49 protein-coding genes and 4 pseudogenes (2 of these 53 cut by a window edge) are annotated in these 57520 nt (G+C 58.3%); 28 read left to right on the top strand and 25 right to left on the bottom strand.

Annotated elements, in window-relative coordinates:
- A protein-coding gene (locus MME58_RS17260) for a molybdopterin-dependent oxidoreductase (RefSeq protein ID WP_055007189.1) crosses the window boundary here: on the top strand, positions 1-308 show its end. The gene continues 463 nt to the left of window position 1, outside the view; only the last 308 of its 771 coding nucleotides appear in the window; its start codon lies beyond the left edge, outside the window; it ends in the stop codon at positions 306-308.
- Between the two features lie 932 nt (positions 309-1240).
- Here the strand turns inward: MME58_RS17260 and efeO (MME58_RS17255) are convergent.
- The 4 genes from efeO (MME58_RS17255) to efeU are packed head-to-tail and all read right to left on the bottom strand — an operon-like array spanning position 1241 to position 5516.
- Positions 1241-2065, bottom strand: a complete 825-nt coding sequence (gene efeO, locus MME58_RS17255) for an iron uptake system protein EfeO (RefSeq protein ID WP_054988016.1) — start codon at positions 2063-2065, stop codon at positions 1241-1243.
- Positions 2066-2094: 29 nt separating this feature from the next.
- Complete coding sequence (gene efeB, locus MME58_RS17250) at positions 2095-3417, bottom strand: iron uptake transporter deferrochelatase/peroxidase subunit (RefSeq protein ID WP_055005421.1); 1323 nt, start codon at positions 3415-3417, stop codon at positions 2095-2097.
- 24 nt (positions 3418-3441) lie between these two features.
- Complete coding sequence (gene efeO, locus MME58_RS17245; RefSeq protein WP_055005420.1) at positions 3442-4653, bottom strand: iron uptake system protein EfeO; 1212 nt, start codon at positions 4651-4653, stop codon at positions 3442-3444.
- Positions 4654-4661: 8 nt separating this feature from the next.
- The gene (gene efeU, locus MME58_RS17240; protein ID WP_055005419.1) at positions 4662-5516 is read right to left on the bottom strand and encodes an iron uptake transporter permease EfeU; all 855 of its coding nucleotides are present in this window, start codon (positions 5514-5516) and stop codon (positions 4662-4664) included.
- A gap of 233 nt (positions 5517-5749) precedes the next feature.
- Here efeU and MME58_RS17235 point away from each other — a divergent pair, with 233 nt between their 5' ends.
- The 4 genes from MME58_RS17235 to MME58_RS27605 all read left to right on the top strand — a co-directional run bounded on the left by MME58_RS17235 (position 5750) and on the right by MME58_RS27605 (position 8910).
- A complete protein-coding gene (locus tag MME58_RS17235; protein WP_082427212.1) occupies positions 5750-6466 on the top strand; it encodes a 2OG-Fe(II) oxygenase in 717 nt (238 codons plus the stop codon).
- A gap of 141 nt (positions 6467-6607) precedes the next feature.
- Positions 6608-7273, top strand: a complete 666-nt coding sequence (locus tag MME58_RS17230) for a DNA-3-methyladenine glycosylase family protein (RefSeq protein WP_055005417.1) — start codon at positions 6608-6610, stop codon at positions 7271-7273.
- A gap of 71 nt (positions 7274-7344) precedes the next feature.
- Positions 7345-8490 (top strand): bifunctional DNA-binding transcriptional regulator/O6-methylguanine-DNA methyltransferase Ada, encoded by a 1146-nt coding sequence (gene ada / locus MME58_RS17225; RefSeq protein WP_054988022.1) that lies wholly within the window; start codon positions 7345-7347, stop codon positions 8488-8490.
- Between the two features lie 12 nt (positions 8491-8502).
- Positions 8503-8910: an Ada metal-binding domain-containing protein gene (locus MME58_RS27605; protein WP_082427210.1), complete on the top strand. Its 408-nt coding sequence runs from the start codon at positions 8503-8505 to the stop codon at positions 8908-8910.
- A gap of 61 nt (positions 8911-8971) precedes the next feature.
- On the opposite strand, the gene ampC is transcribed toward MME58_RS27605, so the two are convergent.
- On the bottom strand, positions 8972-10141 hold the full coding sequence (ampC, locus tag MME58_RS17215) for a class C beta-lactamase (RefSeq protein WP_055005416.1): 1170 nt from the start codon (positions 10139-10141) through the stop codon (positions 8972-8974).
- A gap of 144 nt (positions 10142-10285) precedes the next feature.
- Between ampC and MME58_RS17210 the strand changes: the two genes are divergently transcribed.
- Positions 10286-11731, top strand: coding sequence for a SulP family inorganic anion transporter (locus tag MME58_RS17210; protein ID WP_054988024.1), 1446 nt, complete (start codon positions 10286-10288; stop codon positions 11729-11731).
- Positions 11732-11799: 68 nt separating this feature from the next.
- A complete protein-coding gene (gene zapE / locus MME58_RS17205; protein WP_055005415.1) occupies positions 11800-12915 on the top strand; it encodes a cell division protein ZapE in 1116 nt (371 codons plus the stop codon).
- A gap of 3 nt (positions 12916-12918) precedes the next feature.
- Here the strand turns inward: zapE and rarD are convergent, their stop codons facing one another.
- Entirely contained in the window at positions 12919-13803 is an 885-nt protein-coding gene (gene rarD, locus MME58_RS17200) for an EamA family transporter RarD (RefSeq protein ID WP_054988026.1), read from the bottom strand.
- A 271-nt stretch (positions 13804-14074) separates the two neighbouring features.
- Here rarD and MME58_RS17195 point away from each other — a divergent pair, with 271 nt between their 5' ends.
- Complete coding sequence (locus MME58_RS17195; RefSeq protein ID WP_054988027.1) at positions 14075-15226, top strand: MFS transporter; 1152 nt, start codon at positions 14075-14077, stop codon at positions 15224-15226.
- A gap of 6 nt (positions 15227-15232) precedes the next feature.
- On the opposite strand, the gene MME58_RS17190 is transcribed toward MME58_RS17195, so the two are convergent.
- Both MME58_RS17190 and MME58_RS17185 read right to left on the bottom strand, forming a co-directional pair.
- Entirely contained in the window at positions 15233-16066 is an 834-nt protein-coding gene (locus MME58_RS17190) for a PhzF family phenazine biosynthesis protein (protein WP_055005414.1), read from the bottom strand.
- Between the two features lie 115 nt (positions 16067-16181).
- Positions 16182-16664, bottom strand: coding sequence for a multidrug/biocide efflux PACE transporter (locus MME58_RS17185; protein ID WP_055005413.1), 483 nt, complete (start codon positions 16662-16664; stop codon positions 16182-16184).
- Between the two features lie 98 nt (positions 16665-16762).
- Between MME58_RS17185 and MME58_RS17180 the strand changes: the two genes are divergently transcribed.
- The 3 genes and pseudogenes from MME58_RS17180 to MME58_RS17170 all read left to right on the top strand — a co-directional run bounded on the left by MME58_RS17180 (position 16763) and on the right by MME58_RS17170 (position 20349).
- The gene (locus MME58_RS17180) at positions 16763-17647 is read left to right on the top strand and encodes a LysR family transcriptional regulator (RefSeq protein ID WP_055005412.1); all 885 of its coding nucleotides are present in this window, start codon (positions 16763-16765) and stop codon (positions 17645-17647) included.
- A 172-nt stretch (positions 17648-17819) separates the two neighbouring features.
- Positions 17820-18038, top strand: a pseudogene (locus tag MME58_RS17175) (DUF6434 domain-containing protein).
- A 217-nt stretch (positions 18039-18255) separates the two neighbouring features.
- Positions 18256-20349, top strand: a pseudogene (locus MME58_RS17170) (hybrid sensor histidine kinase/response regulator).
- Between the two features lie 11 nt (positions 20350-20360).
- On the opposite strand, the gene MME58_RS17165 reads toward MME58_RS17170, so the two are convergent.
- A complete protein-coding gene (locus tag MME58_RS17165; protein ID WP_055005411.1) occupies positions 20361-20927 on the bottom strand; it encodes an ankyrin repeat domain-containing protein in 567 nt (188 codons plus the stop codon).
- 61 nt (positions 20928-20988) lie between these two features.
- Entirely contained in the window at positions 20989-22494 is a 1506-nt protein-coding gene (katB, locus tag MME58_RS17160) for a catalase KatB (RefSeq protein WP_054985318.1), read from the bottom strand.
- Between the two features lie 570 nt (positions 22495-23064).
- Here katB and MME58_RS17155 point away from each other — a divergent pair.
- The 4 genes and pseudogenes from MME58_RS17155 to MME58_RS17145 all read left to right on the top strand — a co-directional run bounded on the left by MME58_RS17155 (position 23065) and on the right by MME58_RS17145 (position 26714).
- Entirely contained in the window at positions 23065-23790 is a 726-nt protein-coding gene (locus MME58_RS17155) for a GNAT family N-acetyltransferase (RefSeq protein ID WP_055005410.1), read from the top strand.
- Positions 23791-23953: 163 nt separating this feature from the next.
- Positions 23954-24721 (top strand): annotated as a pseudogene (locus MME58_RS27870) (MCP four helix bundle domain-containing protein); the annotation flags it as partial.
- 42 nt (positions 24722-24763) lie between these two features.
- On the top strand, positions 24764-25627 hold the full coding sequence (locus tag MME58_RS27865) for a methyl-accepting chemotaxis protein (RefSeq protein WP_411741119.1): 864 nt from the start codon (positions 24764-24766) through the stop codon (positions 25625-25627).
- A gap of 205 nt (positions 25628-25832) precedes the next feature.
- A complete protein-coding gene (locus tag MME58_RS17145; protein WP_054985315.1) occupies positions 25833-26714 on the top strand; it encodes a CAP domain-containing protein in 882 nt (293 codons plus the stop codon).
- A 23-nt stretch (positions 26715-26737) separates the two neighbouring features.
- Here the strand turns inward: MME58_RS17145 and MME58_RS17140 are convergent, their stop codons facing one another.
- The 3 genes from MME58_RS17140 to MME58_RS17130 form a co-directional block, all read right to left on the bottom strand.
- Positions 26738-27166, bottom strand: coding sequence for a nuclear transport factor 2 family protein (locus MME58_RS17140; protein ID WP_055005408.1), 429 nt, complete (start codon positions 27164-27166; stop codon positions 26738-26740).
- Between the two features lie 140 nt (positions 27167-27306).
- Positions 27307-28935, bottom strand: coding sequence for a methyl-accepting chemotaxis protein (locus MME58_RS17135; protein WP_054985313.1), 1629 nt, complete (start codon positions 28933-28935; stop codon positions 27307-27309).
- Between the two features lie 182 nt (positions 28936-29117).
- Positions 29118-29747, bottom strand: a complete 630-nt coding sequence (locus MME58_RS17130) for a TetR/AcrR family transcriptional regulator (protein ID WP_054985312.1) — start codon at positions 29745-29747, stop codon at positions 29118-29120.
- Positions 29748-29972: 225 nt separating this feature from the next.
- Between MME58_RS17130 and MME58_RS17125 the strand changes: the two genes are divergently transcribed.
- Positions 29973-30494: a DUF3237 domain-containing protein gene (locus MME58_RS17125; RefSeq protein WP_054985311.1), complete on the top strand. Its 522-nt coding sequence runs from the start codon at positions 29973-29975 to the stop codon at positions 30492-30494.
- Between the two features lie 57 nt (positions 30495-30551).
- Here MME58_RS17125 and MME58_RS17120 read toward each other — a convergent pair whose 3' ends face one another.
- The 3 genes from MME58_RS17120 to MME58_RS17110 all read right to left on the bottom strand — a co-directional run bounded on the left by MME58_RS17120 (position 30552) and on the right by MME58_RS17110 (position 34233).
- Positions 30552-32672, bottom strand: a complete 2121-nt coding sequence (locus MME58_RS17120; RefSeq protein ID WP_055005407.1) for a TonB-dependent siderophore receptor — start codon at positions 32670-32672, stop codon at positions 30552-30554.
- A gap of 121 nt (positions 32673-32793) precedes the next feature.
- Positions 32794-33234 (bottom strand): GNAT family acetyltransferase, encoded by a 441-nt coding sequence (locus MME58_RS17115; protein WP_055005406.1) that lies wholly within the window; start codon positions 33232-33234, stop codon positions 32794-32796.
- A gap of 54 nt (positions 33235-33288) precedes the next feature.
- Positions 33289-34233, bottom strand: coding sequence for an alpha/beta hydrolase (locus MME58_RS17110; protein ID WP_055005405.1), 945 nt, complete (start codon positions 34231-34233; stop codon positions 33289-33291).
- A gap of 363 nt (positions 34234-34596) precedes the next feature.
- Here MME58_RS17110 and MME58_RS17105 point away from each other — a divergent pair, with 363 nt between their 5' ends.
- From MME58_RS17105 to MME58_RS17095, 3 genes are all read left to right on the top strand, one after another.
- A complete protein-coding gene (locus MME58_RS17105; RefSeq protein WP_055005404.1) occupies positions 34597-35079 on the top strand; it encodes a GNAT family N-acetyltransferase in 483 nt (160 codons plus the stop codon).
- 448 nt (positions 35080-35527) lie between these two features.
- Positions 35528-35788: a DUF1652 domain-containing protein gene (locus MME58_RS17100; RefSeq protein WP_055005403.1), complete on the top strand. Its 261-nt coding sequence runs from the start codon at positions 35528-35530 to the stop codon at positions 35786-35788.
- A gap of 714 nt (positions 35789-36502) precedes the next feature.
- Complete coding sequence (locus MME58_RS17095) at positions 36503-37903, top strand: pyridine nucleotide-disulfide oxidoreductase (protein WP_055005402.1); 1401 nt, start codon at positions 36503-36505, stop codon at positions 37901-37903.
- Positions 37904-38015: 112 nt separating this feature from the next.
- Here MME58_RS17095 and csrA read toward each other — a convergent pair whose 3' ends face one another.
- From csrA to MME58_RS17080, 3 genes are all read right to left on the bottom strand, one after another.
- Positions 38016-38204, bottom strand: a complete 189-nt coding sequence (gene csrA / locus MME58_RS17090; protein ID WP_002554157.1) for a carbon storage regulator CsrA — start codon at positions 38202-38204, stop codon at positions 38016-38018.
- Positions 38205-38759: 555 nt separating this feature from the next.
- A complete protein-coding gene (locus MME58_RS17085; RefSeq protein WP_055005401.1) occupies positions 38760-40112 on the bottom strand; it encodes a GntP family permease in 1353 nt (450 codons plus the stop codon).
- A 95-nt stretch (positions 40113-40207) separates the two neighbouring features.
- Entirely contained in the window at positions 40208-40699 is a 492-nt protein-coding gene (locus MME58_RS17080; RefSeq protein WP_055005400.1) for a gluconokinase, read from the bottom strand.
- Positions 40700-40981: 282 nt separating this feature from the next.
- On the opposite strand from MME58_RS17080, the gene gntR reads away from it, so the two are divergent.
- Together gntR and MME58_RS17070 are read left to right on the top strand one after the other, a co-directional pair.
- Positions 40982-41998 (top strand): HTH-type transcriptional regulator GntR, encoded by a 1017-nt coding sequence (gene gntR, locus MME58_RS17075; RefSeq protein ID WP_055005399.1) that lies wholly within the window; start codon positions 40982-40984, stop codon positions 41996-41998.
- A 328-nt stretch (positions 41999-42326) separates the two neighbouring features.
- Positions 42327-43297 (top strand): annotated as a pseudogene (locus MME58_RS17070) (WD40 repeat domain-containing protein).
- A gap of 78 nt (positions 43298-43375) precedes the next feature.
- Here MME58_RS17070 and MME58_RS17065 read toward each other — a convergent pair.
- The 4 genes from MME58_RS17065 to glcD are packed head-to-tail and all read right to left on the bottom strand — an operon-like array spanning position 43376 to position 47611.
- The gene (locus MME58_RS17065; RefSeq protein ID WP_054985301.1) at positions 43376-43783 is read right to left on the bottom strand and encodes a heme-binding protein; all 408 of its coding nucleotides are present in this window, start codon (positions 43781-43783) and stop codon (positions 43376-43378) included.
- A gap of 41 nt (positions 43784-43824) precedes the next feature.
- The gene (glcF, locus tag MME58_RS17060; protein ID WP_055005398.1) at positions 43825-45051 is read right to left on the bottom strand and encodes a glycolate oxidase subunit GlcF; all 1227 of its coding nucleotides are present in this window, start codon (positions 45049-45051) and stop codon (positions 43825-43827) included.
- A 2-nt stretch (positions 45052-45053) separates the two neighbouring features.
- The gene (glcE, locus tag MME58_RS17055) at positions 45054-46112 is read right to left on the bottom strand and encodes a glycolate oxidase subunit GlcE (protein WP_055005397.1); all 1059 of its coding nucleotides are present in this window, start codon (positions 46110-46112) and stop codon (positions 45054-45056) included.
- The gene (glcD, locus tag MME58_RS17050) at positions 46112-47611 is read right to left on the bottom strand and encodes a glycolate oxidase subunit GlcD (RefSeq protein ID WP_054985298.1); all 1500 of its coding nucleotides are present in this window, start codon (positions 47609-47611) and stop codon (positions 46112-46114) included. The genes glcE and glcD overlap by 1 nt, the downstream gene beginning before the upstream one ends.
- Positions 47612-47770: 159 nt before the next feature.
- Between glcD and maiA the strand changes: the two genes are divergently transcribed.
- Both maiA and hppD read left to right on the top strand, forming a co-directional pair.
- Positions 47771-48406, top strand: a complete 636-nt coding sequence (gene maiA / locus MME58_RS17045) for a maleylacetoacetate isomerase (RefSeq protein WP_054985297.1) — start codon at positions 47771-47773, stop codon at positions 48404-48406.
- Between the two features lie 142 nt (positions 48407-48548).
- Positions 48549-49625 carry a 4-hydroxyphenylpyruvate dioxygenase gene (hppD, locus tag MME58_RS17040; protein WP_054985296.1) on the top strand — a complete coding sequence of 359 codons (1077 nt, stop codon included), beginning with the start codon at positions 48549-48551 and terminating at the stop codon, positions 49623-49625.
- Between the two features lie 116 nt (positions 49626-49741).
- Here the strand turns inward: hppD and MME58_RS17035 are convergent, their stop codons facing one another.
- The gene (locus MME58_RS17035) at positions 49742-50530 is read right to left on the bottom strand and encodes an IclR family transcriptional regulator (protein WP_055005396.1); all 789 of its coding nucleotides are present in this window, start codon (positions 50528-50530) and stop codon (positions 49742-49744) included.
- Positions 50531-50668: 138 nt separating this feature from the next.
- Here MME58_RS17035 and hmgA point away from each other — a divergent pair, with 138 nt between their 5' ends.
- Positions 50669-51973, top strand: a complete 1305-nt coding sequence (gene hmgA / locus MME58_RS17030; RefSeq protein ID WP_055005395.1) for a homogentisate 1,2-dioxygenase — start codon at positions 50669-50671, stop codon at positions 51971-51973.
- Entirely contained in the window at positions 51973-53268 is a 1296-nt protein-coding gene (gene fahA / locus MME58_RS17025) for a fumarylacetoacetase (protein ID WP_054985293.1), read from the top strand. Before hmgA ends, fahA begins: the two co-directional genes overlap by 1 nt.
- Positions 53269-53287: 19 nt before the next feature.
- Here fahA and MME58_RS17020 read toward each other — a convergent pair whose 3' ends face one another.
- Positions 53288-53902, bottom strand: a complete 615-nt coding sequence (locus tag MME58_RS17020; protein WP_055005394.1) for a TetR/AcrR family transcriptional regulator — start codon at positions 53900-53902, stop codon at positions 53288-53290.
- Positions 53903-54096: 194 nt separating this feature from the next.
- On the opposite strand from MME58_RS17020, the gene MME58_RS17015 reads away from it, so the two are divergent.
- From MME58_RS17015 to MME58_RS17005, 3 genes are all read left to right on the top strand, one after another.
- Complete coding sequence (locus MME58_RS17015; RefSeq protein ID WP_054985291.1) at positions 54097-55188, top strand: MBL fold metallo-hydrolase; 1092 nt, start codon at positions 54097-54099, stop codon at positions 55186-55188.
- Between the two features lie 118 nt (positions 55189-55306).
- Positions 55307-56530 (top strand): cyanate transporter, encoded by a 1224-nt coding sequence (locus MME58_RS17010; RefSeq protein ID WP_054985290.1) that lies wholly within the window; start codon positions 55307-55309, stop codon positions 56528-56530.
- Positions 56531-56598: 68 nt separating this feature from the next.
- A protein-coding gene (locus MME58_RS17005) for a LysR family transcriptional regulator (protein WP_055005393.1) crosses the window boundary here: on the top strand, positions 56599-57520 show its 5' portion. The gene runs 14 nt beyond the window's last position; 922 of the gene's 936 nt are visible here — the first part of the coding sequence; the start codon lies at positions 56599-56601; its stop codon lies beyond the right edge, outside the window.

Genomic DNA, 57520 nt, shown 5'->3' with positions numbered 1-57520 from the left:
GCGTGCCGCTGAAGACGTTTCTGGAGTATGTCGGGGCGGATACCACGGCGCGTTTTGTCGGTTTCAAGTGCGCCGACCGTTATTATTCAAGTCTCGATATGCCCACCGCGTTGCATCCGCAGACTCTGCTGGCGCTGGATTTCGGCGAAGTCGCGTTGCCTCCTGAGTACGGTTATCCGTTGCGGGTGCGGGTGCCGACCAAGTTGGGCTTCAAGAATCCCAAGCACATTGTCGAGATATTCGTCAGCAACGAGAACCCCGGCGGGTATTGGGAGGATCAGGGCTATAACTGGTTCAGCGGGATCTAGAAGCGGACGCAGAGCGTCCAGCTTTTTGGGACTGTTCAGTTGAAAAGCATTGCGTTGCAGCGGCTGTGTACAAGGCATGACGTTGTTTTGATTATCGTGTCGACGCTCGGCGTGGGCATGCAGTTCGTGACGCTCTGCATCACACAGCGGTTCTGTGGTGTCAGGGGGATTGGGGTTCGGCTCAGGTCAGCTTTTCGCCCTTCGGCGAGCTACTTTGATGGGGCCAAAGTAACCAAAGCCCTTGGCTCCGTGCACAAGGCATGACCTTGTGTTGACTATCGTGCCGACGCTCGGCGTCGGCATGCAGTTCGTGACGCTCTGCGTCACACAGCGGTTTTGTGGTGTCAGGGGGATTGGGGTTCGGCTCGGGTCGGCTTTTCGCCCCTCGGCGAGTTACTTTGATGGGGCCAAAGTAACCAAAGCCCCTGGCTCCGTTTCCGGCCCGACTGCGTCGGGTTCCTTCGCCCTGACACTGATCCGGGGGTCGCCGCAACGGGCCATCCATGGCCCGGTGCGGCTAGCCTGGCGTCCTGCCAGGCTACCCCCGGATCAGCGCCAGGACTCAGCCGTCACTTACGTCGCACTCTGCGTTGTCTGTGCAATCGGGGTTGAAAAGCACTTCGTTTGCAGTGACTAAGATTTTGATTATCGTGCCGACGCTCCGCGTCGGCATGCAGTTCGTGACGCTCTGCGTCACACGGCGGTTCTGGGGTATCAGGGAGGTTGGGGTTTGACTCGGGTCGGCTTTTCGCCCCTCGGCGAGTTACTTTGATGGAGCCAAAGTAACCAAAGCCCCCGAATCAGTGCCAGAACTCAGCCGTCACTGACGTCGCGCTCTGCGTTGTCAGTACCATGGCGGTAAAGGCGCTTTCAGATGCAGTGTCCACCGGCAGGGCAAAGAGCCGCACCTTGAACAGGCGCGGCTCTTCGGATCAATTCAGACCCAGCTTGCCGCGCAGGGTCGACAGGTCTTCGGCCAGGGTGTTGACCGGGCCGACCAGTGCTTTACGGTCGTTCTCTTTGACCTTGTCGTAGGTTTCAAAACCACCGTCTTTGGTCTTGTACTTCGCCAGGATCTTGTCCACGGTGGCGAAGTTCTTGTCGACTTTGGTGGAGAAAGCTTTGTCCTGCTGCTCGATCTGCGGACGGAACAGGTCGACGATTTTCTTCGCGCCGTCGATGTTGCCCTGGAAGTCATACAGGTCGGTGTGGCTGTAACGATCCTCTTCGCCGGAGATCTTGGTCGCCGCGACTTCTTCCAGCAAGGCTGCTGCGCCACCAACGACTTTTTCAGGCGGGAAGGTCAGATCGGCCACGCGTTTTTCCAGGTCCTTGACGTCGCTCATCAGCTTGTCGGCGATAGGGCCCTGATCCTTGGTAGTGTTCTGCGAGAACAGCGCATACTCCAGGCGATGGAAGCCCGTGAAGTCCTCTGCCGTCACGCCTTGCTCATGATCATCGACGCGTGAGTCGATGGACGCATCCAGGTCACTGAACAGTTCGGCAATCGGTTCTACCGACTCGTAATAGACGCGGGTAGGGGCGTACAGCTTTTTAGCCGTCGCGATGTCGCCCTTCTTCACGGCATCGGTGAACTTCTGGGTGTGGCTGACCAGTTCTTCGATGTTTTCGGTGACGTAAATCTTGTAGTCCGATACCGGACCTACCAGATCCAGCGGGGCTGTGGCCGCAAAGGCGGCCAGTGGAGTCTGGAGCAGACCGAGGGTCAAGAGCAAAGCCAGGGGCGTCTTTTTCATGAGTGTCTTCCGGGTCGGGAGTGGATAGGTCATGCGGTTTTATTGGACGATACGGCCGCCAGCAACGAACGGCCGATGAAATCCTGGTCGCCGGTTACCCCCGGCAGTGTGAAGAAGTAGCCGCCACCGACGGGCTTGAGGTATTCCTCCAGCGGTTCGCCATTAAGGCGGCTCTGCACGGTGATGAAGCCTTTTTCCAGATCGGCCTGATAGCAGATGAACAGCAGGCCCATGTCCAGTTGCCCGTTCTTGTTTACCCCGTTGGAATAATTGAACGGTCGGCGCAGGATCAGATTGCGCTGGCTCTCGGCGGTACGCGGGTTGGCCAAACGGATGTGCGAGTCCAGTCGGGTTTTCTTGCCTTCCGGGTCTGCCGCGTAATTGGGCACATCGGTCTCGACTTTTCCATCCATCGGCGCACCGGTGCTTTTGCTGCGGCCGAAAATCGATTCCTGCTCCTGCAAGGGCGTGCGGTCCCAGCGCTCGACGAAATTACGAATGATCCGCACGGCCTGATAGCTACCATTGGCGGCCCAGGCCGGCTCATCGCTGCCCGGCTGCACCCAGACCAGCTCGTTCATGGTTTTTTGGTTATTGGAATCCGGATTTGCCGAGCCGTCCCGGAAACCCAGGAAATTGCGCGCGCTTTCTGGCGGCTGACCGGGTTTTTTGGGGGCCTGAGGCGGCACGGTACCTTCCTGTTTCCAGCGCACCAGCAACAGGTCGGGCAGGTTCTTGACGATATCGCGCAGGGCGTGAATGTTGCTGTCGGCGGTATTGGCGCAGAACTGGATGCTCATGTCGCCGTGGCAACTGGCTGGATCCAGTGCATCGTTGGGAAAGCCGGTCATACGGCTCAGGCGTTTCGGTTTGACCGGGGTCAGGCCAAAGCGCTCATCGAACAGCGATTCGCCCACCGACACGGTGATGGTCAGGTTATCCGGGGTTACTACCGGGCCGAGAATGCCCGAGTCCGGCGGTGGCAGTTTCGGGTCGATCTCCGGCACCGGACCGCCGGTCATCAGGAACGCGATGCGCTCGTTCAACGTACGGAACAGGCGTTCCAGATCCTCACGGTCGGCAGCCAGCACGTCGAACGCGACCAGCATGCCAGCGGCTGGACGCGGATTGACGATGCCCGTCTGATGCAGACCATGAAAGTCATTATGATCCTGGGTCTTTTCACTGTTCGGTGCTTCGGTGACTTGCGCAGGCGTTGCGGCCAGTACGTTGCCGCTCAGGCTGCTGCCTGCCAGCGCGGCACCGGCAGCACCGAGCCCCATCAGGACACGGCGACGCTGGATTGAAACGGGGGCGTTATCAGCGGCTGGATTGCTGTCTGGGGTTTTCATCGTAGTGTGCTTTGCTCCAGTGAATCAGAGGTCAGAAAGGCCGAGTGCCGCGTCTATACCGTTGAGTGCGTCAGCGAGTGCGCCGGCTTTCGCCGCGATTTGCTGGCGTTGTCCAGCGTCCACCTGATCGTAAGGACGCGTGCCGCCTTCAGCGGTGCTCAACGCATCAAGCGAGGTGTCCAGATCAGCGATGGCCGCATCGATCTTCTGCAACAGATCGCCTGCGCTGCGGGTCAGCAGCGGACGCAGCAGGTCGACGATCTTGCGAGTACCGTCCAGATTGGCGGCAAAACCGTTGAGGTCGCTGTGGCTGTAGCGTTCTTCTTCGCCGTTGCTGCGCACATCAGCCAGGCTGCGTAACGTGCGGGTGGCGATGGCTGCGAGCTGTTCCGGGGCCAGAGACTGCGCCATCAACTGTTGCTTGAGCTGAGTGACATCGGTTTGCAGGCGCTGTGCAACGGGCGACAGTCCCTCGACGCTGTGTTGCTCATACAGGCCGTATTCGATGCGGTGAAAACCGCCAAAGCCCGGATCCTGCTCACGTTTTTCGTAGTAATCGGCGCGAGCGTTGATTGCATTGTCCAGCTCGGCCAGGCGCTGGGCAGCGGGGGCGATGCGTTGATACGCCGCGCGGGCAGGCAGGTAGGCCGCCTGGGCTGCGCTCAGGTCACCGGCATCGATGGCTTGTTGCAGGGCATTAACCGCCTTGATCAGGGCAGAACTTTGCAAGCTCAGGTACACCCGATATTCGGAAAGCGGACCGATGAAGGCGGTCATGGAAGGACGCGCCCTGGCTTTTGCGTCGGACTCGGCAGTCGGCGTGACATGCAGCGTGCCACGCGGGTTGCTGAGCAGGCCGCAGGTGATCGCGTAATCGCCGGGTGCCAGGTTGGCATTGATCACCTGACTGAGTCCCGGCGCAATGTTCTCTCGTTCTTCAACCACCAGCACGCCATCGAGAATTTCCCATTCGACGGCGCGTTCCGAGCGGTTGACGATGCGGAAGGCGTTCTTGCCGGCCGCGACTGTCAGAGCATTCGGCTCGCAGTTACGGGCGTGGATATTCACTACGGTTTCAGTACCGGCATTGGCTGCGCGCTTTTTTGCGGCGACCTGCGAGGCGTAATAGAACAGCCCGCCTGCGGCGATCATCAGGATCACCGAACCGGCGACAGCCAATCGCAGGACGCGGGGCGGCCGGGCGTTCTCGGAAGGCCCTGGGGGACGGATAGACATGGGTGCCCTTATTCGTTCGTGACAGAAGATGTTTTCGGCCGCATCGCCTTGCCGGTCGTCGGGGTGTGCGGCATGAAGAACAGCAGCAGCGCGCCGATCAGGTAAATCAGGTAAACGCTCAAGGTGCTCACTGTAGGGGCGTCCTGGTAACCGAACATGCCCGCCAGCACCGAGCCGGCCGGGCCGTCCATCGGCAACAACGCGCTGATGTCGAAGACCACTTCCTGCAGGTGATTCCAGACCCCGGCTTCATGCAGTGCCTGAACGGAATTGGCGAGAATGCCTGCTGCCACCACCAGAATGAACAGCCCGGTCCAGCGGAAGAACAGGCTCAGGTTCAGGCGCATGCTGCCGCTGTAAATGGCCACGCCGAAGCCGACAGCCAGCAAAAGGCCGAGCAGGGCACCCAGAGGTGCGCCTGAACCTTCGCTCTGCTGGAACACGGCGAGCAGAAAGAATACGGTTTCCAGCCCTTCGCGGGCCACGGCGAAAAACACCATGGCGATCAGCGCGTAGGTCTGGTTTTTCGAACCGGTGAGGGCAGCATCCAGCGACTCGTGAAGCGCGTGCTTGATAGAGCGAGCGACCTTGCGCATCCAGAACACCATGGAACTGAGAATGCCCACGGCTATCAGCCCGACAATGCTTTCGAACAGTTCCTGCTGCTTCTGCGGGAACTCGGCGCTCATCAACTCAAGCCCGCCTCCGACGAACAGCGAGAGTGCGGCAGCGAGAAATACACCGATCCACACCGCAGGCATCCACTCGCCGCAGCCGGTCTGCTTCAGGTAACTGGCGATAATGCCAACAATAAGCGCGGCTTCGATGCCTTCGCGCAGCATGATCAAAAACGGAACGAGCATATCTCACCGGGTCAAAACTGTAGGGTGATCGTGTTTCAGCCAGCCATGGGCCGGAAACACTGCGTAACATAATGATACTCATTCTTGAATGCGGGTAGTTGTTTTTTATCTGCTTCTCGGTTTCGGCGGATTGTTCAGGTCAGGTTCAGCTAAAAAATCAGGGAGCAATAAACGGGAGGCGCTGCATCCTGAGTATGGATAGGGTGAAGCCTGCCATTTCAGGAAGTACGCTGATGCACGACCCTACGCTGCAATCGAGGCTCGATTCGGAAAACTGGAGCCAGCATCTGCACCGTATCCATGATCGGGGGTTTACGGTGTTTCGAGGCTTGTTGCGACTGGACACCTGCGCGCACCTCGCTGAGTCCTACGCTGAGGATCATTTGTTCAGGTCGTGCATCGATATGAAGCGCCACGGTTTCGGTGCCGGCCAATACAAATATTTCGCGTACCCGCTGCCCGAACCTGTAGCGACACTCAGGTTTGATATCTATCGCCGTCTTGTGCCTCTGGCCAACGACTGGAACGAGAAGCTCGGGCTCGAACATCGGTATCCCGAGCAGCACCCATCATTTCTGGATCAATGTCACGCCGCCAGTCAGCCCCGACCCACTCCCTTGCTGTTGCGGTACGCTGCGGGGGACTACAACTGTCTGCATCGAGATGTGTACGGTGACACTCTGTTCCCTTTGCAAATGGCGGTTTTGCTGTCGACACCGGGGGAGGCGTTTTCGGGTGGCGAGTTTGTCATTACCGAACAGCGGCCCAGAATGCAGTCGAAAGTGAGCGTCGTGCCTCTGGACGCTGGTGACGCGGTGTTATTTGCAGTTGACCGGCGTCCGGTGAAGGGGACGCGAGGTTTCTACTCGGTTTTCACCCGTCATGGCGTCAGCGAGGTTCGCACCGGGAGCCGTTTCGCTCTGGGCGTTATCTTTCACGATGCGCAATGATGCAGCCCGCCGTGCGCATCTGATCAGGAGGGCTGCGTGGTTACCGGGGCTGGAGCAGAGCACGATCATTTGCAGAGACTGCGACGGTTCACTCACATCGAGCTTTCCTTCGGCTCATTTTAGTTTGCTTTGGAAAACGCAATGTCACCGCAAACGAATAAAGCCGACGCGCCGCACGCCCATGCGGTCGAGTGGCTCAAGACCATCGACAGGCGATGGGAATTACTGGTCGATCACGTCGGCCCCTGCCTGCACCCTGTGACTGCCGCGCAGGATCCATTCCAGGCGCTGATCAAGGCTGTCGCGTATCAACAATTGCATGCCAGGGCCGGGGACGCGATGGTCATGAGGTTGCGCGCCCTGTTTCCGGGCTCAGCCTTTCCGACCGCGCAGGCGTTGGTCGATGTGGATGAACAGGCACTGCGTTCCTGCGGTTTCTCGGCGTCCAAGTGCCGTGCAATCAAGGCGATTGCTGTTGCCAGGGGCACGGGCCTGGTTCCTGATGTCAGTGATGCACTGGCCATGAGCAATGAAGAGCTGGTCGGTCGTCTCGTTCAATTGCCGGGTGTAGGCCGCTGGACCTCGGAAATGATGCTCATCTATGGGCTCGGCCAGATGGACGTGATGCCGGCCAGCGACTATGGCGTGTGCGAAGGCTATCGGCGGCTGTATGCTCTTGAGCTCAAGCCAGGTCATAAAGCGATGGCCGCAATCGCCGAACGGTTCGCACCTTTCAGAACGGTTGCAGCCTGGTATCTGTGGCGTGTGCCGATCGATTTTGTCGAACGCGACCCATTTCGAATTTGAAAGCAAGACTCGGAGTGCCAAGGGTTTCGGCTGACGATAGGCTCATGAAAACTCAAGGCGGGGCAACGACCATGGAAAGCACAGAAGATCGGGTAGCACAACGCGCTCCACGGACCGAAGACGATCCGCGCTGGAGCGCTCTGATCAATCGCCGTTCGGGGATTGACGCTGATTTTGTCTATGGCGTGCTGACGACGGGTATCTATTGCAAACCGTGCAGTCCGAGCAAACTCCCCAAACCTGAAAACGTCGTATTTTTCGATACTGCGAGCGAGGCGCAGGCCGCTGGTTTTCGCCCGTCCATGCGCGACAGCAGTGATCAGCAAAGCGTGGCACTCAAACATGCCGCAGCGGTTTCCGAAGCCTGCAGGTTGATAGACACGTTCGACTCGATGCCGAACCTCAACGACCTGGCGGAACGGGTCGGCATGAGCAGTTTTCATTTTCACCGCACCTTCAAGAAACTCACCGGGTTGACGCCCAAAGCCTACAGCGTCGCTTCGTTGCGCTCGCGAGTGAAAGTCCGGCTTTCCCACGATGGGACCATCACCAGCGCACTGTATGAAGCAGGCTTCAACTCCAATAGCCGATTTTATGAGGCTTCGCAAAAAATGCTGGGCATGAAACCTTCTGAATATCGGGCAGGCGGGGCCAATGTCGATATCAGGTTTGCATTGGGTGAAAGTTCCTTGGGCTCGATTCTGGTGGCCAGAAGCACCAAGGGTATCTGCGCCATTTCACTTGGAGACGACCCCAATGTTCTGGTCGAACGGTTTCAGGATCAGTACCCCAATGCCAATCTGATCGGCGGTGATGAGGCGTTTGAACAGCTGGTCGCCGAGGTCGTGGGCTTTGTGGAGTCGCCTGCGATCGGCCTTGCGCTGCCGCTGGATATCCGCGGCACGGTTTTTCAGGAGCGGGTATGGCAGGCGCTCAGGGATATACCTGCCGGTTCGACCGCAACCTACACCGACATCGCAACCCGGCTCGGTATGCCGAGTGCGGTACGGGCAGTCGCCAATGCGTGCGGGGCCAACAAGCTGGCAGTCGCCATTCCCTGCCATCGTGTCGTGCGCAGCGACGGGTCTTTATCCGGTTATCGTTGGGGCGTCGAGCGCAAGCGTAAATTGCTTGAACTTGAACGCAAGGCTGACGATTTTCGCCTGGACGATGGCCAGCAGCACGACGGTAAAAGCTGTGACGTGCGCAAGGGATGAGGCAACTGTCAGATGTGGAAACTGCTGAATGCACAGGGTGAACCCTGCCTGAGTCGTGAGCCGGGCCGACTGGGAGGACACCGACGAAGCAAGGTATACGGCCGTCTGGATTGTCCTGCCGCGCTTCTGGCTTTGAGCAAAGGCGGTTACCGGCGGCACCGGGTCTTTTTTATCGATGAGCCAACAGCCATTTCTGCCGGTTTTCGCCCCTGTGGCCGGTGCATGGTTGCCGAGTATCGACAATGGAACTCGGAAAACAGGAAACAGAATGTTCCTCGTATCATCACTGAAACAGTGATTGTCCAGCGGGTTACTTTTTCTGCTGCGCCGTCCAGCTGTTTTCGCTGCCGAACCCGGCGAGCGGCGCGGCCGGGCGCTGAACATGACCTTGAGTGGCCAACTCCATATCAGGCACCCTGATCACAGCTTCTGCGCCTTTTTCGAGGACATGTTTCTGGACGACGTGGACCTCGCCGAATCGTCAGAGCGCCCGCGACTCACCTGAACAGCACTGCAATTGGTCAAGAATCCGGTACGCCAGCCTCACCCTTTCTTCATTCGGATAGTTCTTGTTGGCCAGAATCACGATGCCGAGCTGTTTTTCCGGTATGAACGCCACGTAGCCGCCGAAACCATTGGTTGATCCGGTCTTGTTCACCCAGACCGCAGGTTGCGCTGCCTGCGGCGGTTCGATCACTTCGGTTTTGAGGGTGCTCAGCAACGTGCTTGCGTTGCCCTCAAGCAACGCTTGCAGACGAACCGGCATCGAATACTGCTCCCAGATCAGGTCCTGAGTCATGCTGCCGACCCTGAAGTAGCTGATACGGGTGTCATTGAGTGCGCGTTGCAGCGGCGCGCCATCTTGACCGGAACCGAGGTTTGCCTCGACAAAACGGATCATGTCCCGAGCAGTCGATTTCACACCATAGGCTTCAGTCGCCAGCGGGCCCGGGCTGACCCTGACCGGTTCGTCGAGTTTGTTGTAGCCCTGCGCATACAGTGCCTGTTTTTCGTCGGGCACGTTCACGTACGTGCTGCTCAGGTTCAGCGCCGGAAACAGCCGCTGCTGCAGGGCTTTCTCATACGGCAGCTTCATGCTGCGCGCCGCGACCATACCCAGCAGGCCTGCACTGGGGTTGGCGTAAGTGCGGTGGGTACCGGGCAGGTAGTCGGGTTGCCAGGCCTTGAAATAGTCCATCAATTGGCGAGTGTTCTGCACTTTGTCGGGCACTTGAAGAGGGAAGCCGCCTGCCGTATGGGTGCCGAGGTGAAAGACCGGTATTTTCCCCAGACGCGTGTTTTGCAGTCGCGGCAGGTAGGTGTCGATGCTGTCGGTCAGCGACAACTGTCCATTGGCTTGAGCCCAGGTGGCCAGCGTGGCGGTGAAGGTTTTGCTGATCGAGCCCAGTTCGAACAGCGTGTCGCTGGACACTCGCTGGCCAGTGGCCTTTGAGGCCACACCGTAATTGTAGAATTGCTGTGTTCCGTTGCGGGTGATGGCAATGGACATGCCCGCAATAGCGTTTTCCTCCATCACCTTTTGCGCCGCTTGCTGTACAAATGTATCCAGATCAGTGGGCAGGTCTTGAGCACAGGCAAGTGACGCGTTCAGCATCAGCCCTGCGCAAAGCAGTGTCTTGTTCCATGGCATCACATGATTTCCTTGTTGTAATAAACCTGCGCCAATCATCGATGAATTGTGTTGCGAACACTGCTGCGGTGGCCGCTGGCGGCGGGTTTGCGTAATATGCCTGCTTTTTTGCGCTGCCTCCACGGCGCGCTGTTCAGGTAAACCATGAAATCAATCCGTATACGCGCCGAAGTTCTGGCCGGGCTCACGACATCTTTTGCATTGGTGCCCGAGTGCATCGCCTTTGCGCTGGTGGCTCATCTCAACCCGCTGATGGGGCTCTACGGTGCATTCATTATCTGTACGTTGACGGCGTTGTTCGGCGGCCGTCCGGGGATGGTCTCCGGTGCGGCGGGTTCGATGGCGGTGGTGATCGTCGCGCTGGTGGTGCAGCATGGCGTGCAGTATTTGCTGGCGACTGTGCTGCTGGGCGGCTTGATCATGATCCTGTTCGGGCTGCTGAGGCTGGGCAAGCTGGTGCGGCTGGTGCCTTATTCAGTGATGCTGGGCTTCGTCAATGGTCTGGCCATTGTGATTGCGATGGCGCAGCTGGAGCATTTCAAGGTCGGCGAGTCATGGCTCAGTGGTACGCCGCTGTACGTGATGCTCGGGCTGGTGGCGCTGACCATGTCGATTGTCTATCTGTTACCGCGTCTGACCCGCGTTGCGCCGCCCGCACTGGTGGCAATCCTCAGTGTCGGGCTGGCGGTCTATCTGCTCGGCCTGCCGACCCGTACCCTGGGCGACATGGCGCACATCGCCGGGGGCCTGCCGGTATTCGCGTTGCCGGACATTCCATGGAACCTGGAAACCCTGCGTATCATCGCGCCTTACGCCATCCTGATGGCGCTGGTCGGCCTGCTGGAAACCCTGCTGACCCTGAACCTCACTGACGAAATCACCGAAACCCGTGGTTATCCGGACCGCGAGTGTGTGGCGCTGGGCGCTGCCAACATGGTGTCCGGTGCCTTCGGCGGCATGGGCGGCTGTGCGATGATCGGTCAGACGGTCATCAACCTCAGTTCCGGCGGGCGCGGTCGGGTATCGGGCGTGGTGGCGGGTTTGATGATTCTGATGTTCGTGCTGTTTCTCTCGCCGCTGATCGAGCGTATCCCGCTGGCGGCGCTGGTGGGCGTAATGTTCGTGGTCGCTCAGCAGACCTTTGCCTGGGCGTCGTTGCGTGTGTTGCGCAAGGTGCCGGTCAACGACGTGCTGGCAATCATTGCCGTGACCGTGGTCACAGTGCTCACCGACCTGGCAACCGCCGTGCTGTTCGGCATCATTATCGCGGCGATCAATTTTGCCTGGCAGCAGGCTCGCGAGCTGTATGCCGACAGCCATATCGAAGCCGACGGCAGCAAGATCTATCACTTGCACGGCACATTGTTTTTTGCCTCGACCACGCCGTTTCTCGACCAGTTCAACCCGGCCGAGGACCCCGCTCTGGTGACCCTGGACTGCCGCCACCTGAGTTTCGTCGATTACTCGGCCATTGCTGCGCTCAAGACCTTGCGTGAACGCTATGTCAAAGCCGGCAAGCATCTGCGCGTGGTACACCTGTCCGAACGCTGCAAGCGGCTGCTCAAGCGCGCCGGCGTGCAGCACGCATGACCCGGGTTGCGCGGCGCTGCCGTATATAGGCTGAATGTCTTTTCTCTGATACCGAGGGTGCGTGCCTGATGGATGCTGTCTCTCCGCTGCAAGCCTATGAGCGTGCCGTCCAGCGCGGTTTTCAACCCGATCAGGCGCAACTGCAGGCTGCGTGTCAGTTGCAGGCATGCTATCAGGCGCTGGCCGATTCTCGTGGCCAGGCACAAGGGGTCTATTTGTGGGGGCCGGTCGGGCGGGGCAAGACCTGGTTGATGGACCGCTTTTTCGAAAGCCTCAGCGTACCGGCCCGGCGTCAGCATTTTCACCACTTCATGCGCTGGGTGCACAAGCGCATGTTCGAGCTGATCGGCACACCTCAGCCTCTGACCGTGGTCGCCAGGGAGCTGGCGCGGGAAGTGCGGGTGATGTGTTTCGATGAATTGTTCGTCACTGATATCGGCGACGCAGTGATTCTGGGCGGGCTGCTGCAGGTGATGTTCGAAGAGGGCGTGGTGCTGGTCTGCACGTCCAATCAACCGCCGGAGCAGTTGTACAGCCACGGCCATAACCGCGAGCGCTTCCTGCCGGCGGTTGCCGCTATCCTGAAGTACATGAATATCGTGGCGGTTGACGGTGGTGAGGATCATCGCTTGCACCCCGGGCAGTTGCACCAGCGTTACTGGGTTGCGCAGACCGGTCAGCCGAGCGCATTGAAGGCGATATTTGACGCATTGAGCGCAGGCCAGCCTGTGCATGATTCGCAGGTCATGCTCGGCTATCGCAGCATCAACGTGGTTCTGCATTCCGACACGGCAGTGTGGTGTCGCTATCGCGACCTGTGCGAACAACCGTTGGCGGCGATGGATTTCATTGCGTTATGCGATCGTTTTTCGGCGATTCTGCTCAGCGAAGTTCCGCCCCTCAGCGCCGCCCAACGTGAGGCGAAGATTGCCCGCGGCACCGAGGACGGTGTCGAGCAGGTGACGGCAGGCGACCGCGAGCTGCCGCAGTTATCGCCCAACGATGACGGCGTGCGACGTTTCATCGCGTTGGTGGACGAGTGCTACGACCGGCGCATTCCGCTGTATGTCGAAGCACCGGTGCCGATGGACGAGCTGTACACGGAAGGTTATCTGTCATTTGCCTTTCGCCGGACCCTGAGCCGGCTTCAGGAAATGCAACTGGAGCGTTTCACCGAGTCCTGAGGCTCAAACCGCATCCCGGCGGCGCTGGGCCAGCATGTGCTTGGCACCTTCGATCATCAGCACCACGACGGCCAGCCAGATCGGCAGGTAAGTCAGCCATTCATCGCGACCGATGCTTTCGCCCAGCAGCAGGGCGACACCTACCAGCAGCACGGGCTCGACATAACTGAGCAGCCCGAACAGGCTGAACGGCAGCAGGCGACTGGCAACGATGTAACTGACCAGCGCCGAGGCGCTGATTACCCCGAGCAAGGGAATCAGCAGATACAGCAGTGGAGCCTGCTGAATGGCTTGCGGGTGACCGTGGGCGATGAACCAGAGACCGATGGGCAGCATCAGCAGCATGTCGAACCAGAGCCCGCCCAGGTGATCGGTCTTGAGCTTGCGTCGCAATACGAAGTACAGCGGATAGCCACCTGCGACCACCAGTGTCTCCCACGAAAAGCTGCCTAGCCGCCACAGTTCATGGCCGACACCGATCATGGCAAATACGGCCGCGACCTTCTGCAGGTACGAGAGGTGCTCGCCATACACGATGCGTCCGGTGAGAATCATGCTCAACGGCAGCAGGAAATAACCCAGCGACACCTCCAGGCTGCGCCCGTGTAAAGGTGCCCACATGAAAATCAGCAACTGCGCGCCCAGCAATAGCGAGGACAGCAGCAGGCCGAATATCAGCAGCGGCTGCTGCCTGAGTCGGCCGGCCAGCTCGCGAACGCGCCGCCAGTCGCCGCTGACCCACATGAACAGCGTTGCGCACGGCACCGTCAGCAGCATGCGCCAGCCGAAAATCTCTTCACCGTCGAGAGGCGACATCAGCGAGGTATAGAAATACATGACCCCGAACAGCACTGAGGCCAGAACTGACAGCGCAACACCTTTGTACACAGTGGCCTCTTTTACGGATGCTCGAGAAAAGACTTGCGCACCTGCCTGGTGCGAATGGAGGCCAGTTTAGTGTGCAGGTCAGGAAAAAGCTTGGATTTACAGGCGCAATTGTCCTCACTGGACCATCTGATGGTCTGCGCACTGATAGATAACAGAGGCACGAAGGGAACGTGCCCCACTTCAGCGCATCAGACATTTGGTTAATCGATCAGCTTTGCTAGGCTGTCGCGCTGGCTGGCGCGATTCTGTCCGGCAATCACAAGGAGCATGCATGACCTCTTTCAGCACCGCAGCCCAGGATGCCAAGGCGCGGGCGGAACAGTCTTCGACGCGCATAGCGTTTTTCATTGCCGGTTTCAGTGTGGCCTCCTGGGCACCACTGGTTCCTTACGTCAAACAGCGGATGGGTCTCGATGAGGGCACGCTCGGCCTCTTGCTGTTGTGTCTTGGCGTGGGCTCGATTCTCTCGATGCCATTGGCCGGAGCACTGGCGGCGCGGTTTGGCTGTCGGCGACTGCTGGTCTGCTCGACGTTACTGATCTGTCTGTGCCTGCCGCTGTTGGCAACGATATCGAGTCTGCCGCTACTGATCGCCACGCTGTTTCTGTTTGGCGCGGGCATGGGGGCGGTGGATTGCTCTGCCAACGTCCAGGCCGTCATTGTCGAACGTGCCAGCGGCAGGACCATGATGTCCGGGTTCCACGGGCTGTTCAGCCTGGGCGGTATCGTCGGTGCTGCGGGTGTCGCCGGTCTGCTCAGTCTGGGGGTGTCGCCGTTCCAGTCGATGCTTGTGGTGGTCGTGCTCACCCTGCTGGCGCTGGCCAAAGCCACCCCCAACCTGTTGCCTTACGGCAGTCCGTCCGGTGGACCTGCCTTTGCTATACCGCATGGCGTGGTGCTGTTCATCGGTCTGCTGTGCTTCACCGTGTTTTTGGCCGAAGGCGCGATGCTCGACTGGAGCGCTGTGTTTCTGACTTCAGCGCGCGGTGTCGAAGCGTCCTATGCCGGGCTTGGCTACGCAGTCTTTGCCATGACCATGACGCTGGGGCGGCTGTCTGGTGACGCCATCGTCCGGCGGGTCGGTTCCAATCGGGTCATCATCCTGGGCGGTTTATGTGCTGCGGCGGGCCTGGCGGTTGCCACGTTGGTCCCGGCCTGGCAGGCGGCGCTGCTGGGCTATGCGTTGGTAGGCGCGGGGTGTTCGAACATCGTGCCGGTCTGTTACAGCGCAGTCGGCCGACAGAAAACCATGCCGGAAAGCGTGGCGATCCCGGCGATTACCACCGTCGGTTACGCCGGGATTCTGATCGGTCCTGCCGCAATCGGTTTCATTGCGCATGTCAGCAGTCTTGAGCTGGCGTTCATGATCGTTGCCGTGATGTTACTGGGCGTGGCAATCGGTGGCAGCAAGCTCAGGACATGATGCTGACTACAAGGTACGCGCCATCCCCGACACTCGGATCGAACTCCCCGGTTGTTCGGGGATTTCGGCGCGCAGGCGTGACGGGCTGCCCATGTCCTCGCCTTGAATAATGTCTATCAAGCCACCGTGCGGCCAACCGATATCGCGCAGATATCCGCCCAGCGCTGCTGTGGCTGCGCCGGTGGCCGGGTCTTCGTAGACGCCACCGAAGGCAAACGGATTGCGAGTGTGGAACAGCTGATCGGTTTCGGCCCACAGGAGCAGAATCGTGGCCCAGCCTTCACGTACCATCAGCTCTCGACCCGCTTGCTGGTCATAGCGCATGGCCTTGAGCCGGGTACGACTGTTCAGCGCCAGTACCAGGTGCCCGGCACCGCCATTGATGTGTGCTGGCGCAATGCGCTCATCCAGATCGCCATGCGTGTAGCCGAACAGCGTCAGCGCTTGCTCCAGCAATTGCGCACTGATCGGCTTGCTGAACGTCGCCGGCGACTGTAGCGCTGCCGAGGTCAAAGCGCCTTGCGCATGGCCTTCGACAGTGATATGCGCCTGATTGAGCGTCAGATTGAACACGCCATCGCCGTGCTGTGAGGCTAGCGCGGCCCCCAAGGCGATGGTTGCGTGCCCGCAAAACGGCACTTCTGCCAGCGGCGAGAAATACCGTACCCGCCAGCCATCTTCGACAGGCGCGGCGAACGCTGTTTCGGAAAAACCAATGTCGGCGGCAATCTGCTGCATAACGGCATCATCGGGTAACGCATTGCCGATCCAGACACCTGCCGGATTGCCACCGCGATCTCCATCGCTGAACGCCGCCAGTTTGAGTACTTCGGTTGTCATTGAAGAGGGCCTTCCTGTGGTCAGTGACAGACAGTTTGCAATGGAGCTGGTTGGATAATCCAGTGAGGAAAGCTGATGCAGCGCATTCAGGCACCTGATGCCTGAATCGGTGCGTTCAAAGCGCCTCACACCTCGCCACGCGCCGCTGCACGATACGCTCACGCAATGTGTCGTAGGCCCAGTTGAACAGCAGGGTGTACGGCAGAAACATCAGCAGCAGGCCGATATCAAGCCAGAATGCTTCCATCAGGCTGATCGTCAGCCACCACGCGGCCAACGGCACGACGGCCAGAATCAGTCCGGCCTCGAAACCCATTGCGTGCAAGACGCGGGTTGTCAGGCTCATGGTCAATCCGTACCGGTTGCGCAGTCGGTCGAACAGGGCGTTGTAGACCATGTTCCAGAGCATGGCGACGGTCGAAATCATCACCGTCATGGCGCCCATCATTACCAGCGAGTGGTTCATGATCCAGGCCAGCAGCGGTGCGACCAGAATCACACCGCCGATTTCGAACAGACTTGCATGCAACGCTCGCTCGCGCAGGGTTTTGGGCGTGACGGAGGCCTTCCGGGCGGCTCGCTGTTGGCTTTTGCTCATGATCACGTTGTCCTTTACTGGGTTCGTGGCAGCATTATCATCGGTGTTTGCGTTAAGCTGAAAATCAATACCATCGGTAAAGCCGATAAGAGAACGTCATGAGCTATTCGCCAGAAGCGCTGGAAGCCTTTGTTCAGATTGCCGCGCTGGGTTCGTTCAGTGCGGCCGCACGTCGTCTGGGCAAGAGTCAATCGACCATCAGTGAAGCGATTGCCCGACTGGAGATCGATCTCGGGCTGGAGCTGTTCGATCGTTCATCGCGGCAACCGGTGCTGACTGAAGCCGGGAGGGCCATGCTTGGCCGTGTCGACGACCTGCTGTGCGCTTCTGACCGCTTGCGCCGTACGGCCGCGCGGCTTTCGGCAGGGGTTGAACCGCGGTTGACGCTGGTGCTGTCGGATGCCAACCAGTTTGCCGATTTCGAGCGACTGATGACCGAGCTGGATCAGCGCTTTCCGGACCTGGAGATGGAATGCGTATTCGCCGAGCACGGTGATGCAATCAGCCTGGTGCAGTCGGGCAGGGCATCACTGGGGCTGCTGTCGGCGCAAGCGAGCTATCCACCGGAAATCGGTCACGCAACCATCGATGAAAGTGCCGACTTCGGCCTGTTCGTCTCGCATAAGCATCCGCTTGCCGCGCTGGAGCGCGTTGACTATCAACAACTGGCACGTCATCGCGCATTGCGCCTCAATACGCTCGTCGAGCACAGCATTCCCATCGATGATCTTCCTACCAGCGGCCATCGTCATTGGTCGGCGCCCAATTACCTGTTGCTGATGGACATGGCGGCCTTTGGTTTTGGCTGGTCGGCATTGCCACGCTGGCTGGTGTCGCGCTATTCGGGCGGACTGTTGAAGGAACTGAAGGTCTCGGGTTGGCCGCGTCGCTCGGCGGTAGACGTCATCTGGTCATTCCAGCGCAGCCTGGGACCAGCGGGGGCGTGGCTGCTGGAGTCGCTGGTGCCGTTTGCTGGAGAGTGACGGGGCTGGCTTCAGAAACGATATGCAGCAGGCACAGGGTCTGTCGACGTGTTTTGCGCTGTACGGATGGCATGCCCTGCAAGCCCTGCCATTGATGGCAATGAGCATGCTCGCAACCTGACCGATTTGTCGTTATAAAGCACAGACATTCATATGACGGGCAGGGCTTGGGATGACGTTCGACTGGCACTCCGATCCTGTTACACGCGATACCGCCGTGGACAACCGATACCGGAATACGCAGAACGTGAGGCGCTTCATGATCGGACAGTGCGGGCCGTAGTTCAGGTTCGATCGGTCGTTCATGGCATGGATCAAGAATGGCGAGGCTAAAAGCATGGGGCAAGTGGCGGACCAATGGTTGCGTCTGCAGGCATCTGTGCCGGAATAGAACTGATCTCGCGAACTGGAGATGCTTGCTCGGGCGAATGCCTGTCATTCGTCATACTGTCTTGGGAACCACCTCCCACTGTGATTTTGTCGAAAGCCAGCGTTTTTCGAGTTCAAAATGCCATTATTTTTGCAAGCGGGCACTTTTTCTCGTAGCGTGCTCGTGCCGTCCTGTCTGACGGGAAAGCGGCACAACCAAAACCGCAGGTGCCGCCGCCGTGACCCCGACAGATTTACAACATCTCCAGAGCCGGTTATCTGTGCTGGAGCAGGAAAACGCTTCGCTTAAAGAGCGCCTGAGCGTCAGTGGTCGGGAGGCTGAATACGCGCTGGCGCAATCTCAGGAGCGTTATCGTTTTCTGTTCGACGCAATGGATGAAGGCTTTTGCATCATCGAGTTCTTTGACGGCCCGCATGGACCGCTGAGCGATTACATTCACATCGAAGCCAACCCGGCTTATGAGTATCACGCCGGCATTGCCAATGTGGTGGGCAAGAAACTGCGCGAGATGGTACGCGAATAGGCCGATGGCTGGGTCGAGTTCTACGGCAAGGTATTGCGCACCGGAGAGCCGGTACGCTTCGAGCGCGAGTTGGTGGCCACCGGACGCTATCTGGCATTGACGGCATTTCGCATCGAGCCGGCCAGCCGCAGGCAGGTCGCCGTGTTGTTTCAGGACATCACTGAGCGCAAGCGTGCTGAACTGGCGTTGCAGCAACTGAACGAAACGCTGGAGGCGCGCATTGTCGAGGCCGTGGCCGAGCGCAATGTGCTCGCCGATGTCGTCAATGGCACTAACGCGTTCATTCATGTCGTCGACTGCAATTATCGCTGGATGGCCATCAATGGGTCCGCGCTGCGCGAGTTCGAGCGCCTTTTCGGTGTCCGTCCGCAAGTGGGCGACAATATGCTCGACTTGCTGGACAACTGTCCGCAGAGCAAAGCAGGGCTTGAACAGCGCTGGACGCGGGCGTTGTCGGGTGAGGAGTTTGCCGAAAGCGTCAGCTTCAGCGATTCGAAAGATCCGGCCAGCCACTTCGAACTGCGCTACAGCACCTTGCGCAATGCAGAAGGACAGGTCATTGGCGCGTATCTGTTTGCCTACGACGTCAGCGAGCGGTTGCGCGAGCAGCAGCGCCTGACTCAGGCCGAGGAAGCCTTGCGTCAGTCGCAGAAGATGGAGGCTGTCGGCCAGTTGACTGGCGGTATCGCTCACGACTTCAATAACCTGCTTACCGGCATCACTGGCTCGCTGGAACTGCTCAAGACGCGCATGAGCCAGGGTCGTTTCACCGAAATAGATCGCTACATAGATGCAGCCCAGGACGCGTCCAAGCGTGCCGCCTCTCTGACTCACCGCCTGCTGGCGTTTTCACGTAGGCAGACGCTTGACCCCAAGCCGGTAGATATCAACCGGTTGGTCATCGGGGTGGAAGAGCTGATTCGACGTACCGTCGGGCCGCACATCACGCTGGAAGTCGTGACGTCAGTCGGACTGTGGTCAACGTTCATTGATGCCCCGCAACTGGAAAATGCACTGCTGAACCTGTGTATCAACGCGAGGGACGCCATGCCACGAGGCGGGCGAATTACCATCGAGACAGCCAACAGGTGGATCGACGAGCGCGGCTCCCAGAGCCGTGATCTGACACCGGGTCAGTACCTGTCGCTGTGTGTCAGCGACACCGGCACCGGCATGTAGCCCGAGGTCATCAATCGGGCATTCGATCCGTTTTTCACCACCAAGCCACTGGGGCAGGGTACGGGGCTGGGTCTGTCGATGGTGTATGGTTTTGTGCGTCAGTCCGGCGGGCAAGTGCGTATTTACTCGGAACCTGATCAAGGCACGACCATGTGTCTGTACTTGCCGCGTCATTACCTCGGCGCTCCGGAAGAGATCGAGGCGGTCGGGGCTTGCGAATCGGCCCTGGCGCAGACCGAGCGCACAGTAATGATCGTTGACGACGAGCCGACCATTCGAATGCTGGTTGCCGAAGTGCTCGAAGATCAGGGGTACATACCGATCGAGGCTGGCGAGGGCGCGTCGGCGCTCAAGGTGCTGGAGTCCGATGCACGTATTGACCTGCTGGTGACCGATGTCGGTTTGCCGGGCGGCGTGAACGGTCGGCAACTGGCAGATGCCGCGCGCACGATTCGACCCGACCTCAAAGTGCTGTTCATCACCGGTTATGCAGAGAACGCGATCATTGGCAATGGTCACCTGGATCCGGGGATGTGGGTGCTCACCAAGCCGTTCACCATGGAAGCCTTCGCTGGCCGCATCTACGAAATGATCGAACGCGAGGATTGAGCCAATAGCTGTCAGCGGGTCGGCAGTGCCTGGAATTCACCCTTGGACAGGCCTTGCACATCGTTGCCCATGCTGTCGCGGATGTTCAGGTCAGCACCTTTGTCGGTCAACGCCTTGAGCACTTCAGTGCGCTTGAACAGCGCCGCATACATGGCGGCCGTCTGTCCGGCATTGTTGGTCAGATCAGGGCCGCAGTCGGCCTGAACCAAGCGCTTGGCGATGCTCAGTTCGCCCTTGAAAATCGCGCCCATCAGCGCCGTGTTGCCACGATTGTCCTTTGCGCAGGGATCCGCTCCGGCATTTATCAGGCGTTCCACCGAGTCTTCATGGCCGTGATAGGCCGCCAGGATAAGACCGGTGTAACCTTGCTCGTCACGCACATTGAGGTCGTAATGCGCCTCGATGAAGGTGTCCAGCATTGGATTGTTGCCTTCACGGGATGCATCGAAAAACAGCGTGCGCAGTTGACTGGCAGCCTGCTCGGCGGTCAGTTCCGACGGCGGTTTGGTTGTGGTTGTGGGTGGCGTGGCGTGTGCGGCTGCAGCAAACAGCAGCAAGCCATAGACAAGATTCTTCACAGGCATTCTCCTGGCTGGAACCGCCCTGGCGTTCGAAACGCCGGGGCGGGGCATCAGATCATCAGTCTTTGAGGCTTGCGGCTAGCGACTTCACCTTGCTCAGATCACCTTTGGCGACTTCGGTTACCCGAGTGCCGTAATCCGGGTCTGCCTTGTACAGGAACGAAAGCATGATGTTCTTGCTCTCAGTGTCGGTATCAGCCAGTGACTCGCCAAAGCTCTGGACCAGGTCGGTCTTCTCTTTCGGGCTGTAGGAGCGATACAGATCACCTGCCTGCTTGAAGTTCTGCTCACGCGTGATCTTCGCCTGCTGGGTAGTGCCACTGACTGGCAGCTCGCTGTAACGCGCTTTCTCATCAGCCGGACGCGGCTCGAGACGGCTTGGCTCGTAGTTGACGCCACTGGTGGTGTGGCCACTATTCAGAGCACCATCCTGATTGCCATTGTTCACCGCAACTTTAGGCTGGTTGACCGGCAGGCTCAGACCATTCGCGCCCAGGCGATACATCTGGGTGTCGGCGTAGGAGAACACACGGCCTTGCAGCAGACGGTCCTCTGAAGGCTCGATGCCCGGTACCAGATTGGCCGGTGCCATCGCGACCTGTTCGGTTTCCTGGAAGAAGTTGTCGACGTTCTTGTTCAAGACCATCTGGCCGATTTTCTTCTCGGGCACGTCTGGCCAGATCTTGGTAGCGTCCAGCGGGTCAAAGTCGAATTTCGACAGCTCTTCAGGCTTCAGGACCTGAACGTACAAATCCCATTTCGGGAAGTCACCCTTCTTGATAGCGCCGACCAGATCGTTGGTCAGATGGCTGTAGTCCTTGGACTGCACCTGTGCGACTTCTTTCGGATCAAGGTTCTTGATGCCTTGCAGGGTCTTCCAGTGGAACTTGACGTAGTGCACTTCACCTTTGGCATTGACCAGCTTGTAGGCATGCACACCGTTGCCGTCCATAAAGCGATAGCCTGCCGGCGTGCCTTCATTGGAGTACAGCAGCGTCAGCGTACGGGTGGCTTCCGGGACATGCGAGAAGAAGTCGAAGCGACGTGAATCGTTGTCCAGGTTGGTACGCGGGTCGGGCTTGAAGGCGTGGACCATGTCCGGGAACTTGATAGCGTCACGGATGAAAAAGGTCGGGAAGTTGTTGCCTACCAGGTCCCAGTTACCGTCTGCCGTGTAGAACTTGGTGGCGAAGCCGTGAGGATCGCGGAGGGTTTCAGGCGAGTGGTTACCGTGAACCACGGAAGAAAACCGCACGAATACCGGTGTTTTTTCGCCCGATTTGAAAACCGTTGCCTTGCTCAGGTCGCTAATGTCGGCCGATGCAGTGAACTCGCCTTTGACACCTGTACCACGAGCATGAACCACGCGCTCCGGAATACGCTCGCGATCAAAGCGCTGCAGCTTCTGCAGCAGTTGCACGTCTTGCAACAGTACAGGCCCTTGAGCGCCTGCAGTCTGAGAATTCTGATTATCACCGACGACGGCGCCATTGTCGCGGGTCAGGGTGTCGGCTGCAAACGCGGTCGGCACCGTGACGAGACCGACTGCAGTCAGACATACCATGTGTCTGGACCAGTTTAATAACGGCATTTTGAATCCCTCATATTTTTAGTAGGCCGGTTTATCTTAGGCGCGTGAGGGCAGTGCAGTGATTATAAAAATATATCGGGGCGATTGAGATAAATACTGGCGGGGACAGGGAACCGGACAAAATACGTTCATATTTAGTTGGGGTATCTGCCAAGTGCCTAATGACATCATGCCCTGAATGAAACCGTCTAAAATAAATACGCTAGTTTTATAATTATCTGAAAGTAAAGCGTTTTTTATTAGATGTCGGTGTTCATTAAAACACAGCCAGGATTTGGTCATCAGGCTTAATGAAACTCATTATCAATGGTGTCTTGCACGACTCTTGACTTGCGTGTGGTGCGGTATGGGACGATCGTACGACATTCTCAATGTAATACTAAAAGTGGGTGGCTTTTTGATATTATTCTTTTGGGTCATCGTATAAGTTGCAACTAATTAGCTGTGTAGCAAGATGACATTATCGGTGGTCAGGGCGTTGACGCGCTATCATGTGGCCACATCACGTCCATGTACACCCCCGCTTAATGGAGCCCTCGTCTCATGTCCACCATCATGCTGCTACACACCCCGCCGCCGGAGTTCATCCGTAGCCAGATACAGCAGATGGTCGTCGACTACGTAACCGACATCAGCATGGTAGCCATCACACCGGGCAATCCGCTGTACAACCTTTATCAGTACGGCGTTGGTTACGAGGTGCATCTGTACCTGAATGCCATGGACGGTTCGCACAGTCTGGCGGTGGAGCTGATCGTCGCGCTGGACGATGAAGACCCTGAAACCGTCGTGGGGTTTTTACTGTATCTGCCCGTGCAGGATGATCCGCAGGCATGCGCAGTGGCCTACATGGCGGTGCGCGAAAGTCATCGTCGTCAGGGCATTGCACGCTCGATGCTGGATAAAATGGTCGGTCGCTATCCACACGCCGAACTGTATTGCGTGGTCGACAAAGTGCCGTATTTCGAGGCGTCAGGCTTCCAGATACTGGGCGCGCGCGGCCCGCAGGTCATCATGAATACCAGGGATCATGGAACTGATGGCTTGCTTGCCGTTATGGACATAGCACCGATCTATAGCTCGGTTGAAGTGCGTCAGATTCACGCGTACCTGATCAAGCAGCACGGCAAGAGCGCAATGATCGAAGCCGAGAAACAGCGTGACTACCACCTTGACCGGATGACCCGCGATGCCAGGGCGTTCGCCGAACAGCGCCTCGCGAAACATGGCCTGCCAGAAGATGTTGCGCAAACCTTCAGGCTGCACTGACAGCCGTACGGTAAGAATGAGGCTGAACCGATAGAGGGCGTTAGTTGCGCAAGCGTTAGTTGTCAAAGCCATCTATCAAAAAAGTGAAGGGCGTGCTGGAACGATCTAAATGAGGTGAAGTCGTTATGACATCACCGATTTTCGATCAGTCATTCCGCCACGGATGTCACCCCTCATTCAGCAACAGGTAAGCCCCATGAATTTCTTGCGTCAGTCCAAGTTTTCGACCAAGCTTCTTTCGGCATTCATCGTCTGTGCGTTGATTACACTGGCCGTTGGCGGCCTAGGTATGGTGGGCGTTACCCGTCTTGCCAATGCGCTCGAGCTGACCTTTTCCAACAACCTTGTTTCTGTCAGCAACACCAATGAGACACTGACCAGCCTCACCGCGCACAACCGTGGACTGTACCGTTTGCTCGATGCGCAGGACGGTGGTGTGTCTGAGGCCGACAAGGATCGAGTTCGTCAGGCACTGAACGACGATCTGGCTCGCGCTCAGAAAGTGTTCGCGATTTACCGCGCCACGCCTCTGGAAGATGACGAACGTGCTGCCGGTGACCAGCTTGAGCTGATGCTGCCTGGCTACATCGCTGGCGCTCAGCAGGTGGTTGAACTGATGAGGGCTGGTGATTACGAAGCCGCCCGTGCCCGTCTGAACATGCTATCCACTGACGGCTTTACCAAAGTACGCGGCTACCTGCGGACCATGATCGATTCCAACAACCGTCAGATCAAGGAGGGCGCTGCAGCCGCGGCCGACCTCAAGGCCACGTCGGTGCTGATGCTGGAGATTGGCGTTGTGATTGCCTTTCTGGTGGCAATCATGCTGGGCGTGCTGATCACCCGGATGATTACCCGACCGCTGGCTGTCGCGGTAGCCAGTGCTCAGCGCATTGCGGGGGGCGATCTGACCCAGCCCATTGTCTCTGACCGTGGCGACGAGGCCGGGCAACTGCTGGACGCGCTGTCCGACATGCAGACCGGTCTGAAACATACCATTCAACAGATTGCCAGCGCCTCTGACCAGTTGGCCTCTGCTGCCGAAGAACTGAGTGCCGTGACGGATGAAAGCACTCGTGGGCTGACCCGCCAGAACGACGAAATCCAACAGGCTGCGACCGCCGTCAATCAAATGACCGCTGCGGTGGAAGAAGTGGCGCGCAACGCGGTGTCGACGTCCGAGGCGTCCAAGGCTGCGACGGATGATGCCGTCGATGGTCGTGGCCAGGTGGATCATACGGTCAAGGGCATTACCACCATGGTGCATGAGATCACCGAGTCCACTGGCGCTGTTTCGGAGCTGGCCGGCCATGTGCGCGAAATCAGTAAGGTGCTGGACGTCATTCGCAGCATCGCCGAGCAGACCAACCTGCTCGCGTTGAACGCTGCCATCGAAGCCGCGCGTGCCGGTGAACAGGGGCGCGGTTTTGCGGTGGTGGCTGACGAGGTGCGTGCCCTGGCGCACCGCACTCAGGCGTCGACCGTGGAAATCGAAGGCATGATCAGTACTGTGCAGTCCGGTGCCGATGGCGCTGTTGCTGCGATGGGCAAGAGCCTGTCACTGGCCACCAATACTCAGGAGCTGGCACTGCGCGCCGGTGCAGCGCTGGAGAAGATCACACTTGGTGTAGCCACCATCAACGAACGTAATCTGGTTATTGCCTCGGCTTCCGAAGAGCAGGCCCAGGTTGCCCGCGAGGTGGATCGCAATCTGCTCAACATTCAGGACCTTTCGACCCAGAGCGCTGCAGGTGCCAACCAGACCAGTGCGTCCAGTCAGGAACTGTCGCGACTGGCCACCTCATTCAATTCGCTGGTCGCCAACTTCAAGCTGTAAGTCGTTTCACCAGGGCAGTGCCGGACGCTGCTCCCGTCTTATCAGTGCGGTTTGCGCCGCAAGGGGAGCCGCCTCTAGGCGCACATTGTTGGTGCTCCGGGTCAGTGCTCTGGCTATTAAATTCCGCTCAGGTATGAAAAAGGCGTTGCGTCCAACCGGGTTATTTCGCGCATCATAGGCGGACTCAGCCCGAGAGAGACTCTTCATGCCTGTTATTTTCAACACCCTGCGCCTGTCGCTCCCGAGAGTATGCTTATCATTTGTGGCGGTGCTGTGTTCCGGGATACTTGCCAGTGCTGCGCTGGCAAGTGACGAAACGCAACTGGTCGAATCCCTCAACGCCTACCGTGGTCAGGCGCAACGTTGTGGCGAACAGGTGTCCATGGAACTGCCACCGCTGACCAGCGACGCACGTCTGGTACTGCCCGCCAGTGGCAACCTGGACCTGCAGCAGGCGCTGACGCGTGCCTCTTACCCGATGGTCACCGTGCAGGCGATCAGCCTCTCCGGCCCGAGTGACGCCGACTCGGCGCTGAAAGCCGTACTGGAGAGCTTCTGTCGCGTAGTGCTGGACCCGCAATTCGTCGATATCGGGGTTAGCCGGGAAGGGCGAGACTGGCGCATTGTACTGGCACGTTCTCTGGTGGCCTCACGCCTCGGCGATTGGCAGGCAGAAGGGCAAAAGATTCTGGAAATGGTCAACAATGCCCGCACCCAGGCGCGTCAATGTGGTACGCAATCCTTTGCTGCTACGACGCCATTGGCCTGGAACCTTGTGCTGGGCACGGCTGCACAACACCATTCGCGAGCGATGGCCAATCAGAACTTTTTCGACCACAAGGATCGCGACGGCCGCACGCCGGGCGACAGGGCCGAACTGGCAGGGTATGCAGGCCAGCAGGTCGGCGAGAACATTGCTGCGGGCCAGGACAGTGCGCGCAAGGTCGTGGACGGCTGGCTGGTGAGTCCGGGGCACTGCGCCAACCTCATGAGCCCTGATTTTCGCGAAATGGGAGCAGCCTACGCGATGGACCCCAAAAGTGACGCAGGGATTTACTGGACAGCGATGTTCGGCACACAGCAGTAGCGCTCTGCCTTGAACGCTGTCAGTTAAAAGCGGAAGGCCTGACGGCCGATGAGCAGCCATTGGCCATTCTGCTTTTGCCAGATCTGGAAGTTCTCGATTTCGGTCGGCACAACCTTGCCGCCGTTCACCGCTTGTGCCGAGAAGTGATTGCGTACCAGCGCGACGTCGCCGGACAGGGTGATCTTCTGATTGAGCATCTTCAGGTCATTGAACGCGCTCTTGCCGGTTTCGATGTCGGCGATGAAGGCTTTTTTGTCCTGGATGTTACCGCTGGAGTGCCCATACGTGAGGTTGTCGGCGGTCAGCGCCTCGAGTTGCGCTATATCCTTGTGCCACATGGCTTGTGTCAGCTTATCGACCGCGCTGGCAACGTCAGCTTCGTCGGAGGTCGCGGCTGCGACATAACCGGTGAACAGGCACATAAAGGCCATTAGCAGTGTCAGCTTTTTCATGTTTATCCCTTTTCTTGTCGTTATTGAAGGTAAGCAGGATTGTGCAGACGAAATGATTCATCTGTCGTCGTACAACTTAGATCAGGGCGGGCCATTCGACAAGAGGAGATGCCGGGAAGCGTACTTCCCGGCGAAGGTGCTTAAACGCGAAACTGCTTGGTAAGACGGTTAAGGCCAGAAGCCAGTGTCGACAGCTCGGCAGTGGCAATGGCGGTCTGATTCGACCCCTCCGATGTCTGGCTGGACAGATCACGAATGCTCACCAGACTCCTGTCCACCTCGCGAGCCACCTGTGCCTGCTCTTCGGCGGCGGTAGCGATCATCAGGTTGCGTTCATTGATCTGGCTGATGGATTCGGTGATATCGAGCAGCGCCTTGCCAGCGCCATTGGCCATTTCCAGCGTCTTGTGCGCCTGAAAGCTGGTCTGCTCCATGGCTGTGACGGCATTGCCAGTGCCGGTTTGAATCGAGCTGACCATCTGCTCGATTTCGCGGGTCGATTGCTGGGTACGATGCGCCAGAGCCCGGACTTCGTCCGCGACCACCGCAAAGCCTCGTCCGGCTTCGCCTGCGCGGGCAGCTTCGATGGCCGCGTTGAGTGCCAGCAGGTTGGTCTGTTCTGCAATGGCGCGGATCACGTCCAGCACCTTGCTGATGTCGGTTGCCATGACGGCTAGGCCTTGTACCTCGGTGGAGGTTATCTGCACCTTGGACACCATCAGGTTGATTGCCGTGACGGTTTCATCGACTTGCGCACGTCCGGCCATGGCCGCCGTGCTCGATTGAGAGGTCACCTGCGAGGCCGATGCGGCGTTGCTGGCCACTTCCTCTACCGCCGCGCTCATCTGGTTGACGGCCGTGGCTGCCATCTCGATCTCGTTGCTCTGACGCTGAATGGTGCGCGATGCGTCTTCGGTGACTGCGTGCATCTCCTCGGACGTCGCGGCCAGTTGGGTTGAAGAGTCACCGATCAGTGTCAGGGCGCTGCGCAGGTTGGTTTGCATCAACGCCAGTGCTGCGATCAGTCTCGCTGCTTCATCACTGCCGTCTTGTGGAATGTCTTTGCTCAGGTCATTGGCCGCAATGCGTTGCGCAATGTTCAGTGATTCACCGATCGGCCCGGTCAGGCTGCGGGTATACATCCAGGCCAGCAGCAGCGTCGCAATTACACCGGCTGCGATAAAGATACTCACCATCCACAAGGTTTGCTGGTAGGCAGACTCGGCTTGATCACCCGCTTTTTCTGCCTTGTTGTCATTGATGCCAATGAGTTTCTTCAGTGTATTTTCGACCTGATCCGCCGCACTTTTCATTTCGCCGTTGGAGATGGCGACGGCTGCCTCAAGATTGCCAGCAGCGACAGAGGCCAGATAACGATCCTGAGCAGTCTGATAGTCAGAATTGGCTTTGCTGAGTTCGTCGAACGCCTGACGTCCTTGAGGCGTAACGATCAGCTTGCTGAGCGCGTCCGAAAAACCGGCAATCAACGCACGGGACTGTTGAATGTCGCTGAGCGCTTTGGTCCTGCGTTCTTGGGGCTCGAGGGGGTTTCGCAGGCGGGCGTTATTGCCCCTGATGCCTACAAATTCCCTGTCCAGAGAGCCGAGCAGTTTTACGCTGGGCAGGACATTGGTTTCGATGAATTTTTCTGCGGTATTGAGCTGTGCGGCCTGACGCAGGGCCAGCAAGCCCAGAGCGACGATCATCAGGCAGAAAATACCGAAACATAAAGCCGAACGCGGGGCGAGGTTGAGTTTGCGCAGGATCATTGTTGTTTCTCCGAAGTAGGCAACAAGCTATCGCCTGTCTCCGGGTTTTCTTGATGACCTGTCCGTTTTCAGAGTTCGATTTCGAATCAGTTTTTTCAGAGAAATGGTAAGAAAATATTTCAAGACCTGACGGGGGGAGGTGAGTGGCGTGTAAAAGGGCTACCTGCCGCAGCCCCATCGAATCACCGCGCTTCCATACCCAGCATGAAGGTATCGACTGCTCGCTTGACCATTTTTTGAATCTGCTCGACACCCAGGCGCTCGGGGGCTTGCTGATAGAGACGGATGTCGGTTTCCGCAGTCAGCAAGGAGGTCAACTGCAGCGCTGCAATATGCGGATCGGTTTTGCGCAGCTGGCCGCGCTGCATGGCCGCAGTCATCAGTGTGGTGACGGTTTGCAGGCATTCCCGAGGGCCCGAATCGTAGAACATCATGCCGATGTCGGAGTGCCCGGATTCGGCTACCACCATGCGGTACACCGCCAACGCACTGTCATCATTGATGAGTACCATCAACATTCGCTCCCCGAAGCGGGTGAACAGCGTTCTGAGGTCTATTTCCGTATCGGTGCCTGTGTCGTCATAGGTCGCCAGTTCTGAAACAGCCTCGGCCAGATGGGCGGTTGCAAGCCGGTTGACCACTGCGATGAACAGTTCTTCCTTGGACGGAAAATAACTGTAGATCGTCGCCTTGGAGCCGCCCATTCGTTTGGTGACTTCATTCATCGACGCGCGCTCGTAGCCCATTTCGAGGAAGACGCTTGCTGCGGCATCAATGATGGCTTCGCGGCGTGCTTCAGTACGCACCTTCATTTATATGCTCAATCCTTTAGTGAACCGTGTAGTACAGGTAATGCAGAATTCTCTAGACTGGAACTGAACCGTTCGGTACGATTTCAGCCGACTCCGTGGAGCTTACTGGAAAAGACGGCGCAGATAAATGCCGACGGATCGACGCTCTGTATATTTTGCCAACCCGATGGACTGCGCCAGGGTATCCATTGCTCGAAATCCTTCAATGATGGAGTGAACAGGTCCATGAACATCATCGATTTCAAGAAGCCCGTCAAACGCTCTTTTCGTGGCAATACGGCAGCGGTGCCACAGCTGGAAAAGGTGCTGGCCGTCACGTTGAGAACCGATGCGCCTGTCCTGCTGGGCATATGCAGCGATGGGCTGCGCAGCAACAGCAGGATTCTGGGCGGTGAGTTTCATGGCGAATATTTCAGCGGTTCGGTGCTGGCTGGCGGCAGCAATATGCTGGTCGAGTTGTCGTCCGAGCTTGCCTTTCTCGACACACGTTTCACCCTGATCACTCAATTGGGTGAACTGATCAACATTGAAAGCAGGGGCGTTCTGCTGATGGACGAAGTGGGTCAGCAGGAGTTGCAGAACGGGATCTGGCCGATCAGTGAAGGCCATTACCAATGCACCTGTACGCCGCGCTTCCAGGTTTCTCTGGGCCCTAATGAATGGCTGGAGAAGAGCGCTTTCATTGGCCGGTTCGAATACATTCAAGGCAATGAAACGCTGATCAGTTTTTACCGGATGAAGCCCTGATCATCCCTGCGATTGTTCAAGGAGCAAGCCTCTGCAGGCCTGCTCCGTTGCCACTGCTTAGAACGTGACGCTGGCGCTCAGGCGCGCAGTGCGGGGTTCGCCAACGTTGACCTGCAACTGGCTGCCGGTACTGGAAGGGTAGTATTGCTTGTCGAACAGGTTATCCACGTTCAATTGCAGACGCGTCTTGTAACCGGCCATGGGCACGTCCCAGCGCAGAAATGCATCGGCTACGGTGTAGCTGCTCATGTAGAAGGTATTGGCATCGTCGCCAGCGCGCTCGCCGACATAGCGCGCGCCGCCGCCGGCATGCCAGTCGCCCAGATCGGACGGGATCTGCAGATGATGGGTGAGGTACAGGCTGGCAGTGTGCCTGGGTGCCTGGCTCAAACGATTGCCCTTGTTGCTCGGATCATCAAGCACTTCGGTATGGGTGTACGCGTAGGTGCCGATCATGTCCCAGCGTTCGGCTATGCGCCCGGTTACGTCCAGCTCCACCCCTTGTGAACCCACCTTGCCAGCCGCCTCGCTGACGCCGGTCACGCCGGTGGGGGTGACGACGTTTTTCTTTTCGATGTCGAATACAGCGAGGTTGACGTTGAGCTCGGGTGCCAGCGCGTATTTGGCCCCGACCTCATAACTGCGGCCTTCTTCCGGATCGAAGGTCGTGCCGTCATCGTTGACCTCATCGTTGGGTACGAACGAGCGGCTGTAGTTGCCGTACAGCGACAGGTCTTCATTGACCTTGAAGACCAGACCGGCCATCGGCAGGAATACATCGTCATTGCTGTCCAGGTTCACCGTGCGGCTGGCACCCAGGCCTTGTTTGATGTACTGGTCATAATGCTGATAACGGCCACCCAGGACCAGAATCCAGCGATCGTTCAGGTGCCAGTTGTCCTTGAGGTAAATCGACGATGACGTCAGCTGATTGCTCAGGTTGCTGTTTGCCGCACTGACTACACTGGGCTCTGCCAACCCGCCATAGCTGGGCGAAAAGATGTTGAAGCCGTTCTGGGCGGTGTTGCGGTAAGTCTTGCCGCGATACTTGTCGGAGTCCTCCTGCTCGGCACCGATCAGCACATCATGCTGCTGGCCGAGAATCTCCTGCTTGCCGATGAAGTCCCAGCTGGCATAGCGCGTTTCGTAATCATAATGGCCACCATTGGCCTGACGACGCAGTACACCGCTGCTGGAGAGCGTGCTCGGTTGTGCAATAGAGAGGCTGTAGCGGTCGTTGTTCCAGCCGTAGGTCAGGCGGGTTTTCCAGTCGTCGCTGAGCTGGTACTCGAAACGCGCGGTTGCGGTTTCGCTGATGCCGACCGTATTGGACCACTTTTCGTCCAGGCGCTTGTCGTAGCTGATATCCGCCGGATGGCCACCCGTGAATACCGTACCGCGGTCGAACGGACTGACGTAATCGTTGTATTCATAGGCGAGTGTCAGGCTGGCGCGCTCTCCGGTCCAGGACAGCGATGGCGCGATCAGGGTGTGTTGGTCGACACCGTAGTTGCGCCAATAGTCCTCGCTCTGACGTTCTGCCACCAGGCGGTAAGCCAGCCCGGAGTCGCCCAGCGGGCCGGTGGTGTCGATGCCGAAACTGCCGCCGCCTTCGCTGTAGGCCGAGCCACTGAGTGTGGTGCTTTGCACGTATTGCGGCTGTTTGCTGATTACGTTGATCACGCCCCCCGGCTCCATCGCTCCGTACAGGAGCGATGCCGGGCCTTTGAGCACCTCGACGCGATCGGTGGTGGCACCGAAGTTTTTCGATACCACCGAGCGCACGCCGTCACGCAGGATCGAGCCGTCGTCGTTGGTGCCGAAACCACGCTTGATCACTGAGTCCTTGGTGTTGCCCAGGGTATTGCCCTGGCTGACGCCACTGACGAACTTCATCGCATCGTCCAGTGAGCGCACGTTGTAGTCGGCGATGGTCTGCGGCGTCACCACATTGACCGACTGTGCCTCTTCCTTCAGCGGTACATCACTCTTGCTCGCGGTGCTTGCGCTGTTGGCACTGTAACCTTCCTGGGTTTCGGTGGCGGCTGCGGATACTTGCGTGGCCGGCAAGGTTGCAGTTTCAGCCGCATGCGCAGCGCTGCTGGAATATATCGCCAGAGAAAGTGCGGAAAGCAGAAAAGCGCCTGGACGGCGAGGGCGTAGGGAGGAAGTGCTCAAGTGAGATGCTCTGCTAGGACGTTAATAGCAATAATTGTAATTTGATATTAATTCTCATGTAAATAAATGAATGGTCCTGAGGCGGGCTTCGATTGTCCTGGCGGGTCGGCTGCTCTGCCGGTCAGGATTGAGTCGGCACATTGGCAGCAATCCGTTTACCCATGCTGATGATGGCTTCAGGTGTGTATCCCAGCGTTTGGTAAAAAGCCTGCACACATTCGTTGAACGTATGAATCTGCAGGTTGATCTTGACGCAGCCAAGATCTGTCAGGGCTTGTTCTGCGTGCTTGACCAGCATCGTTCCCAGCCCTTGGCCGCGCTGTTGCGGGTCCACTGCAACCGAATACAGCCAGCCGCGATGGCCGTCGTAACCGGCAAGAAGGGTCCCGGCCACACGGCCGTCTGCAACAGCGACGAAAAACAGCCGGTCCTCGACAGCCAGTTTTTTGTTGATCGACAGGTCCGGGCGATTATGTGGCTGGTCGTCGTTGAAAACTGTCTCCCACAGTTCGATGACCGCGAGACGGTGTAGCGAATCTGAATACTCGACAATGCAGTTCATTGTGCGGTCCTTGAGTGATGAGCGCGCAGGATGCGGCGTCGCGTCCGGCAATGTCTAACCGGCGTTGCTGGATGGCTGGTCCTGTGTTATGACCCTGGGGAGCGAGGTGGGTGTGTCGAGCAGTGTACGGATAGCGCGACTGTAAGCGGGCTGCCCGAGTTGCATGCTGTTGTTGTGCGTACCGCCGGGTACGAGCAGCAGTTTCTTGGGCTCCTGTGCCGCGTCAAACAGCTGCTCGCTGAAACGCGCCGGTACATAGCGATCTTCGGTGCCGTGCACGATCAGAACGGGCATGTGGATGTCTGCAATCTTGTCCAGAGAGTCGAACTTCTGAGACAGCAGCCAGCGCACCGGCAACGAGGTATTGGCGAGCGCGGTGGCCACATCGGCCAGATTGGTGAAGGTCGACTCTATTATCAGCCCGCGGGCCTGGATCGGTGCATTGTCCTTCTCTGCGTCACTGCCCAGTTCGGCCGCCAGGTCCACTGCAACTGCGCCCCCTAGAGAATGTCCGTAGATCAGCCTGCGTTGCGGATCGGGTTGCAATTGCTTCAGGCGTTGCCACGCGACACGTGCGTCTTCATACACGGATTTCTCTGATGGCAGTTGGCCCATGCTCTGACCGAAACCCCGATAGTCGATTGCCAGTATCGAGTACCCCTGTGCCTTGAGTTGCTGGATTCGAAACAGCTGGCCTGTCAGGTTCCACCTTGAACCGTGCAGGTACAGCACGGCTGGCGCGTTCCGGTCTGACGCGGGCCACCACCAGGCGTGAATATTCTGCGATGTACCAAATGAAGGCGCGCGGAGTTCGATTTCCTGCACATCGGCGGGCAGACCGCTGTACCAGCTGGCTGTACCGGGCTCGATGCGAAATACCAGTTCGCGCTCCTTGTGCTCGAGCACCGCACAGCCGACCGGCAGACCAAGAATGATGGCCGACATGCAGATCCATCCAAGGGGGCGGACTTTGAAACGAGCCAGAAGTGAAATCGGCATAAGACGAGTGTTCCAGTCAACAAAGTGAAATAAATGCCGGTTCTGCATGCGGGTTGCAAGACGAACTGCCAAACATGGGTTACAGCATATTGCACGGCTGGCCATCGGGCAGGTTTTCCAGCCGATCCATAGCGATGTATACGCAACGCCCTATGCTTCAATATGTTGCGCCAAAGGGCCGAATGCAGCGTCAACAAAGTCGCTCATTAGCACGATTCGTTATTGGGCTGGCCCTTTTCGATAGCCGGGGATTATGCTGTGCCGTTGCGGACGCTGTATTTTTGTCACCTGCCGCTGCCCGAGACGCCGATTTGCTTGCTGTGTACTCGCGCTTTCTTCAATTTCTTCAAGAGGTTACCGCCTATGTTTCATCATCGCCCCCTGGAAGAAAAAGATATCCCAGCCATCTGCGAATTGCCGCAGAACGCCGACGAACTGTTCTACATGTTCCCCAGAGCCACCTATCCGCTGACCGCTTCGCAGCTCAGCGAAGCGCTGGAGACTCGTCATGACTCGACCGTCATCGAGATGGATGGCGAAGTGGTCGGTTTTGCAAATTTCTCTCAGTGCAAATTTCGCGGTCGCTGCTCGCTGGGTAACGTCATTATCGCGCCCAAGGCCCGCTCCAAAGGGGTAGGGCGGTACATGATCACCAGCATGATGGGGATCGCTTTCGACAAGCACGAAGCAACGGAGCTGATTGCGTCCTGCTACAACCATAATGTGCCTGGCTTGCTTTTTTACCCGCGGATGGGGTTTCGTCCGTATGCCATCGAAGAGAAACGCGACAAGCAAGGCGCGCGGGTCGCGTTGATCCATCTGCGCCTGTCCGGCTCGGAACAGTAAGCTTCTTTATCGGGGCTCGCTCGGTCGCATCGGTCCGGGCGTGCCTTTTACGGTCGACTTTTTTGTGAGCGGTTCGCTGAAAGTACCGTCTGCTTTGCGGGTACATCCACTTCAGTGTCCGACCGTTCGTCAGTCTTTGTACGGTTTAATGTAAACCGTTTCATACACCCTGATCTCTGTCAGTCAGCAGGACCCTTGAAATCATTACGGTGAATCGTTTTTTCTGTCGATTATTCAATAAAGAACCATGTTAAAAGTGTTAAGGATATTTTGTTGTGGAAGTTGCTTGAAGGTCGGGGTGAGGTGTATAACTGCTTTAAGCATCAAGTGAGTGACGACGGATAATTGGCGGGCTTGCGTGGGCCGTTTTTAAAAGAGTCATCAACAATAAAAATTATCAATATTTGTCACTGTCGGGACGTGCTTACACACATAAGGAGATAAAGAAATGATCGCGAGTGGACTGTCTGAGTTAGAACTCAGGAGCATCGTTGAACGTGCGTTCCTGCCGTTGCGCTGTACCTGCACGATTGCCAACGATCAGATGACGGTGCAGATAAGCGACCCTGCATCGGGTCGCACCCATCGCCAGACGAGCCTTCCGCTCAGCCGTATCAATACGGTTCGGGATATCTCTGCGCTGGTGGCCGAGCTGCGTGAAGAACCGGCCAAATCAAAAGTGTCGCGCGCGCATTACAGCGCTGCCTGATACTGCTGCATCCTCCTGACGCCACGGCATCACGCTGTGAGGCCCTGATCATTGCTGATCGGGGCCTTTTCGTTTGTATCGGATAGCGTTGGCCATTCGCCACGCCCCCTTATGGCTACAGGTGAGTTGTATCAGGCAGAATGACTGGTACCAGGGACGTACTGTGCTCGCCAAATTAACAGCGTCGAAGAAATGCTGTTCAAACGTCAGGCAATACAAAATAAAAGAAACTCGCGTAACGTTTTAGTGTCCGTGCAACTGCATATGCGCCGCGCGTCTGGTAAGACAAGATCAGTCAAATCATCAGGTTATCGCGCGTGGTTGAACTGTTTGCTCAGTGCTCGGCTGATTTGACACCGTTGTGTTTCTTTGCAACTATTCAATTGCCTGTCTTGTCACGCATTGTCACGCTTTTTCTGTTGATAAAAACGCTGCCCTGAAAACACCGCCTTGGAAAAGGCGGCGGTAGCAATGAAAGTAGTGGGTCAGCTCAAAACTTCATGCTGTTGCCGTTGGTGACACTGTAACTTTCTGTAAAAGCACTTCTTTTATATGACGACTCATCACCTTGGTGAATGAGCATCCGTCAGCGTTCGGCTGTATGTGTTTCGCCTCGAATCGTGCATGGACGCTGGTTCGCCGTATCAGCCAGGTATTCGATCAACCAGTACTTCTGGAATGCACCAACGTATGAAATGACGATGGAGCATCATCATGTTTGATAATGGTATGGAAACAACCTGCGGTTGCGTCGTCGGGGGAGCCGGTCTTGCCGGCATGGGGTTCTTGTTCAACGCTTTGAAGAGCGACGCGATGCCCGGGCTTTCGGCAAAAGGACTGATCGTCATTGATGCATGTGACCGGCCTGGGGCCGGTGTGCTGGGAGACTACCGGATTACCGCCAACTCGGTAGGCGATGTGTTCATCGATTGCCTGCGTGACCCGGCGCTGTATGAGGTATTCAAGCCATTGGAAAACTCTGCCGTGTACTGGCGTATCAAAGCGCAGGCACAAAGCGCACCGCAACTGGCTGATGTGGGTCTGCTTATGGCCGAGGCGGCCAGGCTGGTGCTGGACCATATCGTGCAGCGTTATGGCGTAAAGGTATGGCCCGCTACAACCATCAATGAAGTTGTCAGCGACGGCGATGAGTTCTGCCTGCACGTCGAGGGGCCGCACGGCGAGAGGCAAGTGCGCTGCCGGGCGCTGGTACTCAATCTGGGTGGGCACCAGGATCCACGGCACCTGATCGACAGTCTTGCCCGGCAGGGACTTGTGCTGCCGGGCAACGTGAATATTCAGAGCGCCGACAGGTTGCTGCGTATGAACGCGGTGCAGTTACGTGAGGTTTTTGGCCCGGCGCTGGCCCGTAAGGGGCGAATCACAATCGTGGGCGGGTCACATAGCGCGTTTTCGATGCTGGAAAACCTGGCAGATGCATTGGAATTCGCGGGCCTGAATGAACTGACACTCATTCATAGAAGCGACATCAAACTGTTTTACGAAGATGTCGAACAGGCAAAGGCGGCTGGTTACATGTTCGACACCCAACGTGATGTGTGTCCGGTGTCTGGCCGGGTCAATCGCTCTGGAGGCTTGCGCTATCGGGCGCTGGATATCGGGCGCGAGGCGCTGAGTAGCGGCCGTGTCGGCAAGACGGGCGTGCGCGTGCATATGTTACAGACGCTGGGAGGGCGCCCCGATGACTATGAGCAGGCCCGGCTTGCGCTTGCCGACTCCGCCGTTATCGTACAGTGCTCGGGCTATCAACCTGTATTGCCGGCGCTTAAGGATACCGGCGGAAACCTCATCAGCCTGCGTGAGACCAAGGGCGGTCTTGAGTCCGACGCTTGCGGCTGTCCGGTAGACCAGCAGGGTCGTCGAGTGAAAGGCTTGTATCTTTTTGGTCTGGGTGCCGGGCTTGGCATCGACCCGCAGCTAGGCAGTGAGCCGGCGTTCGATGGTCGTATATATGGCGTCTGGCAGTTTCACCATGATGCAAGTGGGGCGGTGCTCAAGGCGGTTGCCAAGCGGCTCTCCTGTAAGGCTGCTGCCCTGGAGGTGTTCAGCCCGGATGAGTTCGTGCAGGCAGCCCTTCGGGTTCAGGTCGGTTAGGCAGAGGGCGCAGGGCAGAACGGCGTGCATAAAAAACGGCGTCCCAGGGACGCCGTACGGCTGTCTGCCAATAAATGGCAAATCAACATTGAATAAGGGGATGGTGCGGGAATTATTGTGGGTCCTGGTTTGGAGCCAGTTCTGCCTGGATACGTTTGTAGATTTCTTCACGATGCACTGAAACATTTTTGGGTGCATTGATGCCCAGGCGGACCTGAAGCCCTTGAACGCCAAGAATCGTGACGGTGATCTCGTCACCGATGTTTATGCTTTCGCCTACTTTGCGAGTGAGTATCAACATAATCTTTTCCTTGATGGCCTCTTGAAACGCCTCTCTCAAGAGGCTGGCGTTTGCCTTTGCGTGGTGATTGTTGCCGAGTGCATCCAGATGCGTCCGTCTTATGACGTCACATGGGTGAATTTAATTCCCTCGGTTCATTTTCTTGTCATCGAGATTTGCATCCTCGATACGACGAGCGCGCCAATTCTGCCCGTTTCGACGTGAAAATGCCCGTATTTACTGGCGTCATATAAAAACTAACGTGAACCGCTGCACGCTTTGAGGTCGTCGTCGTCTCACTCTGCGAGTTGGGACAGGCCCAGCTCGACATGAGTATAAGCGTAGGCACGACTTGGGGAGATTGCCCGGACTTTCTGAAAATTCAGCTGAAAGCATTGAGCGGGGGTGTAGGAAAGGGCTTCGTGTTGACCAAAGTTCCTGTGCTTTGACGCACTGACGCCGGTCTGGATGGGCTATGGCTGATTCTGAGTACGTGGAGTGCAGAGAGCGAAATCAGGGACAGCGCGTGGGCCTTTGCGGGTTTCATTACCCGCAAAGGTCCGAGCGTTCCTGGGTTTAAAGCGCCATCGACAGCAGCATGATGAAAATCAGGCCGACCACCGAAAGAATGGTCTCCATCACCGTCCAGGTCTTGAAGGTTTCGGCAACCGTCATGTTGAAATACTGCTTGACCAGCCAGAAGCCGGCATCGTTCACATGCGACAGGATCAGCGAACCGGCACCGGTTGCCAGCACCAGCAGCTCGCGGTTGACGCCTGGAATCAGACCGACCACAGGGGCCACGATTCCTGCACCGGTGATGGTCGCCACGGTAGCCGAGCCGGTTGCGATACGGATAACGGCCGCTACCAGCCAGGCCAGCATGATCGGGTTGATCTGAGCTTGCACTGCCATGTGCCCGATCACGTCGCCCACGCCGCTGGCCACCAGCATCTGCTTGAAGCCGCCGCCTGCACCGACGATCAGAACGATTGCGGCAACCGGTGCCAGGCTCTGGTCCAGCAGTTTCATGATTTTTGTACGGTCAAATCCACGCGCGGCACCAAAGGTGTAGAACGCCAGCAAAAGCGCGGCGAGCAGGGCGCTGATCGGGTGACCGATCAGGTCCATCCAGATGCGGAACATGTTGTTTTCTGGCAACACCACGTCGGCAAAGGTTTTGAGCAGCATCAGGAAGACCGGCAGCAGGATGGTCACCAGCGTGATGCCGAAGCCTGGCAGGTTCTCGGTGCTCGACTCCTTGGCGATCTGGTCCATCAATTCCTTCGACGGGGTGCCGGGGATGCTTTTGGAAATCCAGTTACCAAAGATCGGGCCAGCGATGATGGCTGTCGGCAGCGCAACGATCAGTCCGTAAAAAATAGTCTTGCCGATGTCGGCACCGAAGATGCCGATGGCCAGCAGCGGACCCGGATGCGGTGGAACCAGACCGTGTACGGCTGACAGGCCTGCCAGCAGTGGGATGCCGATCTTGACGATGGACACGCCGGTGCGACGGGCGACAATGAACACCAGCGGAATCAGCAACACAAAGCCGATCTCGAAGAACAACGGGATGCCCACCAGAAAGGCAGAAAACATCATTGCCCAGTGCACTTTCTGCTTGCCGAACGTGCGTATCAGCGTTTGCGCGATCTGATCCGCGCCCCCCGAGTCGGCCATCAATTTGCCAAGCATGGTGCCCAGGCCGAGGATGATGCCGACGAATCCCAGTACGCCGCCGAAACCGTCCTGAAACGACTTCATGACTTTTTCCACGGGCATTCCCGAGGTCAGGCCAAGAAAGCCCGCCGCCAGAGTCAGCGCGACGAAAGGATGGACCTTGAAGGTGGTGATCAACAGTACAAGGCCGACGATGGTCACTAGCGCATCGACGAGCAGGAACGTCTCATGGGTCATACCGAACATGGGTGTTTCTCCGGTTTATTGTTTTAGGGAGCTGTTAACAGCGCCGACGTCTATCGTGTGTGTGCAAGACAGCGCTGTCTTCTGCACTCACGCCTTTATCGGGCGTGGGAGTCTTTCCACCATGCTGCGGCTTGTCTGCCGATGACATCGATAGGCTGGGAGGCATCGACGATCAACGTCAGCGGCTCGCCATAAGGCGGCTCGAGGGTCGCGAACTGGCTGTCCACCAGGCTTGCCGGCATGAAATGCCCGGGTCGGTGTGAGCAACGTTCGGTGGCGAGTTCCTTGGTCAGTTCCAGAAAGACAAAGCCCAGGCCAGGCACGGCATCTCGCAGACGCTGGCGATAGATAAGCTTGAGTGAGGAACAGGTCAGAACCGGATGTTCACCCTTGGCGAGGGCAGCGGCCATCTCTTCACCCAGACGGGTCAGCCAGCCGGCGCGGTCCTCATCGTTGAGTGGGGTCCCGGCGCTCATCTTTTCGATGTTGGCCGGAGGGTGAAACGCATCGCCTTCGATCAGGCGACCGCCGCTGTTGAGGGCAATCTCGGCACCGACGGCGCTTTTGCCGCAGCCGGACACACCCATCACTACAAGGGCGGTAATAGCAGTATTCGCAGTTGTCACAGTAGGCACCTCATCTGGAGACAGCGCTGTCTTTGTCCGGTGAACATCAGGCTCAGCCCGGGCTGTTCCAGTTTTTGTCGTTGTTTTGGGCTCATCAATAAGCATTGGAGGCTGTTCTCCGAGGCGACCCCGACCGGGTGGCACATGTGAAACCAGCGATAAAGCATTGTCACCTTCCGTGAGACAGCGCTACCTTATGGGGCATTCGACATATTTGGCAACCCCTATGTTAGTTGGCAACGCATGATACGCATTGGTTCCCGCTCTACCGGTCGCCCTACGCTGAATGAGGTGGCCAGGCTGGCTGCCGTGTCGCCGATCACGGCGTCCCGGGCGTTGCGCGGTGTTGCCACTGTTGCGCCGGAGCTGGTCGAGAAGGTTCGCGCTGCGGCACAAAGCCTTGGGTATGTGGCCAACCCTGCTGCCAGAGCTCTGGCTTCTTCCTGCAGCCAGACCGTTGTGGTGCTGGTCCCTTCGCTTGCCAACCAGTTGTTTATCGAAACACTTGAAGCCATCCAGGACGTATTACGCATCCGTGGTCTGGATGTCGTGATCGGCAACTATCACTACTCGCCCGACGAGGAAGAGAAGCTGCTGCGCAATCATCTGGTCAACCGTCCCCGCGGTATTCTGCTGACAGGTTTCGATCACACAGCAGCGTCGCGCCAGATGCTTGAAACCAGCGGCGTTCCCTGTGTGCACATGATGGAGCTCGATACCCGTCTCGGCACCTACTGCGTCGGGTTCTCGCAACAGCAGGCCGGGGCCGAAGCCGCACGTCATCTGCTCGGTCGTGGTCGCCGCCGACTGGCCTACATGGCCGCTCAGCTCGACCCTCGCGTGCTGCAGCGCGGTGCCGGGTTTCGTCAGGTGCTGGAGGAGGCCGGGCTGTTCGACCTGGGTCTGCAGGTCTCGACACCTCAGTCGTCCTCGATTGGCCTGGGCGGAGAGTTGTTTGCCCGCCTGCTGGACGAACACCCTGATGTCGACGGGGTGTTTTTCTGCAATGACGACCTTGCTCAGGGCGCTGCGCTGGAGGCCTTGCGTCTGGGCGTTGCGATTCCCGGACGGGTATCGCTGGTGGGCTTCAATGACCTGCCGGGCTCTGCTCACATGGTGCCGCGCCTGACCTCCATACGTACGCCCCGCGAGGAAGTCGGGCAGCGCGCCGCTCAGGTGCTGTTGGGGCTGCTTGACGGAATCACACAGCATCCGCAGGTGGATCTGGGGTTTGAGCTGGTGGTACGGGAAAGCTCCTGAATATTTCTTTCCGGCCCGCCTGCGGACGCTCGCGCCGATCATCCCGCTGACCAGTGGCAATGTCCTTCCGAAGGCTTGCCTCCCTCTGGCTGAAGTGCCCGATGGACCTGTCCTGGCCGCCGCCGATCCCCTCATTCGAACGGTTAAAGCGTGTTTCGACTGTTATTTCTGACAGTACCCATCCCCTCGTGTTGAGTATTCAATGAACATACATTTACGGATCGGAGCGGCATAAGTGTCTTGGCCGCACCGTTGGATGACGGGGATATATCTTCTTATCTGTTCCCCGTCCTGGCGGTCTTACAAGACCTATTGAAGGGTGAGAGACATGCAAAAAAAGGCATCTCAAAACATTAGAGCTCTGACTCACATCGCAGACCCTTTCGTTTCAGGCGTTCCACTGGATATCGCGTGGCTGACCGGCATCATCCCGCTGGGCTTTGTGCCTGCAGAAATCGTCATCAGCCCTGATGAAACCACGTTGTATGTGGCTCATGAGAGTGGCCGCGAAGTCAGCGTGGTCGACATCGCCAGCGCAACCGTCGTCGGCAGTATCAAGCGAGCAGGCGCAGGCGCGATCAGCCTCAGCCCTGATGGAAAACGGCTTTACACCATCGGCCAGAAAAGATGCTATGTCGTGGACACGCGCTTGCGCGAAGTCATCAGGATACTTCCGGCTGCCAACGTCAACAGGGTTCTGAGCAGCCCGGATGGCCGTTTTATCTGCCTGTCCTTTCAGAACGCGCTTGGCGGGCTGATCCGCGTGATCGAGACCGAAAACTACACGGTCGAAAACGAGTTCGATCTGGGCGCCTTGACCAATGCATCGCTGGCGCTCGGGATCAGCCCCTTGAATGACAGATTTTACGCGACGATGCTGGTCGACCGCACAGCACCTACAGACGTTCTCGCGATCAGCAAGGTCGATTACCTGCAGCATGACATTCCTGGTTTTTCTGATCCGCGCTCGATGGCCTTTAGTGCCGATGGTGCCTGGCTGTATGTAGGCGGGATCGACGAGGTCTACATTATCGATTCAGCGACCAACAAAATGTTTTACCGGGAGAAGATCGGCACCCAGGGGTATCCGGTAAAAGTCATAGGGGTCACGCCGGATGATCGCTATGTGTATGCCATTTACACCTGTAATTACGACGTGTACCGGATCGACACCGTCAAGGGAATCGCACCTGTATTGCGTACTTTCCTTCGGTAGGTGGCGCAGTGCTCAACAGCACGGGGACGTATATCTATTCCACCCACCCGGACATGAGCTGGATTTCGATCTACAGGTTGTAGCAGCTTCTGCGAAGCCTGCTACGACCGATTACAGAGACGCAGTGGCTGGATGTCTCTGTCATCGGGCGGCTTTAACGATCAGTCGGCATTCAGCGCAGCGATACCAGCTTTGGCGATCCGGGCATCCTGCTCGGCCTTCACGCCGGAAACACCTACCGCGCCAACCACCTGGCCATCAACGATGACCGGCACACCGCCTTCCAGCGAGGTGAGCAGCGGAGCGCTGAGGAATGCAGTGCGCCCTCCGTTGATCATTTCTTCGTAACCCTTGGATTCACGTTTGCCGAGTGCCGAGGTGCGGGCTTTTTCGATCGAGATATAGCTGCTGATCGGCGAGGCGTCGTCCAGTCGCTCGAATGCCAGCAGATGGCCGCCGTCATCAACGACAGCAATGGCGACAGCCCAGTCATTGGCCTGCGCCTCATCGCGTGCGGCACCCAGCATCAGGCTGACTTCGGTCTGGGTCAGGACGGCTTTGATTTTCATGGAGTTCTCCGGAGCAGTGGTTATCGATTAGAAGATCAGTGTCAATCAGGAGTGCCAAGCGCTTGGTCAATCAGCTCGATCCAGTGTCGCACCGGCGTCCGGCCAGCACTGGCGAGGTGCGTCTGACAGCCGATATTGGCGGTGGCGATGACCTGAGGTTTGCCGCTTTCCAGCGCGTTCATGCGGTTGTCGCGTAATTGCCGGGCCAGCGCCGGCTGGGTGATGGAGTAGGTGCCGGCAGAGCCACAACATAAATGACCGTCCGGCACAGCGGTCAGTTGGAAGCCTAGTCGAGTCAGCACGCGTTCTACTTCACCACCGAGTTTTTGTGCATGCTGCAGGGTACACGGGCAGTGAAACGCCAGCCGCGTGTCGGCCTTGATGCCGAGGGTTTCCAGCGGTTCGTTGCGCAGGACTTCGACCAGATCCTTCGTGCGGCCGCTGATGCACATGGCCTTGTCGGCGTAGGCCGGATCATGTTGCAGCAAATGACCATAGTCCTTGACGAAGGCACCGCAACCGCTGGCTGTCTGGATTAGGGTTTCGGCACCGCCCTGGAGCGCAGGCCACCAAGCGTCGATGTTACGTCGCGCCCGATCCAGCCCCGCGTCCTGTGCATTCAGGTGGTAATCCACAGCGCCGCAGCATCCGGCCGTGCTGACTGGGGTAATACCGATACCCAGACGATCGAGCACGCGTGCTGTGGCGGCGTTGGTGTTGGGTGACAGGCCTGGCTGCACGCACCCCTCGAGCAACAGCACCTGACGCGCATGAGCGCAAGCCGGGCGACGCCCGGCAGCATGGACCGTTACAGGCAGTTTGGCTGCCAGTGTCTGCGGCAATAACGGCCTGAACTTCATGCCCACTCCGGTCAGGAACCGGAACAGGCCTGCATGGGGGACTATCTGGCGCAAGCCTTCACGCAGCAGGCGCTGGCCGAGCGGGCGGGGGACCAGGGCATCGACTGCCGCACGACCGATGTCCAGCAGGTTGTGGTAATCCACGCCGGACGGGCAGGTGGTTTCGCAGTTGCGACAACTCAGGCAGCGGTCCAGGTGCACGCGAGTCTTTTCGGTGACGTGCTGGCCTTCCAGGACCTGCTTGATCAGGTAGATTCTGCCGCGTGGACCGTCCAGTTCATCACCCAGTAACTGATAGGTCGGGCAGGTGGCATTGCAGAAGCCGCAATGCACGCAACTGCGCAGGATACGCTCGGCTTCATCGGCACGTGGCAGGGTTCTGGCGTGTTCACTCAGTGTGGTCTGCATGCTTAAAACTCCGCGTACAGTCGGCCGGGGTTGAAAATGCCTTGCGGGTCGAGTCGGGTCTTGAGTGCCTGATGGTAGCGCAGCAGAGGTGCGGCCAACGGCTGAAAGGGGCTTTCGACAACGCCTGGGCTGTAGCAGGTTGCATGTCCGCCAAGCGCCGTCGCGATTGCTCGGATGGCTTCGCCGTCAGCGTCGGATTTAAGCCAGCGTTGCGCGCCACCCCAATCGATCAGTTGTTCGCCTGGCAGATCCGGCATGCCGCTGTCGGCAGGCACGCAGAGCCGCCACAAGGGACGCGGGTCGAGGAAAAAGGGCAGGCGCTGTTCGTTCAACTGTTGCCAGTACGCAGCCTCGAGCAATTCGCCGCCGAGCCGCTCATGGGCGGCGGCCACCGAGCTTTCACCGCCTTCAAGGCGCAGGCGCAGCACCTGACCGTCGTGGCTGGCCGCACTGATCGGAATCGGCTGCCGGCCCCATTCAGTGAGGCAGGTCAAGGCACGCGTGCAGTCCATCTCCAGCGCGATGCTGCTGCACAGCCGCGGCCTGGGCAGCACTTTGAGCGACACTTCGGTCAACAGCCCGAGGCAGCCGAAACTGCCCGCCATCAAGCGCGAAACATCGTAGCCTGCGACGTTTTTCATGACTTCGCCGCCGAAATGCAGGTGCTTGCCGAGCCCGGTGATGACCCGCGTACCCAGTACAAAATCACGTACCGAGCCACTCCACGGCCGGCGTGGCCCCGACAGCCCCGCAGCGACCATGCCGCCAAGCGTTGCAGCGCCGAAATCGGGCGGCTCGCAAGGCAGCATCTGGCCTGCGCCGTCCAGCGCCTGCATCAGTTCGATCAATGGCGTACCGGCGCGGGCGCTGATCACCAGTTCTGTCGGGTCGTAACTGACGATGCCACGGTGTTCGCGGGTATCGAGCACTTCGCCTGCTGTTTCACGGCCGAGAAATACCTTGCTGTTGCCCCCTTGGATCCGTAGCGGCGTGCTGTCCTGGAGTGCCTGATTGACTCGCTCAAGCAGCCTCTGGCTGGCGTCATTGTCCATTGCGCTCATCAGAAGCGCTCCAGTTCGGGAAATGGCAACTGCCCGGCATGAACATGCATGGCACCGAACTCCGCACAGCGATGCAGTGTCGGGATGTTCTTGCCAGGATTGAGCAGGCCGCTGGCGTCGAATGCGGCCTTGATGGCGTGGAAGAAGGCCAGTTCGTCATTGTTGAATTGCGCGCACATCTGATTGATCTTCTCGCGACCGACACCGTGCTCGCCGGTGATACTGCCACCGACCTTGACGCACAGTTCGAGGATTTTGCCGCCTAGCGCTTCGGCGCGCTCCAGCTCACCCGGTTGATTGGCATCGAACAGGATCAGCGGGTGCATGTTGCCGTCGCCAGCATGAAAGACATTCGCCACGCGCAGTCCGTATTGCCCGGACAGTTCCTTGATACTGCGTAATACGCCCGGCAACTCGCGCCGCGGGATGGTGCCGTCCATGCAGTAGTAATCCGGCGACAGACGGCCGACGGCCGGAAAAGCGTTTTTGCGTCCGGCCCAGAAGCGCGCCCGCTCGGCCTCGTCCTTTGCCTGGCGTACTTCGGTCGCGCCGGCCAGGGTCAATACCTCGCGAACCCGTTCGCAATCGGCATGCACGTCGGCTTCGACCCCGTCCAGTTCGCAGAGCAGGATAGCTTCGGCGTCGACCGGGTAGCCTGCGTGAATGAAGTCTTCGGCGGCGCGAATCGCCAGATTGTCCATCATCTCCAGGCCTCCGGGGATGATGCCTGCGGCAATGATATCGGCCACCGCACGTCCGGCTTTTTCTACCGAATCGAATGCCGCCAGCAGTACGTTGGCCACTTGCGGCCTGGGCAATAGCTTGACCGTGACTTCGGTGATAACACCAAGCATGCCTTCGGAGCCGGTAAACAGTGCCAGCAAGTCGAAACCGGGCGAATCCAGCGTGTCGCTGCCCAGTGTCATGGGCTCGCCCTCGACGGTCAGTATCTCGACCCTGAGCAGGTTGTGCACGGTCAGTCCGTACTTGAGGCAATGCACGCCACCGGCATTTTCCGCCACGTTGCCGCCGATGGAGCAGGCGATTTGCGAGGAGGGGTCAGGCGCGTAGTACAGACCGTGGGGCGCTGCTGCCTGGGAAATGGCCAGGTTGCGCACACCGGGCTGAACCCTTGCCAGACGAGCGGCCGGGTCAACATCGAGGATTCGATTGAAGCGCGCCATCACCAGCAGTATGCCTTTTTCCAGCGGCAACGCACCCCCTGAAAGCCCGGTGCCGGCACCACGAGCGACCACCGGTACACGATGCGCGTGGCACAGCCTGAGCAGGATTTGGACTTCTTCGACATGACGTGGCAATACCACCAGCATTGGCGTGGTGCGATACGCTGACAGCCCGTCGCATTCATAGGGCCGCAGTTCTTCGGGACGATGCAGGATGTCCATATCCGGCAGTTGCCGTCGCAGCGCATGCAGTAACTGCTGTTTGTCGACCGCAGGCAACACGCCGTCGATGCGTTCGTCGTAAAGAATATTCATGCCGTCCCCCTGCGTTATTTTTATCGGGTTAGTGCATCGTAGCTCATTCGGCTCAAGCCTTGAGTTGACAGCGTCGGGTGGATCGCGCAATTTACGCATTACGTAATGTGGTTATGAAAATAATAAAGACAGCACCCGTGCGTCGGGCAGGCGATTTCCGTGGACCTATTCACTTACTACCGTTCGACATCCAGTTACCGTGTGCGTATTGCGCTGGCCCTCAAGGGGCTGGAACACACCGCCATCCCGGTCAGTCTGTTGCTCGACGGCGGTGAGCAGCGCCAACCCGGTTACAAGGTGCTCAACCCGCAGGGCAGAGTGCCCGCATTGAGGCTTGACGATGGCGTAGTCATCATCCAGTCACTGGCGATCATTGAATATCTGGAAGAGTGTTACCCGCAGCCTGCGTTACTGGCGCATGACCCTGTCATGCGGGCTCGGCAAAGGGCCGTCGCAGGGCTCGTCGGTTGTGATATTCACCCCTTGCACAACGTCTCGGTGCTCGACCGGTTGCGCAGTCTGGGGCACGATGAGGCTGCTGTTCTGGCCTGGGCAGGCCACTGGATCGGCGAAGGTCTGCAGGCTGTCGAGCAGTTGATCGCAGAGAGCGGTTTCTGCTTCGGTGCGAGCCCCGGTCTCGCGGACGTTTACCTGTTACCCCAGTTGTATGCGGCCCATCGCTACAACGTCGATTCGAGTGCATACCCGCGTATCCAGCGGGTCGAGCGTCTGGCCATGCAACATGCGGCCTTTCAACAGGCGCACCCCGATGCACAACCGGACAAGCCGGAGTAGGCTGCCCTCATGAAGATTCTCGGTCTGCAACTGATATTTGGTGATTTCCTGGCACGCAGCGTGCGAGGAATTCCGTGTGCGCCGCCCGCAGGGACGTGATTGCGTTGATAACCCACTCTCACTTTCCTGCAAGGAGCCAGTCATGGCTGATCTCTACGAAAATCCAATGGGCCTGATGGGCTTTGAATTCATCGAATTTGCGTCACCTACCCCCAATAGCCTGGAGCCTGTGTTTCAGATGATGGGCTTCACCAAGGTCGCCATTCACCGCTCCAAGGACGTGACCCTGTATCGCCAGGGCGCGATCAACCTGATCCTCAACAACGAGCCGCACAGCCTGGCGTCTTACTTTGCCGCCGAGCATGGTCCCTCGGTATGCGGCATGGCGTTTCGCGTCAAAGACGCGCAAAAGGCCTACAACCGGGCGCTTGAACTGGGCGCACAACCACTGGAAATCGCCACCGGGCCCATGGAACTGCGTCTGCCCGCGATCAAGGGCATCGGTGGCGCGCCGTTGTACCTGATCGACCGTTTTGGCGAAGGCACGTCGATCTACGACATCGATTTCAACTTTATCGAAGGTGTTGAGCGCCACCCGGTCGGTGCCGGTCTGAAATTCATCGATCACCTGACCCACAATGTGTACCGCGGCCGCATGGCGTACTGGGCGAGTTTCTATGAAAAACTGTTCAACTTCCGCGAGCTGCGTTATTTCGACATCAAGGGCGAATACACCGGCCTGACCTCCAAGGCCATGACCGCTCCGGATGGCATGATCCGTATTCCGTTGAACGAGGAGTCATCCAAGGGTGCCGGGCAGATCGAAGAGTTCCTGATGCAGTTCAATGGCGAAGGCATTCAGCATGTGGCGTTCTTTACCGACGATCTGATCAAGACGTGGGATGCGCTGAAAGCGACCGGCATGCGCTTCATGACCGCGCCGCCGGATACCTACTACGAAATGCTGCAGGGACGCCTGCCCGATCATGGCGAACCGGAAGCCGAACTCAAGTCACGCGGCATCCTTCTCGATGGCTCCTCCGAGAGCGGTGAACGCCGATTGCTGCTGCAGATATTTTCCGCAACCCTGATGGGCCCCGTGTTCTTCGAGTTCATCCAGCGCAAGGGCGATGACGGCTTTGGCGAAGGCAACTTCAAGGCACTGTTCGAATCCATCGAGCGGGACCAGATCCAGCGTGGCGTACTGAGCCCGGACTGATTCCCTGACCTTTGGGGCTGCGGAGCGGTAGACCGCTCGTCATGCCCATAGACGTTGGCGTGCGGCGCTTTGCGCTTCGCGCCAGATGTTGACTACGCGACGTTGCACTGGCTGCCCTAAACCGGCAGCCTGCCACCCATACGCTCGCTGATCGCCACGGCGGTCTCTGACAGGCGCCGAGCCGCCAGGCTGTGCGCCTCATCAGTCAGCACCGATCCTGGCCCCACCACGGTAATCACCCCCACCAGCTTGTCACCCATGGCAAACAGCGGGGCCGACGCTGCGTTGATGCCAGGCATCAGCAAGCCCTGAATCTGGTGGACGCCCGTCGTACGGATCTGCTCGTTATGTAGCTCGACGTCGTGCAACTGGTCGTTATCGAGAAGGGGCACTTCCTGCTGGCGAAGCCGGGCGGTGTCGCGGTCTGCCAGAAAGCTGTCGAATACCAGGCCGGTAGACGAGCCAAGCAGCGGCAGTACCGAGCCAATCTGCGTGACCAGCGTCACTGCGCCCACAGACGGCTCGACATACACCACAGTCGGGCCTTGGTTGCCCCATACCGCCAGGAAGCAGGTCTGGTTCAGTTCGTCGCGCAAGCTGGCCAGCCATGGTGCCGAGACCTTCAGTACATCCAGCTTGCCGAGTGACGCCAGCCCGACCTGCAATGCCTCGCGGCCCAGCCCGTAATGATTGTTGACGGCATCCTGTTCGGCAAAACCACTGGCAATCAGCGCCTGCAGATAACGATGAACCTTGCTGGCGGGCATGCCCAGATGGTCCGCCAGCTTCGACAACGACGTGGAGGGTGAGAGTTCGGCCAGCGCCTTGAGCACGCCCAGCCCGACCTCTGCGGCCTGAACCTTCTGTTGACGTCCGCCTGTCGGGCTTTCGATTTCCTGGGTCATGGGTGCTGTGCGCCGCTCGGTAAAGGCAGCTTTATAGCTTGACCGGCTGGCAAACTCAAATTACGTTATGCGTAATGAGTTTACGTTAAATGATGTTTCATCCTGTCTCTGTCCGACCCATAACAACAAGAGGTCCAGATGGCTATCCGTTCCAGTTCCGACGCATTGGCTTACCAGTCGGGCTTTGGCAACCAGTTCAGCAGCGAGGCGCTGCCCGGTGCATTGCCCATTGGCCAGAATTCTCCCCAAAAGCACCCGCTGGGCCTGTATGCCGAGCAGTTCTCCGGCACCGCGTTCACGGTCGCACGCAGCGAAGCCCGGCGTACCTGGCTGTACCGCATCAAGCCATCGGCTGCTCATCCGCCTTACCAGCGCCTGAATAGGCAGATCGCCGGTCATGAGCAGGGCCCGATCAACCCCAACCGGCTGCGCTGGAATGCCTTCGACATCCCTGCCGAGCCTGCCGACTTCATTGACGGCCTGATCCCCTTGGCCTGTACCTCGGCAGCGGATCAGTCCGAAGGCGTCAGTGTCTACGTTTACGCAGCCAATACCTCCATGCAGCGCGCTTTTTTCAATGCCGACGGTGAATGGCTGATTGTGCCGCAACAGGGGCGACTCAGGATCATCACGGAAATGGGCCTGCTGGACATCGAACCGCTGGAGATTGCCGTCCTGCCGCGCGGTATGAAGTTCAGCGTGCAACTGCTCGACAACAGCGCCCGCGGTTATGTCTGCGAGAACCACGGTTGCGCCTTGCGCCTTCCGGAGCTGGGTCCGATTGGCAGCAACGGACTGGCCAATCCCCGGGATTTCCTGACGCCGGTGGCCTGGTTCGAAGACAGCGATCAACCGATGCAACTGGTGCAGAAGTTTCTTGGCGAATTGTGGTCGACACAACTGCAGCATTCACCCTTCGACGTGGTGGGCTGGCACGGCAACAACGTTCCATACAAATACGATCTGCGGCGTTTCAACACCCTGGGCACGGTCAGCTACGATCATCCGGACCCATCGATTTTTACCGTGCTGACCTCGCCTGGGGCCATGCACGGCCAGGCCAATATCGATTTCGTGATCTTCCCGCCGCGCTGGATGGTGGCTGAAAATACCTTTCGCCCGCCGTGGTTTCATCGCAATCTGATGAACGAGTTCATGGGGCTGCTCGACGGTGCGTATGACGCCAAGGCCGAAGGTTTCATGCCTGGTGGTGCCTCGCTGCACAACTGCATGAGCGCTCATGGCCCTGATAATGTCACGTCGGAAAAGGCCATCGCTGCCGACCTGAAACCGCACAGAATCGAGAACACCATGGCGTTCATGTTCGAAACCGGCAAGGTATTGCGCCCAAGTCGTTACGCGCTCGATTGTCCGCAACTGCAAACCGATTACGACGCCTGCTGGAATGACATGGCCAGAACGTTCAACAGGGGACCGCTCTGATGACTGCTCACCTCAATCGCCACAGTTGGGTGGCATCGGCCAACAATCACCCTGATTTTCCGCTGCAGAACCTGCCGCTGGGCGTATTCAGCCACGGCGAAACCGGTCCGCGTGGTGGCGTGGCCATTGGCGATATGATTGTTGATCTGCTTGCAGCAACAACCGCACGGGTTTTTCAAGGGCAGGCGGCAGAAGCTGCCGAAGTGGCCAGCCGCGACCAGCTCAACGATTTTTTTGCGCTGGGCGCGTCTGCCCGTCAGGCATTGCGCAGCGCATTGCTGCAACTGCTGGATGCAGACAGCCCGCAACGTGGCAGTCTGCAAACAGTCACAGGCCTGCTGCTGCCGATGAGCGAATGCACTCTGCACATGCCTGCGCGGGTGGGCGATTACTCTGACTTCTATGTCGGTATTCACCATGCGCTGAACGTCGGCAAGCTATTCCGCCCGGACAACCCGCTGTTGCCGAACTACAAATACGTGCCGATTGGCTATCACGGCCGGGCATCGACCTTGTGTACGTCCGGAACGCCTGTCAGACGGCCCCGCGGGCAGACCCTCGCGCCAGGGCAGGAAGTACCGGTTTTCGGACCTTGCAAACGCCTGGATTACGAACTGGAGCTGGGCGTATGGATCGGGCCGGGAAATGCTCAGGGCGACGCCATCGGGATCGATCGGGCTGCCGAGCACATCGCCGGGTTCTGTCTGCTCAACGACTGGTCGGCACGCGATATCCAGGCGTGGGAATATCAGCCGTTGGGACCTTTTTTGTCCAAGAGCTTTGCCACGACGATTTCGCCCTGGGTGGTGACCGCCGAAGCGCTGGCACCGTTTCGCTGTGCTCAACCGGCACGTCCCGAGGGCGATCCTCAGCCGCTGCCATACCTGCTTGATCAAGGCGATCAGCAGGGCGGTGCGCTGGACATCGAGCTGGAGGTGCTGCTGCTGACAACCACGATGAAAGCCCAAGGGCTGGCGCCTGAACGGCTGGGCCTGAGCAACTCGCTGAACATGTACTGGACAGTGGCGCAGATGGTCGCACACCAAAGCGTCAACGGGTGCAAGCTGCAACCGGGCGATCTGCTTGGCACCGGTACGCTGTCCGGTCCGCAGGAAGGTCAGCATGGCAGTCTGCTGGAGATGACCCAGGGCGGCAGGCAACCCGTGACGCTAGCCAACGGCGAGGAGCGAATGTTTCTGCAGAGTGGCGACGAAGTGATCCTGCGTGCCCGCTGTCACCGCCCCGGGCACGTGTCGATTGGTTTTGGCGAGTGCAGGGGCGTTGTGCTCGACTGAAAAACCGGATCGGTCAGCATCAGTGGGTTATTTCATACCAACCCAGAAACATGTTCAGTGCAGACTCAACCACATCATTTTGCTCCTGAGGATTGAGCATGGCGGCATTGAAGGTGACCTGTGGCCAGAATGCGAACGATTTGAGCAGAGCGTGCATCTGCGTGGCCGCAAAGCCAGGATCGACAGGCTTTAAACGACCGTTTTTCTGCGCCGCCCGGATCCAGGCGCTGAAGGTCTCTTCGCGTTCGTTGATACGCGCCATCCACACCTGAGCGCGCTCGGGGGAGTGAATGGTGGCACCTACCACGACACGGGCCAGGTCGAGAAAATGACTGTTGGTCAGGTTGCGCATCTTGCCCCAGAGCAGATCCCGAAGTTGCTCGCGCAAGCTGACATCCGGGTGGTAAATCACTTCCGACTGCGGTGGAGCGCAGCTCCACAGGCGCTGAAGCATTTCCGCGAACAGCTCTTCCTTGCTGGGGAAATGGTTGTAGACCGTGCGTTTGGAGACCTCGGCTCGTGCCGCGATGCGGTCCATGCTGGTGACTTCGAAACCACGATCGCCAAATTCGGCGATAGCTGCCTGGACGATGGATTCGCGTTTCTGATCGGTAAGGCGCATGGGTGCGGTCATAGGTTCGCTTCAAACGTACGTTTAGAGAAAATTACACTCAGCAGTTTACTTGTCGCCAAGGATCATGCAAGCTTAAAACTACACCGTGTAGTGTAAAACACTGTTACATATTTTTCATCGAGCATCCTGCAACGGGATCACGTACGAAGTATGCACGGCTGGAGCCTCAACCTGTCCCCAGGAGTCAGCACACCATGGCCTCGACACATCAGAAAAAGGATGCTTCTTCACTGCCTGTCTTGTCCCGTCACGAGGGGCGATACCGGAACCATGCGACGATGAAACCGGCAAGTCTGCTGCGAACACTTCGCATTTTCTGGGATCAGGCGTTCAACAAGCCCAAGGATACGCGCCCTGCAGGTGAGATTCCGGTGCAGCCATTGTCGCGCCAGCAATTGCTGGCAGCCCCGAACAACACTGTATATCGCCTTGGGCATTCGACGGTGCTGCTCAAACTGCGTGATCAGTTCTGGCTGACCGATCCGGTGTTTGCCGAGCGCGCGTCGCCGGTACAGTGGGCAGGACCGCAGCGCTTTCACCAGCCGCCGATCAGCCTTGAAGAGTTGCCACCGATCAAGGCTGTGATTCTTTCGCACAACCATTACGACCATCTGGATCGCACGGCTATCAAGGCCCTGACCGACAAGACCGAGCATTTTCTGGCACCGCTTGGAGTAGGCGATACGCTGATTGAGTGGGGCGTGCCTGCACACAAGGTACGTCAACTGGACTGGTGGCAGTCCACGCAAGTGGCAGGCATCGAGTTTGTCGCTACCCCGTCGCAGCACTTCTCCGGGCGTACGCTGCTCGACAGCAACCGGACTCTGTGGGCGTCCTGGGTGATGATCATTGGTGATCAGCGGATCTTCTTCAGCGGCGACAGCGGCTATTTCGATGGCTTCAAGACTATCGGCGAGCAATATGGGCCGTTCGATCTGACGCTGATGGAAACCGGGGCGTACAACGTCGAGTGGCCGCACGTGCACATGCAGCCCGAGGAGACGCTGCAGGCGCATCTGGATCTGCGCGGCCGCTGGCTGCTGCCGATTCACAACGGCACCTTCGACCTGTCCATGCATGCCTGGCACGAACCGTTTGATCGCATTCTGGCGCTGGCCTGGGAGCAGAATGTATCAATCACCACACCGATGATGGGGCAGCCGTTCTACGTGCAATACCCGTGTCGGGGTTTGACCTGGTGGCTGGGTGTCGATGAAGCTGTCGAGGTCGAGTTTGCGCAGACAGGTAGTCCAGCGTCCTGCAAATGCCGCCGCCAGAACGCCTGAAGATTGCTGCGGTATCGCCGAACTGATTTCTCGATAGCACGACCCAGAATTTGATTTGCCCTGTCAGCACACGCCCGGCTTAATCGTGACCCCTCGACGGCAATGGTGGCGGTACGGTATGCAGGCGCGTGGCTTGGCGGTTCGGAATATAGGGTTGATGGCCAGTATCGTACTGGTGGCACTTAACTTGCGCCCTTCGATGGCCGCGGTCGGTCCCTTGCTGGCTGCAATACGCCTGGAGGTGCCACTGGGTTTCGGGGCGGCCTCGTTGCTGACCATGCTGCCGGTCATGGCTATGGGCCTGGCGATGTTTTTCGGGATGGGCATTGCCCGCCACCTGGGGACGCATCGCAGCATCATGCTGTCGCTGTGGGTTATTGGTCTGGCAACCCTGGCACGTCTGTTTCTCGACTCTGCTGTCGAGCTGATTGTCAGCGCGGTGCTGGCGGGCTTTGGCATTGCCTTGATTCAGGCGCTGATGCCCGCGTTGATTAAATCGCGCTTCAAGGCCAATGTCTCGTTGTGCATGGGGTTGTATGTCACCGCGATCATGGGCGGGGCGGCGCTGGCCGCGTCGTTCAGCCCGCTGGTGATGAACGGCAGCGGCAGCTGGCGCGCCGGTCTGGCAGTGTGGTCGCTCTTGGCGCTGTTGGCATCGTGCGTGTGGTTTGCCCAGCGGCATGTGTCAGAGGCAGACGCGTCAACCGCTGCTCGGGCTCGGCAGACTTTCTTTTACACGCCACGGGCCTGGATGCTGGGGGTGTTCTTCGGACTTGGTACAGCAGCCTATACCTGCGTGCTGGCATGGCTTGCGCCGTATTATCTGGAAAATGGCTGGAGCGAGCAGGGTGCAGGACTGGTGCTGGGCTTTCTGACCCTGATGGAGGTCGTATCGGGTTTGCTGGTTCCGGCGCTGACCAATCGCAGCCGCGACAAACGCGTGGCTCTGGCGGTGCTGCTGGTGTTGATGATGATCGGTTTTGCCGGGCTGATTCTGATGCCGCGGCAGTTGGGTCTGTTGTGGGCCTGCTTGCTGGGGTTGGGCATCGGCGGCCTGTTTCCGATGAGTCTTGTCGTATCCATGGATCACCTTGATGACCCGCAACAGGCGGGCGATCTGACTGCATTCGTGCAGGGTACAGGGTATCTCATCGCCAGCCTGTCGCCGCTGCTTGCCGGAGTGATCCGAGACCTGACGGGCAGTTTCGCCGGCGCATGGTGGTCACTGATTGCGCTGGTCGCGGTCCTGCTGTTGATGGTGGTGCGACTTGATCCTCGACGCTATGCTGATCACCTGCGCAGCGCCCGTCTCAGACCTGTAATCAATGGCGATACGGTATGATTGCATTTTGATGCTATCTTGTTCGCGTGGACCTGATCGTCCGGTCGCAGCGCCAGCGAGATGCCTCGATGCTCAACAGTAATGCCCTGAGAAAGCTGGACATGCAGGACCTGATGGTCTTTGTCTCAGTGTATGAACAGCGCAACCTGACCTTGGTCGCAGAAGCGTTGCATGTCAGCCAGTCGACGGTCAGTTATTGCCTGAAAAAGCTGCGTGCCAACTTCGAAGACGACCTGTTTATCTGCACCCGCAATGGCATGCGCCCGACCCGCAAGGCGTTAGCCATGCACGCCCATGTTCAGCAGATTCTCGAGTCGGTCAACTTGTGCCACGACGGCCTGAACCTGTTTGATCCAACCCGCAGGCAAACCACCTTCACGGTATGTGCTCCGGAATATTTCGAGCTGCTGGTGTTGCCGCATTTGATGCGCGATTTTGTCGCCGCAGGTTTTTCAGTGACGGTAAACGTCCAGAAGCTTGCGAAGCAATTGCCAGCCGAGCAGTTGAACGATGGCCTTTTCGACCTTGCCCTGGGCTTCGGCCCGGGTTTTCACCGAGTGCCGGACAGCCTGATTTCGCAGGTGTTGCTTGAAGACGATCTGGTTTGTGTCATGGATTCGCGGTTTGCACCGCTTAGCGCCCTGATCGACACTCAAACCTTCGTCAAGCATCGCCATGTCTACCCCACGCCGTGGACATCCGACACCAACATGGTGGATGGCTGGCTGCAACGTCAGGGGCTGGAACGCAACATCGTCGCGCGCGCCAGCAGCTATCGCGCCGCGCTGCAATTGCTCGAAGGCACTGATTTCATTCTGGTCTTGCCACGACGCATTCAGACTCTGCTGGGCAATGAACCCTGGATTTCAGTGTTCGAGCTCCCGCCGGCCCTGCCCGGCTTCAGTCTGGACATGCTGTGGAGCGCCCAGGCCGATCAGGACGAGGCCAGTGGCTGGCTGCGTGAACAGGTTGTGAAAGTCTGTGCAGAGC

The sequence above is a fragment of the Pseudomonas syringae pv. tagetis genome (assembly GCF_022557255.1).
GTDB lineage: Bacteria > Pseudomonadota > Gammaproteobacteria > Pseudomonadales > Pseudomonadaceae > Aquipseudomonas > Aquipseudomonas caricapapayae.
This window is presented reverse-complemented; position numbering and strand designations above follow the sequence as displayed.

Excerpts from the sequence above, each read along its gene's own strand:
- efeO (WP_054988016.1), bottom strand. The coding sequence starts at position 2,065 with ATGAAAAAGACGCCCCTGGCTTTGCTCTTGACCCTCGGTCTGCTCCAG.
- efeB (WP_055005421.1), bottom strand. The coding sequence starts at position 3,417 with ATGAAAACCCCAGACAGCAATCCAGCCGCTGATAACGCCCCCGTTTCA.
- efeO (WP_055005420.1), bottom strand. The coding sequence starts at position 4,653 with ATGTCTATCCGTCCCCCAGGGCCTTCCGAGAACGCCCGGCCGCCCCGC.
- efeU (WP_055005419.1), bottom strand. The coding sequence starts at position 5,516 with ATGCTCGTTCCGTTTTTGATCATGCTGCGCGAAGGCATCGAAGCCGCG.
- MME58_RS17235 (WP_082427212.1), top strand. The coding sequence starts at position 5,750 with ATGCACGACCCTACGCTGCAATCGAGGCTCGATTCGGAAAACTGGAGC.
- MME58_RS17230 (WP_055005417.1), top strand. The coding sequence starts at position 6,608 with ATGTCACCGCAAACGAATAAAGCCGACGCGCCGCACGCCCATGCGGTC.
- ada (WP_054988022.1), top strand. The coding sequence starts at position 7,345 with ATGGAAAGCACAGAAGATCGGGTAGCACAACGCGCTCCACGGACCGAA.
- MME58_RS27605 (WP_082427210.1), top strand. The coding sequence starts at position 8,503 with ATGTGGAAACTGCTGAATGCACAGGGTGAACCCTGCCTGAGTCGTGAG.
- ampC (WP_055005416.1), bottom strand. The coding sequence starts at position 10,141 with ATGCCATGGAACAAGACACTGCTTTGCGCAGGGCTGATGCTGAACGCG.
- MME58_RS17210 (WP_054988024.1), top strand. The coding sequence starts at position 10,286 with ATGAAATCAATCCGTATACGCGCCGAAGTTCTGGCCGGGCTCACGACA.
- zapE (WP_055005415.1), top strand. The coding sequence starts at position 11,800 with ATGGATGCTGTCTCTCCGCTGCAAGCCTATGAGCGTGCCGTCCAGCGC.
- MME58_RS17195 (WP_054988027.1), top strand. The coding sequence starts at position 14,075 with ATGACCTCTTTCAGCACCGCAGCCCAGGATGCCAAGGCGCGGGCGGAA.
- MME58_RS17190 (WP_055005414.1), bottom strand. The coding sequence starts at position 16,066 with ATGACAACCGAAGTACTCAAACTGGCGGCGTTCAGCGATGGAGATCGC.
- MME58_RS17185 (WP_055005413.1), bottom strand. The coding sequence starts at position 16,664 with ATGAGCAAAAGCCAACAGCGAGCCGCCCGGAAGGCCTCCGTCACGCCC.
- MME58_RS17180 (WP_055005412.1), top strand. The coding sequence starts at position 16,763 with ATGAGCTATTCGCCAGAAGCGCTGGAAGCCTTTGTTCAGATTGCCGCG.
- katB (WP_054985318.1), bottom strand. The coding sequence starts at position 22,494 with ATGGTATGTCTGACTGCAGTCGGTCTCGTCACGGTGCCGACCGCGTTT.
- MME58_RS17155 (WP_055005410.1), top strand. The coding sequence starts at position 23,065 with ATGTCCACCATCATGCTGCTACACACCCCGCCGCCGGAGTTCATCCGT.
- MME58_RS27865 (WP_411741119.1), top strand. The coding sequence starts at position 24,764 with ATGCAGACCGGTCTGAAACATACCATTCAACAGATTGCCAGCGCCTCT.
- MME58_RS17145 (WP_054985315.1), top strand. The coding sequence starts at position 25,833 with ATGCCTGTTATTTTCAACACCCTGCGCCTGTCGCTCCCGAGAGTATGC.
- MME58_RS17140 (WP_055005408.1), bottom strand. The coding sequence starts at position 27,166 with ATGAAAAAGCTGACACTGCTAATGGCCTTTATGTGCCTGTTCACCGGT.
- MME58_RS17135 (WP_054985313.1), bottom strand. The coding sequence starts at position 28,935 with ATGATCCTGCGCAAACTCAACCTCGCCCCGCGTTCGGCTTTATGTTTC.
- MME58_RS17130 (WP_054985312.1), bottom strand. The coding sequence starts at position 29,747 with ATGAAGGTGCGTACTGAAGCACGCCGCGAAGCCATCATTGATGCCGCA.
- MME58_RS17125 (WP_054985311.1), top strand. The coding sequence starts at position 29,973 with ATGAACATCATCGATTTCAAGAAGCCCGTCAAACGCTCTTTTCGTGGC.
- MME58_RS17115 (WP_055005406.1), bottom strand. The coding sequence starts at position 33,234 with ATGAACTGCATTGTCGAGTATTCAGATTCGCTACACCGTCTCGCGGTC.
- MME58_RS17110 (WP_055005405.1), bottom strand. The coding sequence starts at position 34,233 with ATGCCGATTTCACTTCTGGCTCGTTTCAAAGTCCGCCCCCTTGGATGG.
- MME58_RS17105 (WP_055005404.1), top strand. The coding sequence starts at position 34,597 with ATGTTTCATCATCGCCCCCTGGAAGAAAAAGATATCCCAGCCATCTGC.
- MME58_RS17100 (WP_055005403.1), top strand. The coding sequence starts at position 35,528 with ATGATCGCGAGTGGACTGTCTGAGTTAGAACTCAGGAGCATCGTTGAA.
- MME58_RS17095 (WP_055005402.1), top strand. The coding sequence starts at position 36,503 with ATGTTTGATAATGGTATGGAAACAACCTGCGGTTGCGTCGTCGGGGGA.
- csrA (WP_002554157.1), bottom strand. The coding sequence starts at position 38,204 with ATGTTGATACTCACTCGCAAAGTAGGCGAAAGCATAAACATCGGTGAC.
- MME58_RS17085 (WP_055005401.1), bottom strand. The coding sequence starts at position 40,112 with ATGTTCGGTATGACCCATGAGACGTTCCTGCTCGTCGATGCGCTAGTG.
- MME58_RS17080 (WP_055005400.1), bottom strand. The coding sequence starts at position 40,699 with ATGGGTGTGTCCGGCTGCGGCAAAAGCGCCGTCGGTGCCGAGATTGCC.
- gntR (WP_055005399.1), top strand. The coding sequence starts at position 40,982 with ATGATACGCATTGGTTCCCGCTCTACCGGTCGCCCTACGCTGAATGAG.
- MME58_RS17065 (WP_054985301.1), bottom strand. The coding sequence starts at position 43,783 with ATGAAAATCAAAGCCGTCCTGACCCAGACCGAAGTCAGCCTGATGCTG.
- glcF (WP_055005398.1), bottom strand. The coding sequence starts at position 45,051 with ATGCAGACCACACTGAGTGAACACGCCAGAACCCTGCCACGTGCCGAT.
- glcE (WP_055005397.1), bottom strand. The coding sequence starts at position 46,112 with ATGAGCGCAATGGACAATGACGCCAGCCAGAGGCTGCTTGAGCGAGTC.
- glcD (WP_054985298.1), bottom strand. The coding sequence starts at position 47,611 with ATGAATATTCTTTACGACGAACGCATCGACGGCGTGTTGCCTGCGGTC.
- hppD (WP_054985296.1), top strand. The coding sequence starts at position 48,549 with ATGGCTGATCTCTACGAAAATCCAATGGGCCTGATGGGCTTTGAATTC.
- MME58_RS17035 (WP_055005396.1), bottom strand. The coding sequence starts at position 50,530 with ATGACCCAGGAAATCGAAAGCCCGACAGGCGGACGTCAACAGAAGGTT.
- hmgA (WP_055005395.1), top strand. The coding sequence starts at position 50,669 with ATGGCTATCCGTTCCAGTTCCGACGCATTGGCTTACCAGTCGGGCTTT.
- fahA (WP_054985293.1), top strand. The coding sequence starts at position 51,973 with ATGACTGCTCACCTCAATCGCCACAGTTGGGTGGCATCGGCCAACAAT.
- MME58_RS17020 (WP_055005394.1), bottom strand. The coding sequence starts at position 53,902 with ATGACCGCACCCATGCGCCTTACCGATCAGAAACGCGAATCCATCGTC.
- MME58_RS17015 (WP_054985291.1), top strand. The coding sequence starts at position 54,097 with ATGGCCTCGACACATCAGAAAAAGGATGCTTCTTCACTGCCTGTCTTG.
- MME58_RS17010 (WP_054985290.1), top strand. The coding sequence starts at position 55,307 with ATGCAGGCGCGTGGCTTGGCGGTTCGGAATATAGGGTTGATGGCCAGT.